At 62.4% G+C, this 55,189-nt stretch carries 59 protein-coding genes and 2 pseudogenes (2 of these 61 running past the window's edge); 36 read left to right on the forward strand and 25 right to left on the reverse strand.

Translation table 11 applies throughout. From position 1 onward, the window contains the following. Positions 1–577, forward strand: partial view of an oligogalacturonate lyase family protein gene (locus ACMWKA_RS08080; RefSeq protein WP_029883167.1) — the end only. The gene continues 599 nt to the left of window position 1, outside the view; the window shows 577 of its 1,176 coding nt (coding positions 600–1,176); its start codon lies beyond the left edge, outside the window; the stop codon is at positions 575–577. Between the two features lie 107 nt (positions 578–684). Here the strand turns inward: ACMWKA_RS08080 and ACMWKA_RS08085 are convergent, their stop codons facing one another. The 3 genes from ACMWKA_RS08085 to ACMWKA_RS08095 all read right to left on the reverse strand — a co-directional run bounded on the left by ACMWKA_RS08085 (position 685) and on the right by ACMWKA_RS08095 (position 3,749). Next, a complete protein-coding gene (locus tag ACMWKA_RS08085) occupies positions 685–1,368 on the reverse strand; it encodes a porin (protein WP_020687115.1) in 684 nt (227 codons plus the stop codon). Between the two features lie 242 nt (positions 1,369–1,610). Continuing rightward, a complete protein-coding gene (locus tag ACMWKA_RS08090; RefSeq protein WP_023620438.1) occupies positions 1,611–2,789 on the reverse strand; it encodes an acetyl-CoA C-acetyltransferase in 1,179 nt (392 codons plus the stop codon). 93 nt (positions 2,790–2,882) lie between these two features. Continuing rightward, on the reverse strand, positions 2,883–3,749 hold the full coding sequence (locus ACMWKA_RS08095) for a LysR family transcriptional regulator (RefSeq protein WP_262812658.1): 867 nt from the start codon (positions 3,747–3,749) through the stop codon (positions 2,883–2,885). A gap of 105 nt (positions 3,750–3,854) precedes the next feature. Here ACMWKA_RS08095 and ACMWKA_RS08100 point away from each other — a divergent pair, with 105 nt between their 5' ends. Then, positions 3,855–4,316 carry a multidrug/biocide efflux PACE transporter gene (locus ACMWKA_RS08100; protein ID WP_414760122.1) on the forward strand — a complete coding sequence of 154 codons (462 nt, stop codon included), beginning with the start codon at positions 3,855–3,857 and terminating at the stop codon, positions 4,314–4,316. A gap of 120 nt (positions 4,317–4,436) precedes the next feature. After that, entirely contained in the window at positions 4,437–5,666 is a 1,230-nt protein-coding gene (locus ACMWKA_RS08105) for an amino acid permease (RefSeq protein ID WP_023620440.1), read from the forward strand. A gap of 39 nt (positions 5,667–5,705) precedes the next feature. Here the strand turns inward: ACMWKA_RS08105 and ACMWKA_RS08110 are convergent, their stop codons facing one another. Continuing rightward, positions 5,706–6,158 (reverse strand): Lrp/AsnC family transcriptional regulator, encoded by a 453-nt coding sequence (locus ACMWKA_RS08110; protein ID WP_013098583.1) that lies wholly within the window; start codon positions 6,156–6,158, stop codon positions 5,706–5,708. A 114-nt stretch (positions 6,159–6,272) separates the two neighbouring features. Here ACMWKA_RS08110 and ACMWKA_RS08115 point away from each other — a divergent pair, with 114 nt between their 5' ends. Continuing rightward, positions 6,273–6,884 (forward strand): LysE family translocator, encoded by a 612-nt coding sequence (locus ACMWKA_RS08115; protein WP_020687110.1) that lies wholly within the window; start codon positions 6,273–6,275, stop codon positions 6,882–6,884. A gap of 26 nt (positions 6,885–6,910) precedes the next feature. On the opposite strand, the gene ACMWKA_RS08120 is transcribed toward ACMWKA_RS08115, so the two are convergent. Both ACMWKA_RS08120 and yjdI read right to left on the reverse strand, forming a co-directional pair. Then, positions 6,911–7,183 carry a GNAT family N-acetyltransferase gene (locus ACMWKA_RS08120; protein ID WP_013098585.1) on the reverse strand — a complete coding sequence of 91 codons (273 nt, stop codon included), beginning with the start codon at positions 7,181–7,183 and terminating at the stop codon, positions 6,911–6,913. A 10-nt stretch (positions 7,184–7,193) separates the two neighbouring features. Continuing rightward, positions 7,194–7,424, reverse strand: coding sequence for a 4Fe-4S mono-cluster protein YjdI (gene yjdI, locus ACMWKA_RS08125; protein ID WP_013098586.1), 231 nt, complete (start codon positions 7,422–7,424; stop codon positions 7,194–7,196). Between the two features lie 245 nt (positions 7,425–7,669). Between yjdI and ACMWKA_RS08130 the strand changes: the two genes are divergently transcribed. Beyond that, positions 7,670–8,068, forward strand: a complete 399-nt coding sequence (locus ACMWKA_RS08130) for a hypothetical protein (RefSeq protein ID WP_414760123.1) — start codon at positions 7,670–7,672, stop codon at positions 8,066–8,068. A 58-nt stretch (positions 8,069–8,126) separates the two neighbouring features. On the opposite strand, the gene ACMWKA_RS08135 is transcribed toward ACMWKA_RS08130, so the two are convergent. Together ACMWKA_RS08135 and ACMWKA_RS08140 are read right to left on the reverse strand one after the other, a co-directional pair. Continuing rightward, entirely contained in the window at positions 8,127–8,741 is a 615-nt protein-coding gene (locus ACMWKA_RS08135; RefSeq protein ID WP_029883162.1) for an outer membrane beta-barrel protein, read from the reverse strand. Positions 8,742–8,834: 93 nt separating this feature from the next. Next, positions 8,835–9,464, reverse strand: a complete 630-nt coding sequence (locus ACMWKA_RS08140) for a helix-turn-helix domain-containing protein (RefSeq protein WP_013098589.1) — start codon at positions 9,462–9,464, stop codon at positions 8,835–8,837. A 404-nt stretch (positions 9,465–9,868) separates the two neighbouring features. On the opposite strand from ACMWKA_RS08140, the gene ACMWKA_RS08145 reads away from it, so the two are divergent. Continuing rightward, the gene (locus tag ACMWKA_RS08145) at positions 9,869–10,810 is read left to right on the forward strand and encodes a LecA/PA-IL family lectin (RefSeq protein WP_333094348.1); all 942 of its coding nucleotides are present in this window, start codon (positions 9,869–9,871) and stop codon (positions 10,808–10,810) included. 317 nt (positions 10,811–11,127) lie between these two features. Here the strand turns inward: ACMWKA_RS08145 and ACMWKA_RS08150 are convergent, their stop codons facing one another. From ACMWKA_RS08150 to mads1, 16 genes and pseudogenes are all read right to left on the reverse strand, one after another. After that, the gene (locus tag ACMWKA_RS08150) at positions 11,128–12,036 is read right to left on the reverse strand and encodes a LysR family transcriptional regulator (RefSeq protein WP_003141085.1); all 909 of its coding nucleotides are present in this window, start codon (positions 12,034–12,036) and stop codon (positions 11,128–11,130) included. A 232-nt stretch (positions 12,037–12,268) separates the two neighbouring features. Continuing rightward, a complete protein-coding gene (locus ACMWKA_RS08155; RefSeq protein ID WP_012761372.1) occupies positions 12,269–13,420 on the reverse strand; it encodes a S1C family serine protease in 1,152 nt (383 codons plus the stop codon). A gap of 24 nt (positions 13,421–13,444) precedes the next feature. Beyond that, positions 13,445–14,410 carry a zinc metalloprotease HtpX gene (locus ACMWKA_RS08160; RefSeq protein ID WP_012761373.1) on the reverse strand — a complete coding sequence of 322 codons (966 nt, stop codon included), beginning with the start codon at positions 14,408–14,410 and terminating at the stop codon, positions 13,445–13,447. After that, positions 14,388–14,885 carry a heat resistance protein PsiE-GI gene (gene psiE-GI, locus ACMWKA_RS08165; protein ID WP_012761374.1) on the reverse strand — a complete coding sequence of 166 codons (498 nt, stop codon included), beginning with the start codon at positions 14,883–14,885 and terminating at the stop codon, positions 14,388–14,390. Before psiE-GI ends, ACMWKA_RS08160 begins: the two co-directional genes overlap by 23 nt. Next, positions 14,882–16,597 (reverse strand): heat resistance system K+/H+ antiporter KefB-GI, encoded by a 1,716-nt coding sequence (kefB-GI, locus tag ACMWKA_RS08170; RefSeq protein ID WP_012761375.1) that lies wholly within the window; start codon positions 16,595–16,597, stop codon positions 14,882–14,884. Before kefB-GI ends, psiE-GI begins: the two co-directional genes overlap by 4 nt. 3 nt (positions 16,598–16,600) lie before the next feature. Then, on the reverse strand, positions 16,601–17,041 hold the full coding sequence (gene trx-GI / locus ACMWKA_RS08175; RefSeq protein ID WP_012761376.1) for a heat resistance system thioredoxin Trx-GI: 441 nt from the start codon (positions 17,039–17,041) through the stop codon (positions 16,601–16,603). Beyond that, positions 17,031–18,176 (reverse strand): hypothetical protein, encoded by a 1,146-nt coding sequence (locus tag ACMWKA_RS08180; protein WP_020306402.1) that lies wholly within the window; start codon positions 18,174–18,176, stop codon positions 17,031–17,033. Before ACMWKA_RS08180 ends, trx-GI begins: the two co-directional genes overlap by 11 nt. A gap of 79 nt (positions 18,177–18,255) precedes the next feature. After that, positions 18,256–18,867: a heat resistance membrane protein HdeD-GI gene (hdeD-GI, locus tag ACMWKA_RS08185; RefSeq protein ID WP_003285392.1), complete on the reverse strand. Its 612-nt coding sequence runs from the start codon at positions 18,865–18,867 to the stop codon at positions 18,256–18,258. A 96-nt stretch (positions 18,868–18,963) separates the two neighbouring features. Continuing rightward, a complete protein-coding gene (gene yfdX2 / locus ACMWKA_RS08190; protein ID WP_038625722.1) occupies positions 18,964–19,851 on the reverse strand; it encodes a heat resistance protein YfdX2 in 888 nt (295 codons plus the stop codon). Between the two features lie 102 nt (positions 19,852–19,953). Next, positions 19,954–20,868 carry a heat resistance protein YfdX1 gene (yfdX1, locus tag ACMWKA_RS08195; protein ID WP_016446194.1) on the reverse strand — a complete coding sequence of 305 codons (915 nt, stop codon included), beginning with the start codon at positions 20,866–20,868 and terminating at the stop codon, positions 19,954–19,956. 22 nt (positions 20,869–20,890) lie between these two features. After that, positions 20,891–21,347, reverse strand: a pseudogene (gene hsp20-GI, locus ACMWKA_RS08200) (small heat shock protein sHSP20-GI). Between the two features lie 78 nt (positions 21,348–21,425). After that, on the reverse strand, positions 21,426–23,255 hold the full coding sequence (gene ftsH, locus ACMWKA_RS08205) for an ATP-dependent zinc metalloprotease FtsH (RefSeq protein ID WP_020306398.1): 1,830 nt from the start codon (positions 23,253–23,255) through the stop codon (positions 21,426–21,428). Between the two features lie 27 nt (positions 23,256–23,282). Then, complete coding sequence (gene cls / locus ACMWKA_RS08210; protein ID WP_016451635.1) at positions 23,283–24,713, reverse strand: cardiolipin synthase; 1,431 nt, start codon at positions 24,711–24,713, stop codon at positions 23,283–23,285. 17 nt (positions 24,714–24,730) lie between these two features. After that, the gene (clpK, locus tag ACMWKA_RS08215) at positions 24,731–27,580 is read right to left on the reverse strand and encodes a heat shock survival AAA family ATPase ClpK (protein WP_016451636.1); all 2,850 of its coding nucleotides are present in this window, start codon (positions 27,578–27,580) and stop codon (positions 24,731–24,733) included. 93 nt (positions 27,581–27,673) lie between these two features. Beyond that, complete coding sequence (locus tag ACMWKA_RS08220; protein WP_016451637.1) at positions 27,674–28,243, reverse strand: Hsp20/alpha crystallin family protein; 570 nt, start codon at positions 28,241–28,243, stop codon at positions 27,674–27,676. 32 nt (positions 28,244–28,275) lie between these two features. Continuing rightward, positions 28,276–28,557 carry a methylation-associated defense system helix-turn-helix domain-containing protein MAD1 gene (gene mads1, locus ACMWKA_RS08225; protein ID WP_003454941.1) on the reverse strand — a complete coding sequence of 94 codons (282 nt, stop codon included), beginning with the start codon at positions 28,555–28,557 and terminating at the stop codon, positions 28,276–28,278. Positions 28,558–28,840: 283 nt separating this feature from the next. On the opposite strand from mads1, the gene ACMWKA_RS08230 reads away from it, so the two are divergent. Continuing rightward, positions 28,841–29,218 carry an IS110 family transposase gene (locus ACMWKA_RS08230; protein ID WP_016451639.1) on the forward strand — a complete coding sequence of 126 codons (378 nt, stop codon included), beginning with the start codon at positions 28,841–28,843 and terminating at the stop codon, positions 29,216–29,218. 37 nt (positions 29,219–29,255) lie between these two features. On the opposite strand, the pseudogene ACMWKA_RS08235 reads toward ACMWKA_RS08230, so the two are convergent. Next, positions 29,256–29,685, reverse strand: a pseudogene (locus ACMWKA_RS08235) (IS66 family transposase); the annotation flags it as partial. Positions 29,686–29,824: 139 nt separating this feature from the next. Here ACMWKA_RS08235 and ACMWKA_RS08240 point away from each other — a divergent pair. The 29 genes from ACMWKA_RS08240 to ACMWKA_RS08380 all read left to right on the forward strand — a co-directional run. Next, entirely contained in the window at positions 29,825–30,733 is a 909-nt protein-coding gene (locus tag ACMWKA_RS08240) for a LysR family transcriptional regulator (RefSeq protein WP_012761385.1), read from the forward strand. A gap of 539 nt (positions 30,734–31,272) precedes the next feature. Then, positions 31,273–32,031: a hypothetical protein gene (locus ACMWKA_RS08245; RefSeq protein ID WP_003454930.1), complete on the forward strand. Its 759-nt coding sequence runs from the start codon at positions 31,273–31,275 to the stop codon at positions 32,029–32,031. A gap of 141 nt (positions 32,032–32,172) precedes the next feature. Next, positions 32,173–32,391: an AlpA family transcriptional regulator gene (locus ACMWKA_RS08250; protein WP_003454927.1), complete on the forward strand. Its 219-nt coding sequence runs from the start codon at positions 32,173–32,175 to the stop codon at positions 32,389–32,391. A 40-nt stretch (positions 32,392–32,431) separates the two neighbouring features. Further along, positions 32,432–33,298 carry a ParA family protein gene (locus tag ACMWKA_RS08255; RefSeq protein ID WP_004265510.1) on the forward strand — a complete coding sequence of 289 codons (867 nt, stop codon included), beginning with the start codon at positions 32,432–32,434 and terminating at the stop codon, positions 33,296–33,298. Further along, positions 33,282–33,539 carry a hypothetical protein gene (locus ACMWKA_RS08260; RefSeq protein ID WP_003454921.1) on the forward strand — a complete coding sequence of 86 codons (258 nt, stop codon included), beginning with the start codon at positions 33,282–33,284 and terminating at the stop codon, positions 33,537–33,539. The genes ACMWKA_RS08255 and ACMWKA_RS08260 overlap by 17 nt, the downstream gene beginning before the upstream one ends. Further along, positions 33,532–35,193 (forward strand): ParB family protein, encoded by a 1,662-nt coding sequence (locus ACMWKA_RS08265; RefSeq protein ID WP_037004480.1) that lies wholly within the window; start codon positions 33,532–33,534, stop codon positions 35,191–35,193. Before ACMWKA_RS08260 ends, ACMWKA_RS08265 begins: the two co-directional genes overlap by 8 nt. 12 nt (positions 35,194–35,205) lie before the next feature. After that, on the forward strand, positions 35,206–35,766 hold the full coding sequence (locus tag ACMWKA_RS08270) for a DUF2857 domain-containing protein (RefSeq protein ID WP_003454899.1): 561 nt from the start codon (positions 35,206–35,208) through the stop codon (positions 35,764–35,766). A 3-nt stretch (positions 35,767–35,769) separates the two neighbouring features. Next, positions 35,770–37,020: an STY4528 family pathogenicity island replication protein gene (locus tag ACMWKA_RS08275; RefSeq protein ID WP_020306388.1), complete on the forward strand. Its 1,251-nt coding sequence runs from the start codon at positions 35,770–35,772 to the stop codon at positions 37,018–37,020. 229 nt (positions 37,021–37,249) lie between these two features. Then, positions 37,250–38,029 carry a PFL_4669 family integrating conjugative element protein gene (locus tag ACMWKA_RS08280; protein ID WP_004265522.1) on the forward strand — a complete coding sequence of 260 codons (780 nt, stop codon included), beginning with the start codon at positions 37,250–37,252 and terminating at the stop codon, positions 38,027–38,029. Beyond that, positions 38,026–38,577, forward strand: coding sequence for a DUF3158 family protein (locus tag ACMWKA_RS08285; RefSeq protein ID WP_004265525.1), 552 nt, complete (start codon positions 38,026–38,028; stop codon positions 38,575–38,577). The genes ACMWKA_RS08280 and ACMWKA_RS08285 overlap by 4 nt, the downstream gene beginning before the upstream one ends. Beyond that, entirely contained in the window at positions 38,574–39,023 is a 450-nt protein-coding gene (locus ACMWKA_RS08290) for a single-stranded DNA-binding protein (protein WP_003454893.1), read from the forward strand. Before ACMWKA_RS08285 ends, ACMWKA_RS08290 begins: the two co-directional genes overlap by 4 nt. A gap of 277 nt (positions 39,024–39,300) precedes the next feature. Then, on the forward strand, positions 39,301–41,316 hold the full coding sequence (locus ACMWKA_RS08295; RefSeq protein ID WP_004265528.1) for a DNA topoisomerase III: 2,016 nt from the start codon (positions 39,301–39,303) through the stop codon (positions 41,314–41,316). An 805-nt stretch (positions 41,317–42,121) separates the two neighbouring features. Beyond that, positions 42,122–42,373 (forward strand): hypothetical protein, encoded by a 252-nt coding sequence (locus ACMWKA_RS08300; protein ID WP_003454891.1) that lies wholly within the window; start codon positions 42,122–42,124, stop codon positions 42,371–42,373. A gap of 25 nt (positions 42,374–42,398) precedes the next feature. Continuing rightward, entirely contained in the window at positions 42,399–42,791 is a 393-nt protein-coding gene (locus ACMWKA_RS08305; RefSeq protein ID WP_003454890.1) for a hypothetical protein, read from the forward strand. A 103-nt stretch (positions 42,792–42,894) separates the two neighbouring features. Beyond that, positions 42,895–43,359, forward strand: a complete 465-nt coding sequence (locus tag ACMWKA_RS08310; RefSeq protein WP_004265538.1) for a hypothetical protein — start codon at positions 42,895–42,897, stop codon at positions 43,357–43,359. Positions 43,360–43,439: 80 nt separating this feature from the next. After that, the gene (locus ACMWKA_RS08315; RefSeq protein WP_016451644.1) at positions 43,440–44,156 is read left to right on the forward strand and encodes a hypothetical protein; all 717 of its coding nucleotides are present in this window, start codon (positions 43,440–43,442) and stop codon (positions 44,154–44,156) included. 292 nt (positions 44,157–44,448) lie between these two features. Beyond that, positions 44,449–45,246 (forward strand): hypothetical protein, encoded by a 798-nt coding sequence (locus tag ACMWKA_RS08320; RefSeq protein WP_003454887.1) that lies wholly within the window; start codon positions 44,449–44,451, stop codon positions 45,244–45,246. Positions 45,247–45,321: 75 nt separating this feature from the next. Beyond that, positions 45,322–45,687: a DUF3085 domain-containing protein gene (locus tag ACMWKA_RS08325; protein WP_003454886.1), complete on the forward strand. Its 366-nt coding sequence runs from the start codon at positions 45,322–45,324 to the stop codon at positions 45,685–45,687. 143 nt (positions 45,688–45,830) lie between these two features. Further along, on the forward strand, positions 45,831–46,175 hold the full coding sequence (locus ACMWKA_RS08330) for a hypothetical protein (protein WP_003454883.1): 345 nt from the start codon (positions 45,831–45,833) through the stop codon (positions 46,173–46,175). Positions 46,176–46,473: 298 nt separating this feature from the next. Further along, on the forward strand, positions 46,474–47,037 hold the full coding sequence (locus tag ACMWKA_RS08335; protein WP_003454879.1) for an STY4534 family ICE replication protein: 564 nt from the start codon (positions 46,474–46,476) through the stop codon (positions 47,035–47,037). A 120-nt stretch (positions 47,038–47,157) separates the two neighbouring features. Continuing rightward, positions 47,158–47,787, forward strand: coding sequence for a DUF3275 family protein (locus ACMWKA_RS08340; protein WP_003454876.1), 630 nt, complete (start codon positions 47,158–47,160; stop codon positions 47,785–47,787). A gap of 101 nt (positions 47,788–47,888) precedes the next feature. Beyond that, entirely contained in the window at positions 47,889–48,281 is a 393-nt protein-coding gene (locus ACMWKA_RS08345; RefSeq protein WP_003454873.1) for a hypothetical protein, read from the forward strand. 7 nt (positions 48,282–48,288) lie between these two features. Then, positions 48,289–48,558, forward strand: coding sequence for a hypothetical protein (locus tag ACMWKA_RS08350; protein WP_003454871.1), 270 nt, complete (start codon positions 48,289–48,291; stop codon positions 48,556–48,558). A 137-nt stretch (positions 48,559–48,695) separates the two neighbouring features. Further along, complete coding sequence (locus ACMWKA_RS08355; RefSeq protein ID WP_004265548.1) at positions 48,696–49,523, forward strand: DUF932 domain-containing protein; 828 nt, start codon at positions 48,696–48,698, stop codon at positions 49,521–49,523. A gap of 500 nt (positions 49,524–50,023) precedes the next feature. Continuing rightward, positions 50,024–50,680, forward strand: coding sequence for a hypothetical protein (locus ACMWKA_RS08360; RefSeq protein ID WP_004265557.1), 657 nt, complete (start codon positions 50,024–50,026; stop codon positions 50,678–50,680). Between the two features lie 67 nt (positions 50,681–50,747). Further along, the gene (locus ACMWKA_RS08365; protein WP_004265560.1) at positions 50,748–51,863 is read left to right on the forward strand and encodes a DUF6094 domain-containing protein; all 1,116 of its coding nucleotides are present in this window, start codon (positions 50,748–50,750) and stop codon (positions 51,861–51,863) included. 132 nt (positions 51,864–51,995) lie between these two features. Then, positions 51,996–54,278 (forward strand): helicase-related protein, encoded by a 2,283-nt coding sequence (locus ACMWKA_RS08370; RefSeq protein ID WP_016451645.1) that lies wholly within the window; start codon positions 51,996–51,998, stop codon positions 54,276–54,278. A gap of 159 nt (positions 54,279–54,437) precedes the next feature. Beyond that, positions 54,438–55,049, forward strand: coding sequence for a PilL N-terminal domain-containing protein (locus ACMWKA_RS08375; RefSeq protein ID WP_016451646.1), 612 nt, complete (start codon positions 54,438–54,440; stop codon positions 55,047–55,049). Then, positions 55,046–55,189: the 5' end (the start) of a hypothetical protein gene (locus ACMWKA_RS08380; RefSeq protein WP_004265569.1), read on the forward strand. The gene runs 501 nt beyond the window's last position; only the first 144 of its 645 coding nucleotides appear in the window; it begins with the start codon at positions 55,046–55,048; its stop codon lies off the right edge, out of view. The genes ACMWKA_RS08375 and ACMWKA_RS08380 overlap by 4 nt, the downstream gene beginning before the upstream one ends.

Below are 55,189 nucleotides of genomic sequence, written 5' to 3' on the forward strand. Positions count from 1 at the left end.
CCATACGGTGGCGTTTTGTCACGAGGGACCACACGATCTGGTCGATGCCCGGATGTGGCTGGTCAACGAAGATGGCACCGACATACGTAAAGTCAAAACCCATGCACAAGGTGAAAGCTGTACCCACGAATTCTGGGTCCCGGATGGCTCCGCGCTGGTATACGTCTCGTATCTGAAAGGCCAGCAGGGTCGTTCCATCTGCCGCTTCGATCCACAAACCGGCGTAAATGAGACGATAATGCAGATGCCATCCTGTTCACATTTGATGAGTAATTTCGACGGCACGTTACTGGTGGGCGACGGTTCCGGCACACCGGTGGATGTGAAAGACACCCACGGTTACACCATCGATAACGATCCCTATCTCTACGCCTTTGACGTGGCCAAAAAGCGCTACTATCGCATCGCCCGTCATGACACCTCCTGGGCGACGGTGGAAAATAGCCGCCAGGTCACCCATCCGCATCCCTCCTTTACACCGGACGAGAAAGCGGTGCTATTCAGTTCCGATAAAGACGGTAAACCTGCCCTCTATATTGCGAAACTCCCCGCGCAACCGGATATGTTGTCTGCATGATTTAAAAATGTGTTTCTGTAACTGGCCTTGCCCTCCTTACGGAGGGCTTTTTTTGCTCTGATCGTTTTGCCCGGTGACGCTGCGCTCACCGGGCCTGGAGGGAAATATCAGAAGGAATACGCCACGCCTAAACGGAAGCGGGTCTGACGTTCATCGCTCTCTTTCACACCCACGTTACCCACCTCAACATATGGCGCCCAGTTTTTATCCCATTTATACGCCAGCTTCGCGTTATATTCGGTGGAATAATCTTTATTATTATTACGGACCATCCCTTCCGTACTTTTTGCATAAACATAATTCAGTTCGGTACGCCAGTCTCCCATAACCCAGCCGACCCAGGCATCACCACGGTTAACTTTGTCATCGTCTTTATTAGAGCTCGACGGATAACGGGTATATTCATAACGATAACGCGCGGCCACGTAAAAACCATTATCGAAACTGTATTGCAGGTGCAGGTTCGGTTTATAAATGGTACGGCTGTCGTTACTCTCAAGCGTGAACGCGGGAGTCAGCGCAATATTCTCTGTCGCTTTCCAGCGCCAGCTAATTTGATCTTCATGACCGTTACCCACCACATCCGCAAACGGCTGGTCGGCCTTATCACCACCCGATTTCCATTTCGCTTCTACAGAAAAACCGACGCCATTCGCAAAGCGATGCGAGACTGAAACACGGTCTGCATTTGCGCCGTTGTCGATGTATTCATGACGCAGATCGACGGTCACCGCCTGCGCGGCGAAAGAAGTACCAATAAGAGAAGCTACAACCAGAGATTTGTTAAACATGACAAAAACCCTCAATTAAAATAACGTTTCATTTTTATGAAATGGCAGTTTATTTTTTAATAAATGCTATTTTAGTGAGCAAGATCGTAATTATTTGTTTCATTTTTTTCGGTACAAATCGGCGTGATACACGTCAACAAACAAGTGGGATTTAGGCGAAATTAATGGAGGGAGATCACGTCAGGCAGGAATAACGCGCATAAAAAAACCTCCCATCGGGAGGTATTTTATGAAGGAAGGGATTAACGTTCGATAGCCAGCGCTACTCCTTGCCCACCACCGATACAGAGCGTGGCAATGCCTTTACGGGCGTTACGCTTTTTCATCTCGTGAACCAGCGATACCAGAATGCGGCAGCCGGAAGCACCGATGGGATGACCGAGCGCAATCGCACCGCCGTTGACATTCACCCGCAGCGGATCCCACTCCAGCATTTTGCCCACTGAGATCGCCTGCGCGGCAAAGGCCTCGTTGACTTCAATCAGATCCACATCGGAAAGCTGCCAGCCCGCACGATCCAGGCAGCGACGGGTCGCATACACCGGTGCGATCCCCATTAATGCCGGATCAACCCCCACGCTGGCAAACGCCTTAATTCGGGCCAGCACGGGGAGATCCAGTTCCTGCGCTTTGCTTTCGCTCATCATCATCACCGCTGCCGCACCGTCGTTAATCGAAGAGGCATTTCCCGCCGTGACCGACCCTTGCGTTTCAAAAGCAGGATTGAGCATGGCCAGCCCTTCTGCGCTGGCATCGGTTCGCGGCTGCTCATCGGTGTCGACGACAATCGTCTGACCGTTCTGGCGCTGGGTGCACACCGGGACAATTTCATCGCGAAAACGCCCGGAATCAATCGCGGCACGCGCTTTCTGCTGCGAGCTCAACGCGTAAGCATCCTGCAGCTCACGGCTTATACCGTACTCACGCGCCAGGTTTTCCGCCGTCACGCCCATATGATAATCATTAAACGCGTCCCACAGCCCGTCATGCACCAGGCTGTCGAGCAGCTGGCTGTTACCCAGCTGCGCGCCGGTGCGGCTGTCGGTGAGGACATGCGGCGCGCGGCTCATGTTCTCCTGCCCACCGGCAATGACCACATCCGCTTCACCACACTGGATGGCCTGCGTGGCAAGATGCAGCGCCTTTAACCCTGAGCCACAGACGTCGTTGATGGTGATTGCCGAGACGGTGTTGGGCAGGCCGCCTTTTAGCGCCGCCTGACGGGCAGGGTTTTGCCCGGCGCCGGCCGTCAGGACCTGTCCGAGGATCACCTCATCGACTTCATGTGCCGGGATCCCGCTGCGCTCCACCAGCGCTTTCACCACCACGCTACCCAGTTCAACAGCCGAGTGACGCGCCAGCGCTCCCTGAAAACAGCCGATAGCTGTACGCAACGCACCCACTATAACGACATCTTTCATCACCACCTCTGCGTTAAAGGACATGACGATAGTAGAGGATTGTTACTGGCATTTATCTTAATTGTTTAAAAATAGTGAGTTTAATCACAAGGATCAGCGTGCCTCCTGCAGATACTGCCGCAGCCAGCTTCCGGCGACGCCGGGAGGGGATCGTTTATTCCATAGCAAATCAATACCGATCGCGCGAGGCCAGCCAGGGACATTCAACTGCACCAGCGATTTCGCGGCGGCAAATTCTTCCACCAGCGCACACGGCAACACGCACCAGCCAAATCCCTGCACCGCCATACTCAGCAGTAACAGGTAATTCGGTGCCGACCAGACCGGCCCCCGGGCGAGCGTTGCCTCGCGCTCCAGGTAGGTGCTGAGCCGCAGTTCCCGCCAGCCGTGCAGCTCATCGGCCTGCACTTCATGTTGCCCGGCCAGAGGATGCGTGGTCGCGACATAAATCGCCATCCGGGTTTGCATCGGCAGCCGGGTGACGCCGATATCGGTCGGGTAAGCGTCACGCGCCTCCGTCAGGCCAACCTGCGCCCTCTCCTTTTGCAGCAGATCGATGACGTCCTCTTCCTCGCCAATCAGGCACTCAAATTCCGTATGGGGAAAACGCTGGTCAAACTGGTTCATCAGATCTTCCAGCACGTCCGGGTTAAGCGTATCAGAGAGGACAAACGTCAGGCGCGCCTCCGTTTGCGCGGTCAACGATACCGCCAGTTCGTCCAGCCGCGTGCTGGCGGCGAGGATCGCCTGGACATAGCCCAGCACCTGCTCTCCCTGAGCGGTTAACACCGGCTGGCGCGCCGAACGGTCGAACAGCTCAAAGCCGAGGTCTGCTTCAAGATTGGCAATCGAGGTGCTGATTGTTGACTGGCTTTTACGCAGCCGCCGTGCGGCAGCAGAGAAAGAGCCCGCTGCCACGGTTTCAACAAACGCGGTAAGGGCTTCAGGTGAGTAGCGCATAACCTATCTACTTTATCGATGGATACCATCTTTAATATATCACCTTTAGCGATAAAAATAGGCGCCATCAACGCCCATACCGGCGAATTAATGAGGTCGAAAGCTATGCAACATCAGGATGCACTCCAATGTAAACTGCCGGAGCGGATCTTCCACGCGGTCTGCTTTGAGGGGATTGCCACGGCGATCCTCGCCCCAACGGCAGCGTGGCTGATGCAGCGTTCCGTGGTGGAGATGGGTGGGTTGACCATTATCCTCGCCACTACGGCCATGCTCTGGAACATTATCTATAACTTCGGTTTCGACCGTTTCTGGCCTGTCCAGCGCGTAAAACGCACGGCAAAAGTCCGCGCGCTGCATGCCCTGGGGTTCGAATGTGGGTTTATCGTGATTGGCGTGTCGATTGTCGCTGCGGTTCTTGGCGTCACGCTGCTGCAGGCATTCACGCTGGAAATAGGTTTCTTCCTGTTCTTCCTGCCCTACACCATGTTCTACAACTGGGCGTATGACACGTTACGTGAGAAATTCCTGAAGCGCCGTCAGCAGCGACGCGCCCTGGCGGGCTAACTCCCCTCTGGCCGGACGACTGGTCCGGCCAAACTCCGTCGAAGCAACTGCGCTCTCAACGCATAACTATGGTAAATTGCACTCCATTCTGAATGGTTTGCTAGTTGATACGTTGCTCTAATGTCGAAAATTTGGTCAAAAGATGAGACTCTGTGGAGTTTCGCTCTCTATGGCACGGCCGTGGGCGCAGGAACGCTGTTCTTGCCCATCCAGCTGGGCTCCGCAGGCGCTATTGTCCTGTTCATTACCGCCCTTGTGGCCTACCCATTAACCTACTGGCCGCATAAAGCGCTGGCGCAATTTATCCTGTCGTCAAAAACGAAAGGCAATGAAGGGATCACCGGCGCGGTCTCCCACTACTACGGCAGGAAAATCGGGAATCTGATCACCACGCTCTATTTCATCGCCTTCTTCGTGGTGGTGCAGATTTACGCCGTGGCCATCACCAATTCATTAACCGAGCAACTGGCAAAAAGGATGACGGTGGATACCGCCACTCGCGTGCTGGTCAGTTTTGGCGTGGTACTGGTATTGAATCTTATCTTCCTGATGGGGCGACATATCACGATCAAAGTGATGGGCTTCCTGGTGTTTCCGCTGATCGCCTATTTCCTGTTTGTCTCCCTGTACCTGACCGGCAGCTGGCAACCCTCACTGCTCACCAGCCAGATGGCGTTTGATCGCCACACTTTGCATCAGGTGTGGATCTCAATCCCGGTGATGGTGTTCGCGTTTAGCCATACGCCGATTATCTCCACCTTTGCCGTCGATCGCCGCGAGAAGTTCGGTGACGCAGCCATGGACAAATGCAAGAAAATCATGAAGGTGGCGTATCTGATCATCTGCCTGAGCGTGCTGTTCTTTGTGTTCAGCTGCCTGCTCTCGATTCCGCCGTCCTATATTGTGACCGCAAAAGAGCAAGGGGTGACGATCCTGTCAGCGCTGTCGATGATGCCCTCTTCTCCGGCCTGGCTCGGCATTTCCGGCATTATTGTGGCGATTATTGCCATGTCGAAATCGTTCCTGGGCACCTATTTTGGGGTGATTGAAGGGGCGACGGAAATCGTAAAGTCGTCGCTGAATCAGGTCGGCGTGAAGAAGAGCCGCGCCTTTAACCGTGCGATTTCTATTCTGGGCGTGTCGCTGATCACCTTTGCGGTCTGCTGCATTAACCCGAACGCCATTTCGATGATTTACGCCATCAGCGGTCCGCTTATCGCCATGATCCTGTTTATCATGCCGACGCTGTCGACCTACCTGATCCCCGCCCTGAAGCCGTATCGCTCCATTGGCAGCCTGCTCACGCTGATTGTTGGCGTGCTGTGCGTGTCGGTGATGTTTGTCGGCTAACCCTCGCGTGCCCGGCCTTCTGCCGGGCGCGTCTGATTTTTACAGTGGAAACGGTCTGTCCTGCACGACCGTTTTCATCACCAGCGTAGAGCGAAGATGCTGTACGCCTGGCATGGCAGAAAGTTTCTCGTCATACAGTTTCTGAAAAGCCGACAGATCGCGGGTGACAACATGCATCAGGTAGTCGGGATCACCAAATAATCGCTGGGCCAGCACGATTTGCGGGATCTCTTCCACCGCCTCTTCGAACGCGCTGACCGCTTTCTTATCACCCTCTTTCAGGGTGGCAAACACAATCGCCAGGAAATTAAACCCCATTTTGGCGGGATCGAGATTGGCGCGATACCCCGTAATGGCTCCGCTCTGCTCCAGCGCACGTACGCGTCGGTGACACGGAGAGAGGCTCAGGTTCACCCGCTCCGCCAGCTCCGTAAGAGATAAACGGCCATCAGCCTGCAGTTCAGCAAGAATTTTTCGATCAATGCTATCCATATGGAAGATTTTCTCAATTTTAGCGTTTTATGAGCATAACATTGAAAACTCATTTCGTACCGATACCGATATTCTTTCTCTCCGGGTAATTCAGATACAGGGGTTTCACAGACGATGGAAATGAGTATTGTGGCCGGTTTTTGGGTGGTGTCCTTCCTGCTCATCATGACACCGGGTGCAGACTGGGCCTATGCGATCAGCGCCGGGATCAACGGGCGGCGCGTAGTGCCGGCGGTGATGGGACTGATGTCCGGGCATCTGCTCGCCACGCTGGTCGTAGTGGCGGGCGTGGGTGTGTTGATTGCTCAACATCCACTGGCATTATCAGGGCTGACAATTGCGGGGGCGGTTTATCTGCTGTGGCTCGGCATCACGCTGTTACGCCATCCTGCTGCGCCGGAAAGCACCGTACAGCATGCAGGAAACTGGAAACAGTGGGCGGTGAAGGGATTATGTATCAGCGGGCTCAACCCAAAAGTCTTCTTACTGTTTCTGGCGTTGCTTCCGCAGTTTACCGATCCAAAGGGAAGCTGGTCGATTGCCACGCAGATGTCAGCCCTGGGTGTGATGCATCTTATCACCTGCACACTGGTCTATTTGCTGGTGGGGTATGGTTCGAAAGCAGTGCTGGCGACCCGTCCGCAGGCGGCACGTGCGGTGAGCATGGCCTCAGGGGGGATTATGGTGGCGATCGCGCTGGGATTGCTGCTGGAGCAGGTGAGATAAAACACACCGGCCATCGCCGGTGTGTTTTACGCCCGAATATCGTCATATTCCCGCGTGTTATCAAACTCATGCTTTGCAAACGGGCACAGCGGGATAATTTTGCGATTCTCACCGCGCATTTTCTCCACCACCTTCGCCACCAGCTGCTTACCAACCCCTTGCCCCTTCAGGCTCGGATCGACATCGGTGTGCTCAATAATGCTCAGATGCTCACCTGTGGGTACGAAGACAATCTCTGCAACCTGATTGCCGTTCGCATCGTTCACATAAAACTTGTTATGGCCTTCCAGAATATCCATGGTTCCTCGCTTATTTTTGGCGATACTGCAGCGCACCGCTCGGGCAGGTATCAATCACGCGTACAACGGTTTCCACGTCCACTTCATCAGGAATGATCCACGGTTTACGTTTCAGATTAAACAGCTTTGCGCTGCCGCGAACGCAGTTACCGGAGTGTTTGCAGATCCCGGTATTGAAGTAGACGTCAATTTTCTCCCCGGTATAGGCCCGGTAACCCGCATCCAGTAGTTCTTTATCCATGACATTGCCTCTGTAATTATTATCGTGCTGAATGAAGCATAGCCTTACGGGATCCTGATGGCTATAACGTATAGCGTTTTCTTGCCGGATTGTTTCCCCTGCGTGCATGACTGACGCAGACGGGGTTGCTGCGTCAGCCTGGCTGATTATTCCCGCCGGGATATTTAAAATTAAACAAGTTTAATCTGAAGATGTATCGGTTGTTTACGATAATGTCCGCTCTGCTTATTTAACACGAGTACCCCATGAAGAAACGGTCATTATTACTGACTCTGCTCAGCCTCAGTTTATTAACCGCCTGCAGCACTTCTGCGCCTGATAAGGTTGAACAAATCCATCATCTGCAGATCCCATTAGTTTTACCCGGAGAAAAACCGCCAGAAATTCCGGCATCGCATATCGCTGCGCTGTATCAGGAAAATAAAGTTCAGATCGACCGTTTAACAGCGCAGTTGAAATCAGATTATTTACAACAGACTACCGCGAAAGATATTTTTACCGAAGATAGCCCTGTTCAGCCGGTCTTCGCCTCGCTGACTAAACTTGAGCAGCTGGAAATGGTTAATCAGCAGTACCTGAAAGATAAAAACGTCACGGGGCTGCAAAAGATTAACATTGTCCTTCAACCTTTAGTCACCGGTTAAATGCCAAAAGCCCAACTGCTGAACAGTCGGGCTTTTGTAACGGAAAGGATGGCAAGGATTAATCGTGCTGTCCAAATCGCCATGTCAGTCCAGCAGTCACAGAGCTTACGTCGCTGCTGACGCCAATCTGGTTGGCATTACCCACGTTGCTTACCCATTGATATTCCAGACGGCCCGCTAAATTTTTGTTAAACGCATACTCCGTCCCGACTGCGGCAAGCGGGCGAACGCCTGTTTCAAAACGATTGTGACCACTTACATCAGACTCAGCACGATAGGCCATCGCTCCGGCACGACCATAGATATCCCAGCTGTCGGTCACGGCATAGCTGGCTTTTAAGGACATCTGTAGCCCCTGGCTTTTCATTTGTGCCCCCGCGCTATGTTTGCCTTTAATCTGCATATTGCCTAAATAATCGTACCCGCCTTCCAGTGCCAGCCACGGAGTCATCTGATAACCCGCGTATACCCCACCACCGACATTATCATGATCGATATTATACTGGTTCGAGCCATTATTATTATCGCTCGCTTTCGATCCGGTGCTGGCGTCAAAATAGTGTGACCAGCCGAATTTAGCACCGCTATACCAGGTGCCTGTATCTGCCGCTGCAAATGCAGACGTTGCGGTAAAAGCGTTAGCCAGAATTAATGCAACAAGTGTCTTTTTCATAGAAATCCCGTTTACTCTGTTGAATATTTCAGTGAGCAAACGATATCGACAAACACGACGATCGCGAAATCATTTTCTGTTTATTTTTAAATTTTAAAATGACTCTGGCAAATGCCCTACCTCCAGTAAATATCCGCCACGTTTGAACGCGATATATTTACCTTGCTTAAGTGCAGATAATACATTGAGAATACTGCTGCGGGAAAGAAGCGTACGATCCTGAATATATTCCAGAATAGTTGTTCGCATCCGCACCTCATCGGGCAGTAATATCATCTCCTGCAGATAGCTGCGAATCACGGAATAGGTGCGCTGCTGCACAACCTGGGCATCACGATAAATGAGATAGGCCGTATGGTACGACAGCAAGGCTGCCACATCCTCCCAGACGCCCTGTTCACGAAATCGCGCGGCGGCTTCATCTGCATCAGCACGCAAAATCAGAGACTCCCGTTCTGCGCGTAGTATATGTCCTTGCGTCGGCTGGATCATCTCGGCAATGCCGAACAGATGAGGCTCAAAAACGCTAACTAACAGCAACCCGTCAGATGCCCGCAGCAAAGAAAGCTCTCCTTCCTGAAAAAGATACATTTGCTGGCGGCCTTTATGTTTCCAGGTAATCCGCTTACGCGGCGCGAGCTTCACTTTTTCCGCAATGGGTTCAAGTACCGCCGTCAGGCGTTCAATGGAGTGTTCAGGGCGAACAGGAGGCAATATATGCATGACACCACCTTTGGGTATTCGATAATGGCCAGTATAGACCACAGCGGCCATCACTCAGACTGGTATGAGGGAATGAAGGTATATCAGAGGGTATGGCATACGTAAAAAGATAATTTGTTTATTTTTGAACTTTACCCGCATGACACGTGATAAGTATGCCCGATTTCCTGAAGTGCTTACATGAATATCAACGTAAACAATGGGGAGAATAAACGATTTAAAAACCCTGCACTCACCCTCTTATTTCTTAAGATTATTCCTAATTCAGCGATAATTATTTTAATATTTTTAATTGATTACAAAATCGCAACCCTTAATAAAGCTTTTAGCGTTTTGAATTGTATATACCACCTGACTATTCTCATTCCTGCCGATAACAACCGGGTAATGATGATGAGAAGTTCGTGCTTCTCAGGATTTTATTTATTCAAATTATCAGGCGGTTAGCAGAACTGAGTGACTTAAATCACGCATTTCGTAAGGACTATCTTTCAATGGCGAAATTCTTCGCCACGCTGTCACAGGAGTCAGACATGAGCGAAAATTTAATCTGGTCAGGAAAAGTTGACGCAAAAAATGCCGAAGGGACAAATACAGGAGTTGCCCTCAAAGCGGGAGAGATAATTACTATTCTGGCCAGTGGTTGGGCCAGGAATGGAAGTGAAAATTTTGCGCTTACCGCACCACAGGGGCGTATTCCCCGAGAGGGTGAAACGCTAACGTTACGCAATCCTTCGCTTCAGGCACGCCTTGGTAACGAAAATTATCCGGTTGGTAATCATAAATACCGCTGGTCGGTTCCAGCTGAAGGGACGTTGACGCTGTTTTTTGCCGATGGCAAAGACCAGTACAAAGACAACGCCGGTGAATTCAGCGTTGAAGTGTATCGCGAGGCGGATATTTCCGCCGCGGCGGCAGCTCCGTTTGAAGATTTAACCAACTTTGAGCGCGATAACTGGAATAACTGGCAGGCCGGACCTGCCGGTCACGATCTTTACCTGGTTGACGCCAGCACCCGCGCCGTCGAGTTTATTACCAGACCTAATAAAAACCATGCCGGTGAGATCCTCAAAAAGACACTGACAGGTCTGACTGCCGGGTATGAATATACCTGGACGGTGAAAATTGCGCGCATCATAGGAAAATATGAAGCGCCAAAGGTTTCGCTGCGTGCTGATGGCAAAGACGTTTCCGCCCCCCTGGAACTGAAGCAGGCAAATGAATGGGTAACCCTGAGTGGAAAATTCAAAGCCACGGGCAGTCAGGCTGAACTCGCGGTAGTCAGCCATGTGTCAGCCAGTATGGGAAATGATTTCCGCATCAAGGAACTGAAAATAAAGGGTTAACGTCAAAAAAGTCGGACTGCTATTTAGCGAGAATGCTGGATGGCAGTGCGATGTTCAAAATTGCTTACAGTAAGTAAATCAGCCAGAAAGCTTTAACAGAGTCGCTTAGGATTTAGTCTTTAAGAAAGGTCTGGAGCGGGCGATGGGAACATCATCGTGTTCCCAACTCGTTGATTGATAACGAGTTTTCCGCACTCGGCGAACCGAGATGGACATAATTATGGACTGAAAACCACGCTTGGTCAACGCGCGCTCCGAGCAAGTCCAGTGCGAGCCATGGACAGCCAGCAGTAGCCAATGTACCCGAGCGCTCAACGTCACGAGGCCGGTTCATCTCCCTTTGGCAGGAACTCCTCGCGGGCGCGCTGCAGAAACCGCTTCATGGGCTCAGAGGGTTCGGCGCTGCGGCGCAGCAGGTAGGTAGACAGCATGGGCGGCGTGCCGGCCAAGGGGCGAACGGTTATGTCGGGGCGGTTCAGGGTCTGCACCTGCGAGGCAATGGCGAAACCTAGGCCATAACCGGCACCGACCAGAGTCAGCATCACGCCTAGGCTCGTCACCTGATCTACCAGCTTGAGCGGCTTGGACGCACCTTGAAGCACCGCCTGGATCTGGTGGTGGCAGCCCGATCCCGCGTCCGGATGGCACAGTACCAACGGAAACTTCAAGGCTTCATCCAATGGCACTTCCGCGTGCGCCAACAAGGGGTGGCGCACGGGCACGATCACCGACAGAGGATCGGTCCACACGGGCTCGGCGACAAGGCCTTCGCTCACCGCGTCCGACAGCGCAAAGCCGATGTCCAGCAGATCGTTGTGCAGGCCCTTGAGCTGCTGCGCGAAAGGCAGCTCGAAGACGCGAATCTCCAGTTCGGGCTCTTCCTCGCGGCTGCGCGCCAGCAAGGTGGCAATGTGGGGCTGCGCCAAGCTGTCGCAGATGGCGATGCGCAGATAACCCTGATAGCCCTGCGCCGCCGCCTTTGCGGCACTCACCGCCTGCTCCACGGTGGCCAGCACACGCCGGCACTCACCGAGGAACACTTGACCGGCCCAGGTCAGTCGCGTCTGGTGCGCGCTGCGGTCGAACAACTGCACGCCGAGCGTGGCTTCGAGATTGCGCATTGCGCGCGACACAGGCGATTGTTCTACGCCAAGGCGCTCGGCCGCTCGCGCGAAATGCAGTTCTTCCGCGACCGCAACGAAATAGCGCAGTAGTCTGAGTTCCAATGCGGCCTCCTGTTTGCCTCGTTCCTGGCCTGCGTCCACCTCATGCGGATTGCGCCTCGCTTTCTCCTTCGATGATTGGCAAGAGGTTCCGGCGTTGCATGCTTGCCTATTCGGATAGGCAGATCGCATCCGAAAATTACGGAGGTTGAGGCGGAACGCTACCTGGCCGAAGACCTGAGAACCTCAATCACCGCGACGCTGCACTACCGCCTGATCCACAGGTTCAGTTCAATCAATTCCCGGGTTGCAGCTCCACACGCACCTCGCGCGATTTGCCGGCCCGTTCCACTGACAAGACCACCACATCGCCGACCTTCCTGTCGTCTAGCCGCGCGAGCAGCTTGGCCACATCGTCCGTCGCCTTGCCATCAACATCGATGATGCGGTCGCCCGGCACGATGCCTTGCGGCGTGACTTCGACACCCGCGAGGCCGGCCTTGTGCGCTGCCGAACCAGGGGTAACACGCAACACGAACACGCCCTTGCTTCCGGTCAGTGCAAGCAGACGCTGATTGAGCTGTTCGTCCACCTCAATGCCCAGCGCCGGACGGATGTACTTACCGGTCTTGATGAGTTGCGGGACTACGCGCATGACGGTGTCCACCGGCACGGCGAAACCAATCCCGGCCGAGGCGCCGGAGGGGCTATAGATCGCCGTGTTGATGCCGATGAGCCTTCCTGCCGAATCGAGCAGCGGCCCACCGGAGTTGCCAGGGTTGATGGCGGCGTCGGTCTGGATCAGGTGATCGATGGCCGGGCCGCCCGCTTCTCCGGGTAACGAGCGGTCGAGCGCGGAGACGATGCCGGTGGTGAGCGTCCAGTCCAGGCCGAAGGGGTTGCCGATAGCGAACACCTTCTGACCCACCTTGAGGTCGGCACTGGTGCCGACCGGCACGGCCGGCGGGCGCTTGAAACCGACGCCAATCTTGAGCACGGCGATGTCGTGCGCTGGGCTCGTCCCCACCAGCGCGGCCTGGTAGTCGCGGCCATCGGCGAGTTTGACCGTGGCTTCAGAAGCACCCTGGATGACGTGGAAGTTGGTGACGACGTGGCCGGCATCGTCCCAGATAAAGCCCGAACCGGTGCCGCGCGGCATGGAAAAGACATTGCGAGTCCAGACGTCGCGCACCAGCTGCGCGGTGGTGATGTAGACCACCGAAGCGCGCGATTCTTCGAACAGTTCGATGGTGGCTTTCTCGTCCGCCGCCAGATCGCCACGCGCCGTCACGGTGCGATCTGCCGCCTCGCGCGGACTGAACCAGGCCTCGATGGCGGGCAGGAACTGCCACAGCAGCATGAGCGTGGCAATACAGGCGGTGATGAAGAGCCAGCGCCGGATGAAGGGGTCCGGTGCGGGGCGTGGGTACGGGTCGGGGTAGGCCATGAGAAGTCTCCTGTTGATAGGCAATCAGCGCCACAGCCCGCTCGGGTGCCAGCGCGGCGGGCGCGGCGTCACAGCGGATTCCGGCAAGAAATGGGGCGCGTGGAATGGCAACGCTGATGCTGGCCCAGGCGCCAACGTCAGCAGGCGTGCGATACGCTCTTGCGTTGCCGGATGCGTGCGCAAGCAGGAGGGCTCGGGATTGCCCCATCCCGGCCACAGCCAGGCACGCCAGGAGCGGCTGACCCGCTCGATTTTCGCCAGCGCGGACGCCAGCCCCTGCGGGTCGCCCGTCAGTTCCGCCGCGAGGCGGTCAGCGTCGAACTCACGCACGCGAGACAAGCCGAGCTGTGCGAGCAGGGCCAGCTGGGGCGATGCGGCCAATAACAATAGACCAGGCCAATAGACCTCCGCCGCGCCAACCAGCAGCGCGGGCAGGTTGAGCAGGATCGCGATTTGTCCCATGAGGGCCAGCAGGCTCGTGAGGCGACTGACGGAATCCGCCAGCCTCATGACGCGCAGATCCTCATTGGTGATGTGCGCGATCTCGTGCGCGAGCACACCCGCCAGCTCGCGTGGGCTCAGGCTGCGCAGCAGGCCATCGGTGAGGGCGATCGATGCCTCCTGCTTCGATCCGGTGGCGAAGGCGTTGACGACGGCACTGGGCACATAGTGCGGCACCGGCGTGGCGGGCAAACCGGCACGGGCGGGCAGCTCGCGCAACAGGGCCCACATCTCGTGGGCTTCTTGCGGGTGCAAGGCCCGTACGCGGTACAGGCGCAAGCTCAGCGCCGACGCGGCTACCGGTTCCAGCAGCAACGCACCTGCAACGGCAAACAGCGCGAGCCACAGGCCGCCTTCCCCAAACGGCAGTCTCCCTGCTGCGGCTGCGATCCCGACCAGGGTCAGGACCAACAGCCCGGTCTGCAGGCGGTTGAGCCAGCGGTGTTGCAACAGCGCCGTGCGCGGATCACTGGGATGATGACGGGTCATGCTCAGAGGTCTCGGCGGCGCGGTCGCCGCGCTTGCGCAGCAGCCAGTAGGTCGCACCCAGAGCCAGCGTGGCGCCTGCCAGCGCGGCTATCTTTGCGGGGCTCGCCTCGGGGTCAAGGATCACGAACTTGCGCGCCAGCGCGATCAGACCGATGAGGATCACGGTCTTGACCTGGATGATGCTGTCCCGACGCAGCGCCACGCGCACAATGGAATGCTTGAACTCCATCGCGATCAAGAGCGTCATGATCATGCCGAACACACTCTGGAATACCTTGTGATCCAGGGGATTGAAGGCATCGAGGACCAGCAGCGTGAAGACGATGGCGATGAGCTGGAACAGCGACACCACGATGATGACGGCAATTACCGCCGACAGAACGAGGGCGACGACCTGCTCGAAGCGCTCGTATAAACTCATGATGGCCCATTGGTCACGGAAGACCTGAAATGGATTGCGGCCTGTTGACTTCATGCAGATGGACTCCCTGCGACATTGCCGCTGTCGAGACGGCGGCGCATCGCACTGATGTTTCGTTCGACGAGCTTGGCCGACATGCCAAGCGACGACATCACTTGTTCCGCCAGCCCAAGGCCTGCGGCAAAGGATTGCTGGTACACACGCACGTTGGGCATGGCGCGAAATGCATCGGCCGCGGTCGTACTTCTGCATGACACCCACAAGGTCAGCGCCGGACGGCGCTCGGCAATCGCCTGGGCGATGCGCAGCACTTGCTGGGCATGGGCGAACGTGAGCACCACCAGACGCGCTTGCGCCAACCCGGCAGCCAGCAGGGTATCGGGCCGACTCGCATCGCCATGGAACACCGGCACGCCGGCGGCACGCTCGGCCTCTACCTTCTGCTCGTCTGCTTCCAGCAGCAGATGCGCCACGCCGGCGTGGCGAAGAATCTCACTGACGGTCAGGCCAAGCTCGCCCGCGCCGCAGATGATGACGTGGTCTCGAAATCGCGCTGTCTGCGCGGTGATCTCAACTTCTTCAGCCTGGGGTGGCTGAATGACGCCGCCGGTGCGGCTCAAGAACCGGGCAAGTACATCGTGATGGCGGATCAGCAGCGGTGCCAAGGCCATGCTGAGCACCAGCGCGACCAGCATGGGTTGTACGACGGTCGCGGGAATCAGATGCTGCTGCAAGACCATGCCCAACAACAGCAGGGCGAACTCGCCGCCATGCCCCAACGCTATGCCCGTGCGCCAGGCATCGAGGGCGGACAGGCGCGTCGCCCGCAAGGCCAGGGTGTTGAGCCCGATCTTGACCGGTACCAGCACTGCCAGCCACGCGAACACCGCCAGTGGTGCCGAAAGAATCTGCGCTCCGTCCAACTGCAGGCCGATGGTCACGAAGAACACCCCCGACAACACATCGCGAAACGGTTTGAGGTGGCTTTCCATGTGGTGACGGAAGTCGCTCTCGCCCAGCACCATGCCGGCCAAAAACGCACCCAGGGCGGCGGATACGCCGACCGCGTGTGCAGCAGCGGCGGCAGCCACCACCACGCACAAGGAAACCAGCACGAAGGATTCTTCGTGGCCCTGCCGCGCCACCCAGCCCAGCAGGCCATGCAACAGACGACGGGAGGCGAGGGCCGCTGCCGCGAACAACATCAGCACGCCCAACACTTCGAGCAGCACGCTCTCGATCTTCGGCGACTCGCCGCGCGCCCAGATCGCCAGCAGGGCCAGCAGGGGCACGCTGGCCAGGTCCTGAAAGACCAGCACGCCGATGGCGCTGCGGCCGTGGCGGGTGGTGAGCTCGCCTTGGTCGGCCAGCTGTCGGCTGACCAGCGCCGTGGACGACATGGCCGCCGCAGTGCTGAGCAACGCAGCGCGCTGAACTGGCTGTCCCAGCCACATCAACATCAAGGTCAGTGGCGTGGCGACAGCGATCATCTGCAAGCTGCCGGCCGCCAATACGGTTTTACGGGAAAGCCAGAAGTGCCCGAGGGAGAACTCCAGCCCAACCATGAACAGCAGCAGGGCCACGCCCAGCTCGGACAGAAAATCAAGCGCTTCTCCCGGCGCGACTACACCGCTGACCGACGGGCCCAGCAAGGCGCCGACGGCGAGGTAACCCAGCAAGGCGGGTACTCTGAACGCCGCCGTCGCCACATCCGCGAGGCTGCATGCCGCCAGCAGGATCAGGGTGGCGCCGAGCAAGTCCTGCATCGGTCAGCGCCCCACCTGTGCAGATGCCCAGCGCACGATGTCCTGCGCGCCCAAGGCGCCAGCCTGACGCCCGATCTCCCGCCCACCCTGGAACAGGGCGAGCGTCGGAATGCTGCGGATGCCGAACTGCGCGGCCAGGTGGGGTTCTGCCTCGGTATTGACCTTGGCCAGCCTGACCCTGGGTTCGAGCTGGCGCGCCGCTTGCTGGAACTGCGGGGCCATCATCTTGCACGGCCCGCACCAAGGTGCCCAGAAATCGACCAACAGTGGCAGGTCGCTGCGCTCCACGTGGCGCGAGAACGTCGCCGTGGTCAACTCGATGGGCTCGCCCGTGAACAAGGGCTGCTGGCAGCGGCCGCAGTTGGGATGTTCCGATAGCTTCGCAGTCGGTACGCGGTTGATGGACTGGCAATGCGGGCAGACAAGGTGAAGATCATTCTTCATGGTTCGCCTCCTTGGACCACAGTGAGGCTGCCTCGCTTCGGGTCACAGACAATGCCGACCAATCAACGCCTTGGAGCCAATCGTTCCCGTTTTTGCTTACTCCGGCCTCTTCCAGATGAGCAGCGATGAATGCTTCGGCCTGCATGAGCCACCTTCGGACAGCATCTTCCTTACTAGGAATCAGCAGGATTTCAGAGACGCTGCTGGCATTCAGCCCGTCCACACGGATAAGCAGAAAAATGCGCCGCCACAAACGCGGCATGTCCTTCAGCAGGTCGAATGCAAAAGCGAACTCGCTCGACCGATCAATCAGCTCCTCCTGTTCCGCGATCGTTGCGACATCGGGATGCTGACTGCCAGCGAAGATATCGGCCAGCTTGAGTGTGTCATCGGGCTGATAAAATTCGAAGATTTCCTCTTCCACCATGGCCTCGGCGACGTCCTGGGCATCCGGTTCGACCGGCGCGTCCAGAGAAACGAATTCGCCAAATTGCCGGCTGCTTGCCACTTCGTTATCCAGGACGGCGAACAGATGCTTCAAAAGACCGGTGTAAGCCTCTTTTTCCCCCGGCACGGATTGCCATTCCACCTCAGCTCGGACAATCGCTTCATCCACCACGTCGCGCAGCGTCGGATAATCGCGCGGTAAATCGCCGACGGCCCGCAGATAAGCCAGCTCACGCCTTGCGACAGCCTCAAGTTTCGACAGTAGAGGCATTCGGGTCTCTTTGGCCTCATGGGCGGCTGACGCGGGTTTTGCAGCAATTCGCACCTTGAGCTCGCGCAAGCGCTCGCGTCGTGCTTTGCGCTTGATTTGATCCTGAGCATGCAGTCGGTCAAAATGCTTCTTGGCCTGACGGAACAACGACTGTGCGAGCATCTGCGCGAGGGGCGTCAGCTCGTCATGTGATGCAGTAACGCTGACAATCTTTTTGCCGGGCAGGTGCATATAGCCACTGGCCAGAAATTGCCGCTTGATCTTGTCGCGATCAAGGACGATTTGAAGTTGCGCTGAATCTTTAGTGTGTTTGTCGAGCAATGGCTTGAGGGCGTGCTCGATCACATTTCCCAAAGCTCTCTGCCAAGGTTCATGAAACTCTTTGTCGATAGCTCGATAGCTATATTGCATCTGCATGTATGACTCCTTCGATGTCATTTCTATGGAGGTATGAATCGAGGATGCTCATATCCATAGAATTTAGTTTGACCCGCTCTTATCCCTGGCGCGTTTTGCGAAGACGCCAACTCAAGAACAAAAGCGTGACACCATAGACTGCCGCATAGAAGCCCAACAGCCAGCCTGCGGCCAGGAATGACTCGACCGGACGGGAAAAAAATATCCACAAGACGATAGCGCCAAGGACAATCGAGAGCAGTCCACTGAAGGCAAGCCAGATTTCACCCTTGATTTCTTGACGCAGCCGAACGGCGGCGGATATCTCCAGCACACCGGTGAAAATCGCCCAGAACCCCACGCTAGCCCATAAAAAAGAAGCCATGACCATCGTGGCGACCCAAGGAGCAACCAGGACGACGACGCCGGTAAGTATGCCGACAATGCCGCTGAACAGCAGCCAGCCCCAGCGCTCTTTTTTCTGGATATGGCGCACCGCTGCAACCAAGTTGAAAGCGCCATTGACCAAGGAAAATGCGCCGAACACTAAGGTCATGGCCAACAGAGCCGATTGTGGCATCCAGAACGCAAGGGCTGCGAAAATCAATGCCAAGACACCGCGCAACGCAAAAATCCACCAATTTTCGGTCAATGAACACAGTGTTTTGGTGGGCTCATCCGCACTGGAATCGGTGATGGTGTCTGTATTCATGCTATATCTCCTAAAGATCTAATGGGGTGAAAAAGCAAACACTCCTGAGCCAAGAGAGGGGCGCGACGCGCCCCTCTTACGCCCTATCCAGCGGTTTCAGAACAACTTGGACAGCTTTGCCTTGATTTCATCGAGCCAGCCTTTTCCGCCGCCTCCCCCAGCCGTCTTTTGCTTGACTTTCTTGAGTTCAGCATACAGGGGCTCAAAGTCCTTCTTCTTTCCATAGCCCAGCAGTTCTGCCATTTCCAACTGCTGCCGCGCTTCGTTCAATAATGTCTCCAGGCGCTCATTGGACGCTTCGCTCCGCTGACCATCTTCTACCAAGGTCTCGGCGCGCTTCAGGAGCAGCCTGGCGCGCAGGGCGGGCAGCGGATGCACGCTGCGCGTCTCGACCAGCGTGCTGAGCGCTGCCTGCAGCGCGGCTTTGGCTTCTTCAATCTTGCCCTGATCGATCAGCGGCACGACTGACTTCACGGCTGCGGGATAGGACGCCAGAGGGATGTTGGTGACCGCGATCACGATTTCACTGGCCAGCAAAGCCAGCACGTGACGTGCCTGTTGCACCTCGCCATGTTTGAGGGCATCCAGCGCCTCGTCGGTCATCGCCTCAATGGTTTCCGTGTTGGCGAACAAGTCGTGCACGATGGTGCGCACATCAACGGGGGCCAGGGCGAGCGTGGGTTCGCGCGCAACGATCAGCTCCAGCTTTCCCGTCACTTCGGCCAGCGTTGCCAATGCGCGTGCAGCGTCCTTTCCGTCAAGTGCGGCCAGCGCTGATTTGGTCAGCGCCAAGGCCGAGACGGCCTCATCGAGGACTTGTTTACGTTTGTCTGCCGCCTGCGAGTCCGTTTCCTTCTGAACCTCAGGCTGTACCTCCGTGACGACTTCAGCCTTGGCCTCTGGACTGACAGGAAGGCTGCTTACCGCGGCCTGTTCGTTTATTTCTTTGTTCGTCGCATTGGGATTCGATGTTTGCTCATTCATGGTGATATGCCTCGTGTGAGTTAGTGAAAATAGGCGAATCTATTGGGGCTGACTGCGAACATCGCGAGACTGACCGACCGAACAGTCGGCCCCTTCATCACCTCAAAACAGCTTTTGGAGGCGCGTCTTCAACTCGTCGAACCATCCCTTGCCGCTTTTGCCACCAGCCGACTTTTGCTCAATGGACTTCACATGATCGAAGATGGGTTTGAAATCCGCCTTCTTGCCATAACCCAGGATCTGCGCCATCTCGATCTCCGTGCGCACGGACGACAGCAAGGTGCTGAGCTCCTCGTTCTGCTTGGCATCGCGCTTGTCGGTCTCGGCCAGCTTTTCAGCTTTTGCCATCGCGGCTTCAGCCCGTAGCACGGGCAGAGGAAAGGCGACCGAGGTCACCACCAGCGTGTTCAGTGCTCGGGCGAGTTCCGCCTTGGCGTCGTCGATCTTGCCGCTGTCGATGAGCCGTGCGGCCGACTTGATCGCTGCCGGGTACGTTGCCATCGGCAGGTTGTCGGTTTCGATCACGATTTCGCTGGCCAGATTGGCGACGATGGGCCGGGCCTTTTGCAGCTCGCCATCACCCAAGAACTCCCGAGACAACTTGACCGCCTTCTTCACCGATTCCACGTTGGCGTGGATATCGTGGGTGATGACGCGTACATCGACCGGCGCCAAAGCAAGTTTGGCGTCGCGTGCCAATACCAGTTCCAGCTTTCCGCTGGCCAGTTCCAGCGCAGCGAGCGCCTCCTTGGTCTTCTTTGCATCAAGGAGTGTCAAAGCCTCCTGGGTCTTGGTGAGCGCCGTGATGGCGTCCTGAGTGAGCTCAGCACGCTTTTTTTCGGCTTCCCGGGCGGCCTTGTCATCTACCTGTGGCTGCGCCGCCTTGGAAGCGGCAGAGGGTGCTGCAGCACCTGGGCTAGAACCTGCCGCCGATTGGGCCAGAGCCGGTCCGCTCAGTCCGACGACGACCGCCAGGGCTAGTGCGGAGAAGGTTGATTGGGGCTGTTTGATATTCATGATCTTGGGCTCCTAATTAAAGTTAGTTGACTGAGATTTCAATCTGTTTCGGTTTGGCTTGCTCGGCCTTGACAAGCCGCACTCCCAGCGCGCCGTCTTTCATCAGCCGTCACCTTGGTCGGATCAACGTTGTCAGGCAAGACAGAGCTGCGCACAAAGCGGCCATACGCACGTTCGATGCGGTGGAACTTCTTGCACTGCTTCTCTTTTTCCAGTTTGCGCTCGCCGCTGATGGTGAGCACGCCGTTTTCCGCGCTGACGCGCGCGGCATCCTTGGGGACCTCCGGCAGATCCAGCTTGAGGAGGAATGCGTTCTCATCCTCGCTGATGTCCACCATTGGTGCCCAGTCCGCCGTGGTCATGGCTTCGTTGCCGGTACGGGCGCCCTGTCGCTGGGGTATTCGTCCGAACATCGTCGCCAGGCCGTTTTGCAATTCATCCAGTTCCCGGAAGGGGTCCCACGGAGTCAATGCAGACATATCGGTTCTCCTTGAACAATGCCGGCGAATTGGATGACGCACCGAACAGAGCCGCCGGCTTACTCTGAATAGCGCCTACTACTTTTCGTTTCCATCAAGAACAAGTCCTTGGGTCAATTGAAGGATGTCGTTCTCGTCGAGCGTTTCCCGCGCCAGCAGTTCGCGCGCACAACGCTCCAGCACCGCGCGGTTGGTGTCGAGGATCCCGTAGGCGCGCTCGAACACGCCCATCACGATGTCGCGGATGGCCTGATCGATGCGCGCCTGGGTCGATTCGGCCACCCGGCAGCCGCCGTGGGCCAGTTCCGGTGTATCGAGAAAGCGTGGCCGCTGCGCCTCGAAGGCGATGTAGCCCAGTCCTTCGTCCATGCCAAAGCGGGTGATCATGTCGCGGGCAATGTCGGTGGCCCGTGCGAGGTCATCGGCAGCCCCGGTGGACAGCTCGCCGAACACGAGCTTCTCGGCCGCACGACCGCCCAGCAGCACGGCGATCTTGTGTTCCAGATCGGCGCGCGTCATCAGGAAGCGGTCTTCGGTGGGGCGTTGCAGCGTGTAGCCCAGCGCGCCGATGCCGCGCGGGATGATTGAGATCTTGTGCACGGGGTCGGTGCCGGGCAGCGCCAGCGCCACCAGCGCATGGCCCATCTCGTGATAGGCCACGGTTTCCCGCTCCTTGGGATTGAGTACTCGGTTCTTCTTCTCCAGGCCCGCCACGATGCGCTCGATGGCGGCGGTGAAGTCCTGCAACTCCACGGCGGACGCTTTGCGCCGGGTCGCGGCCAGCGCGGCCTCGTTGACCAGGTTCGCGAGGTCTGCACCCGAAAAGCCCGTGGTCAGCGCAGCCACCTGTTCGAGATCGATATCCTGGGCCAGCGTCACCTTCTTGACATGAACCTTCAGGATGTCCAGCCGTCCCTTCTTGTCGGGCCGGTCCACCAGCACCTGACGGTCGAAGCGACCGGCGCGCAGCAGCGCCTGGTCGAGGATTTCGGGGCGGTTGGTGGCGGCGAGGATGATCAGCCCGACCGAGCTGTCGAAGCCGTCCATCTCCGTGAGCAGCTGGTTGAGGGTCTGCTCGCGCTCGTCGTGGCCGCCGATGGGGCCGCCGACGCCGCGCGCGCGGCCCAGCGCATCGAGCTCGTCGATGAAGATGATGGCCGGCGCCTGCCCGCGGGCCTGCTCGAACAGGTCGCGCACGCGCGCTGCACCCACGCCGACGAACATCTCGACAAACTCTGATCCGGAGATGGAGAAGAAGGGCACCGCCGCCTCGCCGGCAACAGCCTTGGCCAGCAATGTCTTGCCGGTGCCCGGTGGGCCGACCAGCAACACGCCCTTGGGAATGCGCGCCCCGAGCCGTCCATACTCCTGCGGATTCTTGAGGAAATCGACGATCTCAACCAACTCCGCCTTGGCCTCATCGACACCCGCGACATCGGCAAAGGTGACGCCGGTGTTCTTCTCCATGAACACCTTGGCGCGGCTCTTGCCGATGCTCAGGAAGCCGCCCATGCCCTGCTTCTCGGCGAAGCGGCGGAACAGGAAGAACCAGACGCCGAAGAAGGCCACCGCCGGCAGAATCCAGGAGAGCACATCACGTAGCCAGGTGCTTTCCACCACCCGCGCGTAAGGCACGTCGTACTTGGACAGCCGCTCGGCCAGGTCGGGTTCGACGCGAGTGGCCACGATGGTGGTCTTGCCCCGGCTGTCCGGCGATTTCAGGCGCCCGGTGACCGTGCGGTCCGACACCAGCACTTCGGCGACGCGCCCCTCGGCCAGCGCCTTCTCGAATTCGCTGTAGGGCACGGGCTCGACGGTCTTGGCCGCCTGCCAGTAGTTCTGCAGCGTCAGCAGCAACAGGCCGGCGACGATCCAGTAGCCAATGTTCCATTGATCTTTCTTTTCCATGGGCAATGTTCCTCGCAAGTCGTGCCGCTAGAGAATGGGGGTGAACAGACGGGCCACCCCGTCGCGCAAGCGGATGGCCAGCGGGCGGGCGCGCAACGCCATGGCCGATATCTCGTTCGATGCATCACGGGCGGCATCAAAAAGGGATTCCAGCCGCGTAGACAGCGCGGTGTCGTACACCTCCACATTGAACTCGAAGTTGAGGCGCAGGCTGCGCGCATCCCAATTGGCCGAACCCAGGCAGCACCACTGGCCGTCTATCAGCATCAGCTTGCTGTGGTCGAACGGGCCCGGCCGTTCGAAGATGCGCATACCGTGCTCCAGCACCTGCCAGTAGTGGGCGCGTGCGGCCCATTGCACCGTGGGATGGTCGCCGTTTGCGGGCGTCAGCACGTCGATACGCACGCCGCGCAACGCGGCCGTGCTTAGCGCCGCGATCATCGGCTGATCGGGCACGAAGTAAGGTGTCCAGATGCGCACCGAATGCTTCGCCGCGCTCAAAGCGCCCATGAAGGTCCAGCGCAGCCGGTCCAGGGCCTCATCGGGACCGGCCTCGATGCCGCGCGCCCAAGAGGTTCCTTGCTCATCAGCCGTTGCGGGCGGTTCGCCCCAGAGACCCTCGTTGAGCCGCTCGCCCGTGGTATCGCACCAATCGTCGGTGAAGCACCGCATCAGATGCGCAACCACCGGCCCGCGCAGACGAAAGTGCAAATCGTGACAGGCCCGGCCCGGCGCATCGGGCCGCCAATACGGGCTGAAGATGTTCATGCCGCCGGTGAAACCCGTCTCGCCATCGATCACCAGCAGCTTGCGGTGATTGCGCAGATGCGCGGCATGCAGGCGCGCGGGAATCAACGTCGGGTTGAACGTCGCCGCCGGAACGCCGGCGCGCTGCAAGGCGCGGTAGGCGCTGCGGGGCGTCCAGCGGGCATACACGTCGTCGATCAGCACCCGCACTTGCACGCCGCGCTCATGAGCCCGGCGCAGCGCATCGACGAACTGCGCCCCGATGCCTTGGCTGTCGAAGATGTACGAGGCCAAGGCGACGCTGTACCGCGCCGATTCGATGGCGGCGAGCATGGCCGGGTAGGCCTGCTCGCCATCGACAAGCGGCTCGATGCGGTTGCCGCTGGTCAGCGACTGGCCGGTGGCGCGTCCCACCAGGTGGGCCAGACCGGCAAGCGGCGGCGATACAGCCTCGGGCATCGTGGGCGAGAGGTCCTGCCGAACAGCAGGATCTGCCCCCGGGAAGAGCCGCCGCGCCCGCCGCTGGTAACGGTTGATGCCGAACAGCCCATACAGCAGCGAACCGCCCAGCGGCAACAAGGCGATCAGCAGTACCCACAGCGTGGCCGATCGAGGGTCACGCTTGTAGATGACCGCGTGCCCCGCTGTGGGGATAGCGACCGCCAGCGACACGAGGGTGGCTGCCCATGTCAGCCCGTTGGGGTCGGACACGACAGCCTCCCCATGACTCAAGATTCGCCGCCCGCTGACTTCTTCTTGCGCGCAGGCTTGCTCGCGTCGCTCGGCGGCGTCTCGGCCGCGTTCGCGGCATCGGGCTTCTCAGGCTCGGCCGGCTTCGCGGGTGGCTCCTGGCGCTCGAAGACCACCCGTTCGGCCTTGTCGTCCCAGCGGGCGCTGGCGTGATCGGCCTTGCCGATACCGCCACCCAGCATCTCGCGCGCCAGTGCCGTCTCCAGCTCGCTGCGGATCAGCCGCTTGAGCTCACGCGCGCCGAACTCGGGCTTGTAGCCTTCCTCCGCGAAGTGATCGATCAAGGTCTGATCGAAGGTCAGCGTCACGCCCTGGCTGGCGGCGTTGCGGGCCACACGATCGAGCTGCAGGCCGACGATATGGCGGATCTCCTCCTTGCCCAGCGCATGGAAGACGATGATCTCGTCGATGCGGTTGAGGAACTCGGGGCGGAAGTGTCCGCGCAGCACGTCCATCACCTCGCCCTTGGTCTTCTCGTATTCCTCGCCGGCGGCGCCACGGGCCTTCAGCCGACGCTGGATGATGTCCGAGCCCAAGTTCGAGGTGGCGATGATGATGGTATTGGTGAAATCCACCACCCGGCCCTTGCCGTCGGTGAGCCGCCCGTCGTCGAACACCTGCAGCAGGATGTTGTAGACGTCGGGGTGAGCCTTCTCGATCTCGTCCAGCAGCAACACGCTGTAGGGTTTGCGCCGCACCTTCTCGGTGAGCTGGCCACCCTCGTCGTAGCCGACGTAACCCGGAGGCGCCCCCACCAGGCGTGCCACGGTATGGCGTTCCCCGTACTCGGACATGTCGATGCGCAGCAGAGCACCTTCATCGCCATAGATGGACTCGGCCAGCGCCTTGGCGAGCTCGGTCTTGCCCACACCCGTCGGCCCGAGGAACAGGAAGGTGGCCACTGGCTTGCCGCCTTCGCGCAGGCCCGCGCGCGCCAGACGCACGGCATCGGCCACCGCGCGCACCGCTTCGTCCTGGCCCACCAGGCGCTCGTGCAGCCGCTGCTCCAGATGCAGCAGCTTCTCGCGTTCTTCCACCGTCAGCTCGTTGACCGGAATGCCGGTCAGGCGCGAGACGATCTGCGCGACATGCTCGGCTTTGACTTCGGCGCTACCCGAGGCGCGCTCGCGTTCCCATTCCTCGACAAGCTTCTTGAGTTCGGCCTCTTTGGTCTCGATGTGCTTGCCCAGCTCGGCGGCCTTGTCGTACTGCTTGCGCGAGGCCACATAGTCCTGCTCACGCCGCAGCTGGTGCAGTTCGGACTCCAGCTCTTGTACGGCCACTGGGCGGGCCGTGGCCGACAGCTTCACACGTGCGGCCGCCTGGTCGAGCAGGTCAATTGCCTTGTCGGGCAGAAAGCGGGCGGTGATGTAGCGGTCGGACAACTCGGCGGCGGCGATGATCGCGTCCTCTGTGATACTGACCTTGTGGTGCGCCTCGAACGTGTCGCGCAGGCCGCGCAGGATCATCATGGTCTGCGCTACCGTCGGCTCGGGCACCATCACCGGCTGGAAGCGACGCTCCAGCGCGGCGTCCTTCTCGATGTACTTCTGATACTCGTTGAGCGTGGTGGCGCCGATCAGGTTCAGCTCGCCGCGCGCCATCATCGGCTTGAACACGTTGGCCACGTCCAGCCCGCCTTCGCCGCCACCCTGGCCGGCACCGACGATGGTGTGCACCTCGTCGATGAAGAGAATCAGCTCACCCTGGTGCTCGGTCACTTCCTTGAGCACCTTCTGCACGCGCTCCTCGAACTCGCCGCGGTACTTGGCGCCTGCCACCATGGCGTTGATGTTGAGTTCGACCAGACGCTTGTCGCGCAGCGTCTCGGGCACTTCGCCGGCGACCATGCGCTGCGCCAGCCCTTCGACGATGGCGGTCTTGCCGACGCCGGGCTCGCCGATCAGCACCGGGTTGTTCTTCTTGCGCCGGGCCAGCACTTCGATGGTCGTCTCGATCTCCTGCGCGCGGCCGATGACCGGATCGAGCTTGCCCTCGCGCGCCATCTTGGTGAGGTCGCGCGAATACTTGTCGAGTTCCGGCGTGTTGGTCGGCGTCTCGGCGCGGCCATCCTCGGCCCCTTTGCCGACCACCTTGCTTACCTGCTGGCGCAGCGCTTGCGGCGTGAGGCCGTAACGGCGCAGCAGGTTGGCCGCCAAACCTTCGCCTTCCTCGGCGAGCCCGATCAGGAAATGCTCCGGCCCGACATAAGAGTGGCCGAGTTCGTTGGAGGCCACGAAAGCACGGCTGAGCGCGTCCTTGACCCGGGGCGACACGCCGATCTCGCCCTCGAACGGCTTATCGCCGCGCTTGGCTTCGGATTCGATCTGGCGCTTGAGGTCATCGACTTTGATCTTGAACTGCCCCAGGATGGTCTTGACCACGTCGCTGTCGGATAGCGCCAGCAGCAGGTGTTCGGTATCGACTTCGGCGCGCCCGAACTCTGCAGCGTGTCGGGCGGCCTCCTGCAATAGGGCCTCGGACTGTTCGCTGATACGGCTGGCGAGCCCACTGCCGCGACGGCGCGCGGTGCCCGTACCGGCCGGGGCGGGTTCGCCGAACGAGGCATCGACGACCTCGTCGGTATCGGCCGCCATGGACGGTGCGTCGTCACCGATGCGGAAGAAGTCGCTGCCAAGGAAGTCTTCGAACAGCCCGCTGCGCGAGCCGAACAAGGCTTCCAGCGGTGAGACGGTGCGCTTTTGCTGGCGCACCAGTTGGCGATAGTGATCGTCACACAACAGCATGGTGCTGTGGCGACCATTGAGATTGGCTTCCACCCGCACCGTGGCGGGCTGGCCGCAGACTTGGCATTGTTTTCTGGCCATGCTGATGCTCCTGTAAAGATTGATCTGACGAGGCACCGCCGATCACGGTGCCTCATCTCTTTGTGGTTTTTGAGAAAAACGCGCTGCCCCGCGTCAGCCGTTGATCGGGATCGAGCGCCCCTGCTTGGGCGTACTGGCCTCGCGCTTTTCCATCGTGATCGTGAGCACGCCGTTCTTGAAAGCGGCCTTGATCGTGTCCTGGTTGGCATCGGCCGGCAGATTCAGAGCGCGCTGAAAGCTGCCGTAGGAGCGCTCCACCCGGTGGAAACCACCGTCTTTGCTTTCCTGCTCCTGACGCTTTTCACCGCGCACCAGCAGCACGTCGTTGTCGAGCGTGATCTGGATGTCTTTTTCCTCGATGCCGGGTACTTCCAGGGCGATCTTGTACTGCTTGTCGGTCTCCTGGATGTCCAGCGCCGGCTTCAGCATGCCCGGCCAGTCCGACGGCCAGCGTGGCATGGCCAGCGTCGGGAAACCGAAGCCTCGAAACGCGTCGTCGAACAGGCGGTCGATCTCGCGATGCAATTGCAGGATGGGACTGACGGGCCCACCCGCCACCGGCAGGTCATTGCGCTGCACCGGCAGCGAGGCAGTGCTCTGTTGTTCTTCCTGCTCCTTTTTGAACCAGTTCCAGGGAGCCAATTTCTTGAAATCAATGTCCATGTCATACCTCCAGAAATCAATTGAAGACTCACTCAATCCGCTTGCCTGCGGCTATGGATAGCGCGCCCAGGCAACACGGGATGTTTCGCTGACTTCGGCTGCTCATCTGTGCGTATCACCTCCTTCTTTCTGCCTGCTTGGATCTGATCATTGATCCATTGATCGATTTCACTTTGACGAAACCGCCACGTCCCGCCGACCTTGAAGGCCGGAATTTCCCCGTGCGCGGCGAGCCGGTAAAGCGTCCGCTTGCCGACCTTTAAGTAGGTAGCCAACTCGTCGAGTGTGAAGATCGCCTGCTGGCGCGCTGTCATACCACCCCCACATGTTCCGTCGTCACGCGGCCTCGCTCGAGGAAGTTCTTGCAAGACTTTGCAAGATAGTGCGCCTAAAATGCCGAAAGTCAAGAGTCAACATCCAGCGATCTGCTGGCCGATCGATGTGAATCAATCGTAAGCAGCGAGGAAACAAATGTTGGCTGCCGCCGCGATGGTGCTCCCCAAGTCGTCAATCTGTAGCCATGTGAAGGGGAAGTCCATGAACGAGATTGCCCGAGTCGGGGTGGATCTGGCCAAGCGGGTTATCTAGGTGCATGCGGTGGATGCGCGCGTGGTGGTTGCCAAGGCGCTGGCCGCTGACAAGTTTGCGGCCTGGTGCGTGGAGCTGCCTCCCGGCTGCCTGGTGGCCCTGGAGGCCTGCGGCGGTGCGCATCACTGGGCACGCAAGCTGCGCGGCTATGGGCTGGATGCGCGGCTGATTGCAGGCCACTTCGTCACGCGCTACCGCATGGCCGGCAAGGGACGCAAGAACGGTGCGGCCGATGCCGCAGCGATCTGCGAGGCGGCAACCCGCCCGCACATGCGCTTCGTGCCGGTGAAGCCGCCGGCGCAGACGCTGCTGACCACCCATCAGCTGCGCAAACCTCCCGATTCACTCACGCAGCTGATTCCTGCTTGCCTAGGGACGACCGTGTAAGCGGCAGATGGTCGGAGTCCTTTGCGACCAGCACCTACGTGAGCAGCCCGGAGGTGGGGATGCCCTTGGCGATGATCTCCGCCGGGACTGGCGCCTGGGTCAGCGTTCGGCACCTGTGCGCAGGTCCACTTGCCGCGGATGTGGCACTCTACCGTGAATACGCCCGGTGTGTTGTCCAGCTTCTCGCTGATGCGCTTGAGCGCACAGCCGCACGCGCAGCGAGTGTTCTCGGGCTCGTGGTGGCAGTCCACGCGCGGCAGGTCCGCCGGCAAGGCGGTGCGCTTAGGCATCGCGCCAGGCGTAGCCGGCGGCTTCTTCTTGCCCAGCAGTTCCTGGAGCTGCGCCTCAGCCGCGGCAAGGTCGGCGTCCAGAGCCTCGTCGAACAGCGCGCGTTGTTCGGCATCGAGCTGCTCGCTCTTCTTGCCGAACTTCAGGCGTCGCAGCTGGGCGATCTCGAACGAGAGCTTCGCCGTAGGCGCTGACATGGGCGAAAAGCATCCGAGCATCACCCCCCAGGATGGCTCTCATCTCGATACAGAGGTGAATCCTCCGCACTATTCGGCTCCCTACGATGATATGGACTGATCACATCGGTAGGGAGAAAGCATGAACTTACGCCATCTTCGCTGCTTCATCGCCGTAGCCGAGGAACTGCACTTCGGCCGGGCTGCTCGACGGCTGCACATCGAACAGTCTCCACTGTCGCGCACGATCCGCCAGATGGAGGCGGATTTAGGGGTGCCGCTGCTCAACCGCTTGCCACGCAGTGTTCGTCTCACACCGGCGGGACAGGTCTTCCTCGAAGAAGCCCGGCGCGTACTGCTGGCCTTCGAGCAAGCGCAGACCAAGGCACGCGCCGCAGCGAACCAGCGGAACACGCTGCGCATCGCACTATCTGGTGACATGGGGCAGGCCCGCTTGTCGGCGTTGCTTGCGCTTTGCCGCGAGGAGGCACCACAGGTCGGCATTCGGATATTTGAAACGCCACTGGCGCAGTTGGTGACTGGACTGCGCAACGACTTGTATGACGCAGGTTTTGCATTGGCTGGTGAAATGGACGCCGGCATCGTCGCCATGCCGGTGTGGCGAGACCCGCTGGTGGTGGCTTTGCCCGCCAGGCATCCGCTGCTGGCTTTCAAGGAAGTGCCGCTGGAGGAAGTGGCGAGCTATCCGCTGGTGCTGTGCGATCCCCAGGTCTGCGAAGGTTGCAGCCGGCAGCGCGAACGGCTGCTCCGCACGGTGGATGCGCAGCCGACGGTAGCCGAGTACGTCAAGACCCATTCCCTGATGCTGGCCCTCGTGGCCGCCGGCTACGGCGTGGGCTTTTCGAGCGCGGCGCATCTGGCGGGTTGCCATCAGGCCGATGTCGTCGTGCGGCCGCTGGCCGACGAGACCGCTTCGCTGACGACCTATCTACTGCGACCCGAAGGCGAAATCATGGAGCCGCTGCGGCAGTTCATCGACCGCGTGGAGCGTGTCGGACGCCCGCAAGGCACCGATCAACGCCCGATGTGACGCGGGGATTTTGGACGGTACGATTCCCTTTCGGTCTGGACCTTGACCCGCATTGCATCGGCGGCCGACCTTTTGCGTCACGGGCATGGATGGCGAATCGGGCCTATCCACCCGGCATCAAGCAAGGCACCTTCAAGCTGTCGAGGTCACAGCAGTGACGCAGAACGCATGAGCCCTTGCTGGATGCAAACCGGCTCAGCCGGAAGTCGCATTGGCGCTTTACCCCGCCCGTATTCCTACGAAAACTTTGCCCTGGTTTTCCGGTAAAGCGCAGCATCCCTTCCTGATCGAACTTGGATGCGCGGCTTTTCAGACCGTTGCGCCGGTAACAAGATTTTTCGCAGGTGCATTATGGTTGAGGTGTAGCGGGCACCGCAAGAAGGTTTGCCCCCTGCGTAACGCTCGGCGACATCGCCGCACCCAACGTCCACCACGATGCCGACCGGCTCGCGCTTCATCGGGTTCTTTGGGCAATCGCTGCGCCCATGTGGGCCGCGCGCGCTTGCCATGTGTCGATCCGACGATGGGAAGAGCGCGATATGCCGAAATCGAGCAGCCACGCCTTTGGCGCAAAGACGTACTACCGACCGATCGAGGCGGCCGTCCGCTGGTGCGGTCTCCTGCGCTTCGAGCAGCGTATTCTGGAAGCGCTGGAGCAGCGTGCCATGCCGGAGCCCGGCGAATTCCCGCGCTGGCCGCTGCTGCGCCTGTATGCCGAGCGCATCTTCGACGCGCTGACGCATGGCGAATTGCCCGGTGGCAAGGCCGGCATCGTGCTGGACTCGCAGCGGCCGGCGCTCGACGACCCCGAGCTGACCGTGCGCCACGTGGACTTGAAAGCGTGGATGTCGCAGTTCTACCCCGGCGATCGGCCGGGGTTTTTGTTTGACGGCATCGAACGCGCGGTGCATCCGGCGGTGAGCGTGGACACGCTCAACATTCTGCTGGCCGATCGCGAAGCAGCGAAGTCGCAACTTGCCGAACTTGCCCTGGTGCATGAAACGCTGCGCACCGCGCACGAAGCACTGGCGAAGGAACATGCCACGCGCGCGGCCAACGACGAACAGGCGCGCGAGCCTGGCCTGCGCAGCGAGACGACTTACCTCAACATCATCGGCGGACTGCTGACGCTGCTGCTGGGCAATTCGCCGTCAGGCGCGGCCTATTCGTCGTTCCGCAGCATGGATGCCGTGGTCAGCGCGCTGATCGCACACCATGAGGGGCGGCCGGGTCTCAGCGAGCGGACGCTGTGGAGCAAGCTCGCGCAGGCGCGGCGCCACCTGGAGGCGTCGCGCTGACGACGCGGCCAGCATGATGCCGATGCGGCGCACTGCAATTGCAGTCGCTGCTTCTGCAATTGCAGTGATTTCGGCGACCGCGGTGTATTGAATACGAGGCACTTTCCGAACAGCGCCAGTGAGCGTCAAGGAGTGTCTCTCATGTCTTCGCAGACCACCGCGCCGGCAGTGCCGGCCGAGCACCGCATCCTGCGTCGCGCCGAAGTCGAGGCCAAAACCGGCTTCAAGCGCGCGCATATCTACAGCCTGATGAAAGAAGGCAAGTTCCCCAAGGCGCTGCGCTTGGGCGTGCGCGCCGTGGGCTGGGACTCGGCGGAGGTCGAGCAATGGATCGCCGATCGCCTCGATGAGCGCGCCTGACGCTTTTCCTCGGTACATGCCATTCAACCGGGAGAGGCCCATGCAGGTGGTGTCCATCATTTCGACCAAGGGCGGCGTCGGCAAGACCACGACGGCGGCCAACCTGGGCGGCTTCGCAGCCGACACCGGGCTGCGCGTGCTGCTGCTGGACCTGGACGTGCAGCCCACGCTGTCGAGCTACTTCACGCTGGCCGAGCGCGCGCCGGCCGGGATCTACGAGATGCTGGCCTACAACGAGCAGCGCGCCGAGCAACTGGTGTCGCGCACCGCGATCGAGCGGCTTGACCTGGTGCTCTCGAACGACGACCGCGGCGAGCTGAACACGCTGCTGCTGCACGCGCCCGATGGCAGATTGCGGCTGCGCCACCTGCTGCCCACGCTGGCGCCGCACTACGACCTGCTGCTGATCGACACCCAGGGCGCGCGCAGCGTGCTGCTGGAGATGGCGGTGCTGGCCTCGAACTTGGCGCTTTCGCCGGTGACGCCGGAAATCCTCGCGGCGCGCGAGCTGCGGCGCGGCACGCTGCAACTCATCGAGGACATCGCGCCGTACCGCCACCTCGGCATCGAGCCGCCGCCGCTGCACCTGCTCATCAACCGCGTGCATCCGGTGTCGTCGAATGCGCGGCTGATCCAGCAGGCGCTGCGTCAGGTATTCCAGGAGCAGCCTGGCGTGCGCGTGCTGGACACCGACGTGCCGGCGATTGAAGCCTATCCGCGCGCCGCGACGCGCGGACTGCCGGTGCATCGGGTGGAATACCGCCAGCCGGCGGGCCGCACGGCACCTGCCGCATTGGAGACCATGCGCGCGCTGGCCGGCGAGCTGTTCCCGGCGTGGCAGGAGCGCTTTGCGCTCGTCACCGGCCGAGGCGACGCGGGAGGGGCCGGCCATGGCCAGCGCACATGACCTGGCCCGCGGCCACAAGCGGCTGCGAGGGCTGATCGAGTTCGCCCTGGGAGAAGGTTGGAAGGTGGTGCGCACCCGCGGCGGGCACCTGCTGTTCACGAAGCAAGGCTGCGCGCCGATCTACACCAGCTCGACGGCGAGCGACCACCGCGCCGAGCGCAACGCCCGTGCGCAGCTTCGCCGCGCCGACCGACAGGCGGCCCAGGGTGTTGCAGCATCTCAGGAGAATGGCCGTGGCTGACCTGACGCCGCAGGACATGGCCGCCAATCTGCTGGCCTCGGGCTTCGAGCGCAACGGCCCTTCGGTCGCGGCCCTGAGCGACCCCATCGCCGACACGCCGATGGTGGTGACGCTGGACCAGTTGCGCCCCTACGACCACGACCCGCGCGTGACGCGCAACCCGGCCTACGAGGACATCAAGGCCTCGATCCGCGAACGCGGGCTCGATGCGCCGCCCGCGATCACGCGCCGGCCCGGCGAACCGCACTACATCATCCGCAACGGCGGCAACACGCGCCTGGCGATCCTGCGCGAGCTGTGGAGCGAGACGAAAGACGAACGGTTCTTCCGCATCCCCTGCCTGTTCCGCCCGTGGCCGCAGCGCGGCGAAGTGGTGATGCTGACCGGGCACCTGGCCGAGAACGAGTTGCGCGGCGGGCTCAGCTTCATCGAGCGGGCCTTGGGCGTGGAGAAGGCGCGCGAGTTCTACGAGCAGGAAATGGGGCGGGACAGCGGCCAGCCGCTGTCGCAGAGCGAGCTGGCGCGGCGGCTTACGGCCGATGGCTTCCCGCTGCCGCAGTCGCACATCAGCCGCATGCAGGACGCCGTGCACTACCTGCTCCCGGCGATCCCCACGCTGCTGTACGGCGGGCTCGGCCGGCATCAGGTGGAACGGCTCGCGGTGCTGCGCAAGGCCTGCGAACGCACCTGGGAGCGGCATGCCCTGAGGCGCAACCTGTCGATGGACTTCGCTACGCTGTTCCAGGACCTGCTGGCGCAGTTCGACACGCAGCCCGACAACTTCTCACCGCAGCGTGTGCAGGACGAGCTGGTCGGCCAGATGGCCGAGCTGCTGGAAGCGGACTACGACACGCTGAGCCTGGAAATCGACGACAGCGAGAGCCGGCAGCGCGCATTGACCAGCGATCCTGCGCCGCTGCAGGCGGCAAGACCTGCGGTGCCGGCCGGGCCACCGCGACCACCGTCACCGCCTTCGCTGCCGCCCGGCCCCTCGGTGCAGTCGTCGGAGCCTGGCCCTGGCCAGGCTGCGCAGGCCGGTTCCACGCCGGCCGCCAGCGACAAGGGCATGCAGCAGGATGACGAACGCCTGCAGGGTCACATCGTGTCCCCGGCCCCGACCACCGAACGCCTGCAATCCATCCAGCGCATGGTGGCCGATCAGATGGGCGACAAGCTGCCCGACTTCGAGGCCGACGCGCTGCGCGCGATCCCTGTGCAGGCGGGCGGGCTCTACCCCATCTCGGATGTCTGGTACATCGAGCCCGGCCTGGATGTGCCGGATCGGCTGCGGGTGCACATCGCACAGTTCGCGCGCGAGATCGCCGAGGAAGCCGACGTGGCCGGGCAGGTCGAACCCAGCGAAGGCGGCATGGGCTTCGTCTGCGTGGCGCCCCCGGCGGTGCGCGCATTGCCTCCGTTCGCGTGTGCGGTGCTGACCTTGCTGCATGCGCTGTGCGCCGCGCCCCGACCCGCCCCCGGCTTCGATGGCGCCCGGCTGGCCGACGACCTTGCGGCCTTGCTGCATGGCGGCGGCGCATATCCGCGCCTGAGCGATGCCGGGCTGGTAAAGCTGTTCCGGCTGCTGCGCATGGCGCGCCGGCTGCTGGATCTGGAGACCGGCGCGGCCTTCAGCAACCCCGGCCACGGCGCCTGAGCAGAGGCCATCATGTCGGCACCGCATCCGCTCAACCAGGCCGTCATCGCACAGGCGCTGCACGACCTGCGCAATGGGCAACTGCGGCGCTGCAAGGCGATGGGCTTCGGCGAGGAGGAGCTGGACGCGCTCAAGCACCCCGAACTCGTGAGCATGCTGGTGAACGCCACGGTGTCGTGGTGTTCGGTGTCGGTGAACCGCGATGTGCTGAAGCGGCTGCTGAGCCAAGTGCACGACGTGGAGCGAGAGATCGCGACGGTCGACCGCATGCTGCGCCTGGGCGCCAGCACGGAGATGGTCAGCCGCTTCTACGGGCTTACGCACCAGGAGGTGGCCCTGCGCCGCGACATCCTCGGCCTGCCCAAGCGCAAGGGGCGGCATCCGGTGCTGGACGAGGCGCAGGACACGGCGCTGTGGAAGCAGTGGAAGGCCGGCGTCATGGAGCGCGGCATCGCGCTGGACGATGAGGTGGCGATGCTGACGCTGACCATGGACCTGGCCGAGACCTTGAACCTGCCGATGTCGGTGATCTGGTCGGCGATACGCAACTGGATCGACCAGGGGCTGGTGTAGGCCATGGCGACCGGCGGCGCACCCCGGCGCGATGGCCCCGTGGCGCTGTCGGCACTGTTCGACGACGCGCTGCGGGAACTGGTGCCACGGGCACCACCGACACCGCCAGCCCCGCGCGGCGCTGCTGCTGCATTGCCGGCCGCGCCGGTCAGCGACGGCTTCCTCTACAGCGGCAACCGGCACGAGAGCGTGCCGCGTGCGCTGTTCCTCGACCGGCGCCTGACGCCGCTGGAGCGCAACGCCTGGCAGGTGCTCCGCCTGCAGCTCCAGAGCGACGGCGTGACGGCGTTCCCGACCTACGACCAGCTTCGCCCCTACCTCGCCTCGATGCCCTGCGCGGCGCAGGCCTCGCACGAGACCGTGGCGCGCGCCTTGACGCTGCTGCGGCTGACGCGCTGGCTGAGCCTGGTGCGACGGCGCCGCGACCCGAAGACCGGGCGCATCCTGAGCAACCTCTACGTGCTGCACGACGAACCGCTGACACCCTTCGAGGCGATGCAGCTCGACCCCGACTACCTCGGCCTGGTCAGCCAGGCGCTGACCCATGCGGCGAAGGCGGTGCAGATCGTCGGCATGAACACCCTGCGCGAGATCGCCGAAGACCCGATGCTCAACGGCCGCACGCTGCCCACGCGGCTGCAGGTGCTGGCACAGCGCATGGCGCGCAACGAATGGGCGGACGCGAGTTATCCACAAGCGCCTGTGGATCACGAATCCGAAGAAGGCCAGGACGGCCTGCTTCGGAATCTCGAAGGCCCGTCTTCGGAATCCGAAGCAGGGCTGAAATCCGCGCCAGACGGCTCACTTCGGAATCCGAAGGAGGACCGTACTGTACGTATGGATCGTATAAATCAAGTACGTACAGTACCGCGCGCGAAGTCGTTGCAGCACCTGCGCCTGCCCGAGCGCCTGCTGCGCTTGAAGGACGAGCAGCAAAGCGGCGCGATGGTGGCCTTGCAGCAGGTGGACGAGTCGCTGCGGCAGGCGGTGTTGGACGAATGGGATGCGCGCTGCCGCAAAAGCGCGGTACGCAACCCGGCCGGCTATCTGTTCGGCATCATCCAGAAGGCGATGCGCGGCGAGTTCAAGGCCTGGGCCGGCGAAGGCGGTTCGCCATCGACGCCGCCTGCGCCGCCGCCACGGCCAGCCGCACCGGCACCGTCTGCACCGCCACCGCCCGCGCCGAACGGCCCTGGCCGCGAGGCAGCGCGGGCCTACCTGGCGAAACTGCGTTCAACCCTGGGCGATTCCTGAGCAGCTATCCCCAGGGGATAGCTGGGACACGAAGCCTTCCAGGCATCGGCTTCGGTTCTGTCATGCGTCGCACGGTCGCAGCCCGGCGCGGACCTATCCCCTGGGGATAGACGGAACACGCGACCTTCCGGGGCGACAACCGGGAGCGCACCCGCTGCGGTTTGTTGACTGACGCCCTTCCGGGCGATGCCGATGCTGGCGGCTCGTTCCCGTACCGCGAGTCGTCACCATGGCCAATGAATCCCAGCCGCCCCTGCAGTTGAATCTCGGATCGCTGCGCAGCGCGATGTCGCTGACGCTGCACACCCACCACGCTTCACGCATCTGGCATGGCCGAGCGCCTGCCGAGGGCCGGCCCGGGATCATCGGCCTGAACGGCTACATCAGCGTGATGAACAAGATGAAGCGCGGCGCCGAGCAGGACGATCCCTACTCGGATTTCTGGATGCTGCGCATCGAGGACAAGCTGACGCAGACCAAGGACAGCTTGCAGGCGCTGCGTGAGCAGGTGGACCAGGCGCTGGCCGACGTGCCGCCCGCGCTGTCGCTGGGCGAGAACATGAACGTGCAGCCCGTGAAGCTGCCGCTGTTCGTCAATGCGCAGCTCGGCTTCATAGCGGTGTACCTGCTGGCCGACTACGACGACCTGGCCCGCAAGCTGATCCTCGCCCACCACACCGCGCTGATCGACCGCAGCACGCTGGAACGCTGGCTCAACGACGGCGCGCATGCGCTGCGCAGCCTGTTCTCGCTGGCACAGCAGTACCGCTACTCCGGCGCGACGCGCGACGACTTCGCCTCGAAGAACGCGGTGGCGCGGGCGGCGCTGGAGAAGTTCGGCGAGTTGCCGCAGGACGTGCTCGAAGGCACGCGCCGCTCGCGCTTTGCGCCACCGATCGCACGGCGGTCGGGCAAGCCTGGTAAAGCCGCGGATGCCGCACCCAGCGCTGGCGCAGCCGACGTGGCGGACGACGACCACGACCATGACGGCGAAGGCACGAAGGCATGACAGCATCGTCTTCCAACGGCCAACCGGCGCGCTTCCTGCCGCTGGAACAGGCGGACTTCCAGCGCCTGGAACACGGCTCCTACCTAAAAGGCCTTTTACAGCCTTTTAAAGGTAAGGGGAGTCTGGAGGCCTGGGCCAACCAGTGCACGGCGCTGCGCGACGACTTAATCGGGCTGGCGCAGCGGCGCGTGCTGCAACAGGCGCGGGCCTACCCCTTCTCGCTGCTCGACGTGCAACTGGCCCAGCAGACCACTGGCGCAGGCACGACCTTCCTGCGCTGGCGCAACCACGACCGTTCTTCCATGGGCGTGGCGCTGTGGGAATCGCTGCTCGACCGCCCGGCGACGCCGGCCTCGCTGATCGACGACCTGTACGCGATGGAGCTGCAGCGCATCGCTTTGAACATGCAGATCAGCCTCCTTCACACGCTGGGCCGCCAGGCCCAGGAGTGCGCCAGCAAGGCCGCGCAGGCCGAAGCGGCTTACCTGCGACGTGTCCACGGGCATGCCGCGTCGGTTCCATCCACCACCCCCAAGGAGTCTCCATGAGCACGCACTTCGTCGGCGAGGGCAACATCGGTTCCGCGCCGGACTATCGCGAATTCCCTAACGGCAACGACGAGCCGCGCCGGCTGCTGCGCCTGAACGTCTACTTCGACAACCCGATCCCAAAGAAGGACGGTGAATTCGAGGACCGCGGCGGCTTCTGGGCGCCGGTGGAGCTGTGGCACCGCGACGCCGACCACTGGAAAGACCTGTACCAGAAGGGCATGCGCGTGCTGGTAGAAGGCCGCACGGTGAAGGACGAGTGGGAGGACGCCGACGACAACGAGCGCACGACCTTCAAGATCGAGGCCCGCCGCATCGGCATTCTGCCGTACCGCATCCAGGCCGTGACCCTCAGCGCCAGGACGCTGGAACCCGAGGCCGCAGTACCGCCGCCGAAGGAGACCAAGGGGACGAAGGCGTCGAAGGAAACCAAGGCCAAGGGCTGATTCCCCGCAGGGGGCGGCTGTAGCAACCGTCAGACGCCCGCCATGCACCAGCTATCCCCAGGGGATAGCTCCAGGGTGTTCCACCGGGTTCCAGCCGCCCTCCCGAAACGACGCTCCCGCTGCGCCAGCCGTTGCGGCTTCGCGCATGCCGCTGCGGCAACGCATCGCCTGCCGATCACAAAGCGGTGTCTGCGCCAATCGGCTTCCTTGCTGCCGTCATCCGCTGGCCCGGCCAAGCTGGGGCCATCCGATGACCGCACACTTCCAAGGAGGCTTCATGCGCGTGTTCCTGTGCGAGAAGCCGTCCCAGGGCAAGGACATCGCCCGTGTGCTGGGCGCCGGCCAACGCGGCAACGGCTGCTACAGCGGTGCGGGTGTCGTCGTGACCTGGTGCATCGGTCATCTGGTCGAAGCGGTTCCGCCCGAAGGCTACGGCGAGCAGTACAAGCGCTGGGGCATCGAGCAACTGCCTATTCTTCCCGAGCGTTGGCGTGTCGAGCCCAAGGCGGCGACCGCGGCGCAGTTCAAGGTCGTGCAGCAGCTCGTCGCCAAGGCGGGCGAACTGGTGATCGCGACCGACGCCGACCGCGAGGGCGAGATGATTGCCCGCGAGATCATCGAGCTGTGCGGCTACCGCGGCCCGATCCAGCGCCTGTGGCTGTCGGCGCTCAACGATGCGTCGATCCGCAAGGCCCTGGGCACGCTCAAGCCGTCCGCCGAGACGCTGCCGCTTTACTTCTCCGCGCTCGCCCGATCGCGTGCCGACTGGCTGATCGGGATGAACCTGAGCCGCCTGTTCACGTTGCTCGGGCGCCAGGCCGGCTACACCGGCGTGCTGTCGGTCGGGCGCGTGCAGACACCGACGCTCAAGCTGGTGGTGGACCGTGACCGCGAGATCGCGCGTTTCGTTTCGGTGCCGTTCTGGGCCATCGAGGTTGCACTCTCACATGCGGGCCAGTCCTTCGTCGCAAGCTGGACGCCGCCGCAGGGCAGCACCGACGACGCCGGCCGCTGCCTGCAACAGCCGGTGGCGCAGCAGGCTGCCGAGCGCCTGCGCGCGGCCGGTGCCGCCCAGGTGCTGTCGGTGGAAACAGAGCGCGTGCGCGAAGGGCCGCCGCTGCCGTTCGACCTCGGCACGCTGCAGGAGGTGTGCTCGAAGCAGTTGGGTCTGGACGTGCAGGAGACGCTGGACATTGCCCAGGCGCTGTACGAGACGCACAAGGCGACCACCTATCCGCGCTCGGACTCAGGCTACCTGCCCGAGAGCATGTTGGCCGAGGTGCCCACCGTACTCGACAGCCTGCTCAAGACCGACCCCGGCCTGCGCCCGCTGATCGACCGCCTGGATCGCCAGCAGCGTTCGCGGGCCTGGAACGACGGCAAGGTCACGGCGCACCACGGCATCATTCCCACGCTGGAACCGGCGAACCTCTCGGCGATGAGCGACAAGGAGCTGGCCGTCTACAGGCTGATCCGCGCCCACTACCTCGCGCAGTTCCTGCCGCACCACGAATTCGACCGGACGGTGGCGCAGCTTACGTGCGGCGGGCAGTCGCTGGTCGCGGTCGGTAAGCAGATCGCGGTGGCCGGATGGCGCCAGGTACTGGCGGCGCCGGAGCCCGACGACGCGGACGGCGAGGAAGCGCAGCGCGGCCAGGTGCTGCCGGCGCTGCGTGCTGGAGCTTCCTGCCAGGTCGGCCAGGTCGATCTGAAGGCGTTGAAGACGCTGCCGCCCAAGCCCTACACGCAGGGCGAGCTGGTCAAAGCCATGAAGGGCGTCGCCAAGCTCGTGACCGACCCACGCCTGAAGCAGAAGCTCAAGGACACCACGGGCATCGGCACCGAGGCCACGCGCGCCAACGTCATCAGCGCCTTACTGGCACGCGGCTATCTTGTGAAGAAGGGCCGTGCCATCCGCGCATCGGATGCGGCTTTCACGCTGATCGACGCGGTGCCGGCGGCCATCGCCGATCCGGGCACGACGGCGGTGTGGGAGCAGGCGCTGGACATGATCGAGGCCGGCCAGATGACGCTGGACACCTTCATCGCCAAGCAATCGGCCTGGGTCGCCCAGCTCGTGCAGCAGTACCGCGGCGCAACGCTCCCCCTCAAGCTGCCGCCCGCGCCGAGCTGCCCGCAGTGCGGCGCCCCGATGCGCCAGCGCACTGGCAAGAACGGCGCGTTCTGGTCGTGCAGCCGCTACCCGGACTGCAAGGGCACGGAGCCGGTCGAAACCGCGACAGGCAAGCCCGCAGCGCCAAGCCCGCGGCGTCGGTCTCCGAAGGCGAGCTGACGCCCACGTTTCCCTCTGCCACGCCGGCTGCTGCCGACGGCGGGGCAAACCTCCCGCACCCCGCGGGACTCCCCAGCGCGCGTTCCCTTCTGCAACGGTGTGCGCGTCCTGCAGGCCCATCACGGCCTGCTGGGCGAGAAGGTCATTTCTCCCCGGATCGCGTTCGCCGCGGTTCCCCTGATCGAGGTGCTTCCGCCGATACGCGAGCGGTCTCCTGACGCCTTGGTGTGCAAAACTGCGAGGCGCCAGGAGACCGCTTGCGGTCGACGGTATTCGGTGCCGGTGCCCGCCGGCGGAACAACGGGCTCCCTTTGTGTGTGGATGCACGCCAGAGGATTCCGGCCCCCAGCCACGAAACGGGCCGGGTGAGATTGCTGACGCAGCGAATGGCTTTGACGATGGCCTGGCCTGCTTGCAGCCCACAGGTGGATTGATTTCTCTCCAGCCGAAGCCTTGCGAGGCTTCGGCGCCTTTGTCGTGGGCGAACGGAATCGTGCATCGCTGCTCTTGCCAGCGCTCGGCCCAAACTGGACGGCGTTCGGTTCCGTTTGATCAGCGACGGAGTGCCGCCGCGCTTTCATTCTTCCCGCATGTGTCGCTGACGGTCGTCAGCACCATGCCCTGGCAGCCCCGGTCCTCAAGGCTGCAACGCGGTTCGCCGCGTTGACCGATCCAGTCCGCTTCGCACCGACCACCGCGGACGCGCGTCGCCACGACGCGGGTGCTTTTCATGTTCAACCCTTCGGGAGGTATCCGCTCCCGTCAGGGCGTGGTGCTCCCGGTCTTCAACCAACAGGAGAAAACCATGTCCCTTGCGCTCGCATCGGCACCTTTGAGTGCTGAACAGGCCCGAGCCGAATCCATCGGCTACCAGGCCCTGGCCTGCGTCGGCAAGCGCCTGCCCCTGCAAGTGCTGTGCAGCGCAGCCGGCCACTACATCGGCACCGCCGATGCGGACGGCCCGGTCTCGCGGGAGTCGGTCAGCTACTTCCGCTCGCACCACGCCGCCGAGCACGCCCTGCAAACGGGCCGCTGGCAGCAGCGCCTCCACCCGTGATGTCCAACCACCAGGAGCCCATGTCATGAACCGTGCCCTGCCTCAAGAGGTACTTGATCAGATCGAGCTGGAACACCAGCACTTCGCCGCCGCGCCCCAAGCCTTCTTCGAGGCGTGGAAACGCGGCGTCGACATCGCCGGAGCCGAATGGTTCGGCGACGGCACCCGCGAAGGCCTGCAGCGTGCCACCACCAAGTGGGATCTGCGGCCGAAGCTGCTGATGCTCAACGATGCCCTCGGCGTCCTGAGCAGCGGCCAGCGGATGTTCCTGTCCGCGATGGTGAGCTTCTACAACGCCCGCGAGGGCGGTGCGATGCTCAAGCGTTGCGGCTTCGAGGGTCTGTCCGACCTGGGCGGCCTCGACCTGGAACGGCGCAAGGTCGTCGCCGACCTGACGCTGAACTACAACGGCTGGTGAGCCGCGCTGCGGCCTGCCGACGTTCTTCTTTTCTTCCCACCCCACGAGGGACATGCGTCCCTGCATGGGGCCATGTCCCTCCTTTTCTTGAAAGGAGTGATTCATGTCCCCTGACTTTTCCATCGGTCTGCTCGTGACCGACGACGACATCGATGCGGTCATCCTTGAAGGCTGGCCGGCCGACGTGCGCAAGCCGCGCATCGTGGTGTTCGACTACGCCGGCAATGATGTGCCCGACGAGTATGTGCTGCATGTCAGCAGCGGAACCCCGAATACCGGATTGACCGGGCGCGAGGTGTTCCCGGTCGAGTACGGACCCGACTGCCGCTACCCATCGCCCGCTGAAGTCCTTTCGGTGCTCGATGCACCTAAGCCGGCCGGAAAACCTTCCGCGCTGAGCATCGCCCGCAACGTGCACCAGAGCATCCTCAACCTGGATGCGCGGCTGGATCGCCTGGAGCAGGCGCCGACCGGCGACGACTACAACCGCCTGTACCAGCTTGCGAATGGCGGCCTGCTCGACCTGTTGAAGGCGCTGGGCGACCCGTCCTCTACCGCTGCCGGCTGACCGGCTGCCACTTCATCCACCCGCTGGGGTTCAATCCCCAGCAGGGGATTGCCTCGGCCATCCCCTGCTGGAGAAATCCCATGTCCTACTCGAACAACAATCCCTTTGTCCGCGGCTACGACGGCCTGTCCGTCCAGCGGCTGCTCGCCATCTCCTACGACGACGACTGCCCGCTGACCTACCTGCCGCTGCATCCTTCGCAGTCGAATCTGCCGGACAGCCAGGTCGAACGGCGGGCCTGCATCTTCTCGGACGACTTCGTGCTGATCACCGAGGACCAGGTGGTCCCCAACGAGTTGCAGGCGCAATGCCGCAGCCACGGGCTCGCCCGCAACGTGGTCTATGCCGTGATGGCCGAGGAAGACGGCAAGCCACTGCACGTGGGCGACACTTACTCCGAAGAAGCGGCGCGGGAAGTCGTGCGGCGCCTGCGCTATGAAACCGGCTACTACAGCCGGTGCTGGGAAATCAGCAGCGCGCACCTCGACGCCGACGCACACCGCTTCCTCGCCGAACTGGCGGACATCGCCACGCCGACGCTGTTCCTGTTCGTCGCCTTCCGCATCCCGTACGGCCCGGCCATCGGGTTGAAGCTGATCGCCACGCCCTGGACCGACGAGAACCTGCGCGCGGTCGAAGGCATCACGGCCAAGCGGCTGATGCAGGAGCATCGCAAGAAGGGCATGCCGGAATCCCTCATGCACGTGCTGCACCTGGCCGCGCTCGCCGACGTGCGCATGCTGGTCTTCGATGCCGATGCGCAGGTGCTGGACGGCCTGCCGATCTACGACGACTGACACCACCTTTCGAGCCCCCACGCGGGGCTCGTATTCTTTCTGGACGAAGCCGGTGGACGCGCAGTGCCGATTCCCCCGCGTCGCTGGCCCACGCCTGACGCACGCTGCTCGCATGTTCGCTGGCGTTGCCGGCAAGCATGCCCAGGCAGTCGAGACCTTCGAGGCTGCGGCACGGTTCGCCGTGCTGGTTGCTATTCCTTCTCCGGGCGCATGTCGCGTCCATCCACCTCACCCCCAAGGGACACACCTCCCTTGCGGGCGGAAGTCCCTTGGTTGCCACAAGGAGTCTTCCATGGATACCCAAGCCATCCGCGCACAGATGCCGACGCTGGTTCGCGGCCACGTGCCTTCCAACGTCCGCAGCTTCAAGTTCAACATCTTCGACGGCCAGCCCAAGGTTTCGACGCTGGGCTTCCACGTTGATCCCAAGCCCTTCGAGGGCAAGGTCATCGCCACCACCGACGAGGCCATCGTCGTCAAGACGGGGCGGGCCGAGTTCGCGGTGCTCGACAAGGCCCTCGTCACCGACGTGCCCGACGAAGGCGCCAAGGTGCAGGTCGAACCGTATGCGCGGCGCCGCTTCGACGGCTTGCGCGCGGATACGCCCGAGGAGAGCACTGAGTTCACCGCCGACGGCCAGCCGTACACGGTGAAGCGGCTCATCCTGGGTTCCGCGCCGGCCAAGCTGCCGATCCCCGAGCCGCAGTGCCCCGAGCTGCAGGAGCTGATCCACCAACTGGAGCAGTTGCCCGCGCCCGATGGATTCCGCCGCATCACGCACCTGCTGGTGGATGCCGGCGCGCGGGACTTCACGGTGGTCGATCCGAGCCCCAGCAACATCATCGCCACGCCGCCGGCCATCGGCTTCACCGTCGCTTCGGCGAAGTTCCAGGGGCGCGTCACCGTGCTCTACGAACGCGGCCTCGACACCTACGCGGTGGAGCTGCATCGCGAAGGCGAGCTGGTCGAGCGGGTCGATGAAGTGTTCTTCGACACCTTGGGCCAGGTGCTGGAGCGGCTGATCGACGACGGGAGCTGGCGCCTCATCCGCGTACAGCGCCTGTCCGGTCGCAAGCCCGTCCAGCACTGATCCCCTCACGTCCCCAAGCGGCTTCCCGTCCTCGCGGCGGGAAACCTTCTTCCTTCACCGTTGGAGACCACTTCCATGACTGTTCGATTCAAAGGCACCGAGCTTCGGCCCGTGCTTGCCGAGGCGGCGGCCAACCAGTGCCGCGTCATCCTGGTCAAGGACCAGGGCGTGTATTTCATGGCCGAGCACGGCGAGAGCCGGCCCGATGGGCGGCGCAAGACCATCGCCTACGCCGTGGGCTGCAACCCCGATGTCGATGCGTTCGACGACTGGTGGGAACTGGCGCGCGCCGAATTCGGCGGCGACGACTTCGGCGAGTTCTTCGCCCTGCAGGAACGGGTCCTCACCCGTATCCTGCACAGCGAGGACGACCTCGAAGTGTCGGCCACGGTCACGCACCTGTCGATGCAGGCGGTATCCGCTGCACCGGCCGGCCACTGACCGTACTGCTTCCCAGCCCCCTTCACGGGGGCTTCTCTTTATCTCGTGCCGCGGCCCATGGCCGCATCGCACGCGCTCGTCTCCAGTCCGGCTCGGGCCGCTCACGCCGGCATCTGCCGGTGCCACCGCCTGGTGACGCCTGCATGCGAGACCCGTTCAAGATCGAGCAACCGACCTGCATCAGCTTCAGCGGCGGCCGCACCAGCGCGTACATGCTCTGGCGCGTGCTGCAAGCCAACGGCGGCCTGCCCGCAGATGCCGTCGTCTGCTTCGCCAACACCGGAAAAGAAGTGGAAGCCACCTTGCGCTTCGTGCGCGACTGCGCCGAGCACTGGCAAGTGCCGATCCACTGGCTGGAGTACCGGCCCATCGAACCGGGCTTCGTGGTGGTGGACTTCGATACCGCCAGCCGCGCGGGCGAGCCCTTCGAGATGCTGGTCCGCAAGCGGCAGTACCTGCCCAACCCGGTGGCGAGAGGGTGCCACTAATGCGGACAGCCGCCGGTGCCGATTGCCGCTCGCGCGGGCGCGCGCCTGGCGCCACGCTGCCGCCATGTTCCGCTGACGCCCGTCAGCAGCATGCCCAGGCAGTCTCGATCTTCAAGACTGCGACGCGGTTCCGACCGCGTTGATCAACCAGTTCGCTCCGGCATCCCAGCGCGAACAGCCATCGGTTCTCCCGATGGTGATGCCACCCAAGCTGTTCCTTCAACCCACGCGGGGGTTCCACACCTTCCCCGCCTTGGGTCGGGTGTGTCTCCGCCTCATTGTTCTCAGGAGATTCACCATGACCACTTCCACCGACAAGTCCTACTTCGACCTGCACATCACCGGACTCGGGTATCTCAATCGCATCCGCGAAGTGAAGCCCAAGAAAGGCGATGCGTTCCTGGCCTGCGACATCGCGGCGCTCAACGGCCCCAGCGATGACGTGGCCTACGTGCGTTTCGACACGCGCGTCTCGGGCTCCGAAGCGCAGCACCTCGTGCGCCGCTGCATCCAAGCGGTCGATGCCGAGAAGAAAGTGATGATCGGCTTCCGTCTGGGCGACCTGTGGGCCGACACCTTCACCTACTCCAAGGGCAAGCGTGCCGGCGAGCAGGGGGTGAGCTTCAAGGCCCGCCTGCTGTTCGTCAGTTGGATCAAGGTCGACGGCAAGCTCGTCTACAAGGCCGAGCCCAAGCCGACCGATGCCGACCAGCGCGACGAACGCGACGTGCGTAACACGGATGTCCCCGCGACGTTCGCTGAGCCGCAAGCCGCTGCGTTCGAGCCCGCCAGGCCCGCCGCCGAAGCTGCCGACGAAGCCACTGCCGATGCGCCTGCATTGGAAGTTGCCGAGTCGTTCTGATCCGCAAGGCCCCGACTCTGAATTGAGTCCGGGGCTTTGTCTTCTCCCACTCGCGTGCGCATGCGACCGTCGCCATGACGGCCGTGTGCGTGATCGCAGCTTCGTCCGCAGGAGTTCTTCATGATCACCATTCCCGGCCAATTGGCCATCAAGACCATCCACGGCCGTAACGGCGACTTCAACGTCGGGCGCCTTGCGACCTCCATCGGCGAGTTCGTCGTGAAGAACGCCGAACTCGACCAGTACGCCGAAGGCAAGTACGAGGGCGATTTCGCCATCGCGGAGATTCGCCCGTCCACGTACACCGCCAACGGCCGCATGGTCATTGAGATCCGCGCCCTCCTGGGTGGGATGACTTTGTCCAACATCGACGCCCTGAGCCGTGACGACGCCCGCCGGCTGAGTCCGCAGGAAGTCGATCCGATCGACGAGGAAGCGCAGACCGCCACGCCGACGCCGACGACCGCCCCCAAGGCGGCCGGCCGGAAGAAGGCGCGCAGCTCGCGCGACCCGCTGGTCGATACCACGCCGTTCGGCAGCGAGCCGGCTGCTGCGTCTGCCGAGGCTACGGCCCATGCGGACGACGACGGCGACGCGGCGCTGTTCGGCACACTCTGGCCGCTGGGCGATGTCGTCAAGCTCGATGCCACCGTGGATCGGCGCGTGCTGCGTCAGCAGCGCGACCGCCTCGGCGACCTGGGCTACGAGTTCGCTCCGCTGTCCCAGGACTGGCACCTCACCAGGGTCTGATCCCATCGCCATTTCACGCCGCATGCCTGCGGCTTTCCACCACCCGCCGGGGCTCCTTCCCCGGCGGGAGGACTCCGGCCCTTTCTCACAGGAGTCATTCCATGGGCTGGACATTCGTTCGATTGACGCGCGATCAGTTGATCCGCGAGCTGACCGCAACCGAGGAAACCGAGCGGTCGCGCAGTGAGGTCATCGACCACACGCTGGTCGGCAACGTGCTGTGGACGGTGGCGCGCGTCACCGCCAAGCAGGCCGGCGTCCTGGGTCTCGCACCCGGCGAGTCGGCCACCTTGATCGGCTGCCATCTGCTGGAAAGCGAGGGCCGCGAATGGGGCTACAAGTTCCTGGTCGAGGCCGAGCACCCGTACTACTACTCGTGCCCGCTGCGCTATCTCGACATGGCGCCGCAGCGCTGCGCCACCTGGCGCGCAAGGGTGCATGCCTTCCACCAGCAGCCGACGCGCAAAGCGGCCGGCGATGCAGCCACCGACTGAGGCGAACATGGACACCCTCATGTCGTCCTTGCCGCCCGAGCTGCTTCGCTTCGTCGAAGACCAGTTGGCCAACAACGAGGTTTCCGACGACGACGAACTGCGCGAGCACTTCATCGCCAACGGCCTGAGCGAAGAACAGGCGTGGCAGGCACTGACCTACCGCGCGCTGTACCTGCGACACGTCTTTCTCGACGGCTTCACGCCGATCCTCAAAGGCCAGGAAGCGCTTTGCTTCAACCCGCACAGCCGCGGCTGGGAGCCGGTTCCGAACCCATAGGCCGGCCTTCACGCGGCGCACTTCTTCATCCCTTTCATCAGGCCCTGTTCAGCAGGGCTTTTCTTCGTCCTACGCAATCGCACGCATCCGGCCTCGGCCGCTGGATGCCGATTGCTCCATTCCGCAAGGAGATCATCATGCAACTCGCATCTCGCTTCGCCCCTCGTTCCCCGGTGCTGCGCGCCGACCATCCGTTGTCGGACGATCAGATTCGCACCGTGGCCCCATCCATCTTCGCGGACACCCCGCACGAAAGCCGCTCCGAACGGTACAGTTACATCCCCACGGCGGCTGTGCTGACCGAACTGCGCAGAGAAGGTTTCCAGCCGTTCATGGTGTGCCAGACCCGCGTGCGACACGAGGATCGCCGCGACTACACCAAGCACATGCTGCGCCTTCGCCACGCCAGCCAGATCAACGGCGCCGAGGCGAACGAGATCATCCTGCTCAACTCGCACGACGGCACCAGCAGCTACCAGATGCTCGCGGGCATGTTCAGATTCGTCTGCCACAACGGCCTGGTGTGCGGCGACACCTTCGCCGACGTGCGCGTGCCCCACAAGGGCAACGTCACCGATCACGTGATCGAAGGCGCCTACGAGGTGCTGCACGGCTTCGAGCGCGTGCAGGACTCGCGCGACGCCATGCGCGTCATCACCCTCGACGACGGCGAGGCCGAAGTCTTCGCCAGGTCGGCGCTGACCTTGAAGTACGACGAGTCGGGCAAGGCCTTGCCCATCACGGAGACGCAGATCCTGCGGCCTCGTCGTTTCGACGACAACCGTGCCGATCTTTGGTCGGTCTTCAACCGGGTTCAGGAGAACCTGGTCAAGGGCGGCCTGACTGGCCGTGCCGCCAACGGGCGCCAGCAGCGCACGCGACCCGTTCAGGGCATCGACCAGAACGTCCGGCTCAACCGGGCGCTTTGGCTGCTCGCGGATGGCCTGCGTCAGCTCAAAGCCTGACCCACAAGCGGATCGTGCCTCGCGGCATGGTCCGCTTTTTCTTTGGCGGCGCTGTGCTGCCAGCGCACCACGTTCAGTTTGGTTCGGTGTAACCCTAATGCGGCAATTCGCTGCCGCCGCGAAAATTGCGGTTCGACTGCATACCTCCCTGGCTTTTCCTCCCTGAGCCAAGCAGTCATCTTTGCCGCCTCGGTGTTCCCGGGGCGGTTTTCTTTTATGGCCGTCCTTCCAGGCCGCGGGCGATGCGCCAGCGCAAACAGGGTTGGACGCTGGGTCGGTTTTCCGCTCCCGCTGTAGGCGCACCTTGGCGCAGGCTATGTCCCATGTCCGTCGGCGTTGCCGACAACATGCCCAGGTAGTCCAGACCTTCAAGGCTACGGTGCGTTGCGACGCACGGTCTGATTCTTCACCACGACGCTCACCGCGTCTTCTTCCATCCCCCTGGGGCAGTGACTGCCCTCGCGGTTGGTGCTGTCTCCGCTCACTTCGAGGACATCACCATGCCTGCACCTTCTTCCCCCAAGACGCTCTATCGCATCGACGAATGCCCCGACCTGATGGCCGATGGCGTCGTCGGTGACGAGAACGGCAACCTGGTCTTCATCTCCCTCTGGGCGCGCGACACCGCCGTCCAGGAATTCCTGGCCCGCCTCACCCTGGGCCGGGACGAACAGGGACTGGATCAGTTCCACGTCATCACCGAGCAGGGCGCCAGCATCCCGGTCTTCGTCGGCAACGTCGAGAACCTGGAGAAACGCAGCGCACGCGCCTACCGGCGCACGCTGTTCGGCTCGCTGACCAACATCTGGCTGTTCGATCGGCGCTGCGTCAAACCCGACAAGGCCAACGCCAGCGCACTGGCGCTCCTGCCTCGCGATTCCACGCACCGGCTCGACCGGCTGTGGACGCTGGTGCGGGACACGTGCCCGCTGCCGCTTCTCGATCCCTGGCGCGACAGCGTACTGGAACTGCTGCAGGCGAAGTCGATGCTGACGCGCCTGCCGTTCGCCCTCGGGCCTCTGGAAGGCCATCGGCTCGCCATCGACGTGCCGACGCTGACCGAGGTGCTGGGCGGCCTGATCCGCAGCGGCGCGCTCGTCGGCGGCGCACCCGCCAGCCGCACCCCCTCGGCGCAACCGCTCGAAGCGGTGGCTTGAGGTTCCTTCACCGGACATGCACGCGCGCATGTCCGCATCCCTTCATCTTCAATGCCAGGAGATTCCCATGGCCCTCATGTTCCCGCGGCTCGCCCGCAACTTCGTCAAGAACGGGTACTTCCCCACGGATGAACCCACGCTCGAAAGAGCACTCACCGCACTGGCGCCCGCCGAGGCCTCGGCCGGGCCGCTGTGCATCCTCGATCCCTGCGCCGGCGAAGGCGTGGCGATCGCCGAAGCCGCGCACGCCCTCGGGCGCGAGCAGGTCCAGGCCTTCGCCGTCGAGTACGAGGCCGAGCGCGCACGCCATGCCCGGCAACTGGTCGATCGCTGCATCCACGGCGACCTGATGGACACACTGATCAGCCGGCAGAGCTTCGGCCTGCTGTGGCTCAACCCGCCGTATGGCGACCTGTCCAAGGACACCAACGGCAACGTCGGCTACCAGGGCCAGGGCCGCGCTCGGCTGGAAAAGCTGTTCTATCAGAAGGCGCTGCCGCTGTTGCAGTACGGCGGCGTGCTGATCTACATCGTCCCGCACTACGTGCTCGACGCCGAGCTGGTCGGATGGCTGACCCGGCACTTCGCCGAGTTGCGCATCTACCGCGCGGTGGACACGCAGTTCAAGCAGGTCGTGATCTTCGGTCGCAAGGTTCGCCAGCGCGACCAGGCATCGGAGTCTGTCAAGGCCACGCGCGCGCTGCTGCTGCAGATAGGTCTTGGCGACGCCGAAGCGGAAGAGCTGCCAGTCGAATGGCCGTTCCTGCCCTACACGGTGCCTGCCACGGCCGAGCCGGAGCACTTCTACCGCGTGACGATGGAGCCCGAGCAGTTCGCCGAGGAAGTCGGCCGACTGCAAGGGCTCTGGCCGACGCTCGACACGCACCTGGGCGCCGCGCAGCAGTCGCTGCGGTCCCCGGCGCGAGGTTTATCGCATTGGCATCTCGCCTTGGCACTCGCCGCAGGTGCGATCTCCGGAGTGGTGAAGTCCAAGACGGGCCGCGTGCTCGTCGTCAAAGGCGACACCCACAAGGAGAAGACCTTGCACACGGAGTACACCGAGCGCGACGACGGTTCCGTGGCCGAGACGCGCATCCTGACCGACAAGTTCGTGCCGGTCATCCGTGCCTGGGACATGACACCAGGCTCGCCGACCTGCGGCGAGGTGTTGACCATCCGCTGATCGCTGTTCCCTGACGGTCGCCGTCGATCTGTTCTTCCACTGCGGCTTCGCGCCGTTCTTCTCTTCCCACCCCGGGGCATGCCATCGCCCCGCAGGGGGAGGTGCATGCCCCATCTTCTTTGGAGCATCACCATGTCCCTCGATACCGAAGTCGTTCCCGCCGCTGATGGCACGCCCGTCCAGAGCGACGTGCTCGAAGCGACTGCTTCTCCCCTGGCGATGAGCCTTCAGGATTTCGTTGCCGAATTCGGCGACGAGCTGCTGGACTCGCTCAACCGCGCCAACCCTCCCGTCTACACCGGCCAGGCCCGGCCGCATCGCCAGCTCGTGCTGGCCAGTCTCAAGCGCAAGCTGTTCGGCGCGCAGGCCGAGGTGGTGCATGCCGTTACCGAGCTGCTGGCCGACCGCGGCGAACGCGCCGCGATCGTCAATGGCGAGATGGGCTGCGGCAAGACCACGGTCGGCATCGCCACGGCGGCCGTGCTGCACGCCGAAGGCTATCGCCGCACGCTGATCCTCTCGCCGCCTCACCTGGTCTACAAATGGCGCCGGGAAATCCAGGAGACGGTGGCCGGCGCCAAGGTCTGGGTGCTCAATGGCCCGGACACGCTGGTCAAGCTCATCAAACTGCGCGAGCAATTGGGCGTGCCGGTACGCGGCCAGGAGTTCTACGTTCTCGGTCGCGTGCGGATGCGCATGGGTTTCCACTGGAAGCCCGTCTTCAACGTGCGGCGCACGCGGCACGGCGAAGTGGGCGCATGCCCGGACTGCGGCCAGGTCATCACCAATCTCGACGGCGAGCCGATCAACCCGGTCGAACTCGAAGCCGAGGACTACCGCCGCCGGTGCAGCCATTGCGCCGCACCGCTGTGGACGCTGATGCGACCGCGGAGCCTGTCCGCCAGCGACCAGTCCACGGCCGTCTTCAAAGCCTTGCAGCGCATCCCGACCATCGGAGAGGTCACGGCGCATAAGCTGATGAAGAAGTTCGGCGACGGCTTCCTGGCCTCAATGCTGGGCGACAACATCCACGAGTTCATCAACCTCATGGATGCCAACGGTGAGCTGGTGTTCTCGGATCGTCAGGCGCACCGCATGGAGCGGGCGATGGCGAACATGGAGTTCGGCTTCGGCGAGGGCGGGTATCAGCCCAGCGAATTCATCAAAAGGTACTTGCCGCAAGGCACGTTCGACCTGCTCATCGCCGACGAGGCGCATGAGTACAAGAACGGCGGTAGCGCCCAAGGCCAGGCCATGGGCGTGCTCGCAGCGAAGGCGCGCAAGGCCTTGCTGCTCACTGGCACGCTGATGGGCGGCTACGGCGACGACCTGTTCCACCTGCTGTTCCGAGCCCTGCCTGGGCGAATGATCGAAGACGGCTACCGCCCGACCAAGAGCGGCAGCATGACCTCGGCCGCGATGGCGTTCATGAGGGATCACGGCATCCTCAAGGACATCTATTCCGAGAGCACGGGCACGGCGCACAAGACGGCCAAGGGCAGCAAGGTCTCGGTGCGCACGGTCAAGGCGCCGGGCTTCGGCCCGAAGGGCGTGCTGCGTTGCGTCCTGCCGTTCACGGTATTCCTCAAGTTGAAGGACATCGGCGGCAACGTGCTGCCGTCCTACGACGAGGAGTTCCGCGAGGTGGCGATGGACACGGCGCAAGCCGCGGCTTATCGCGATCTGTCGTTTCGTCTGACCTCGGCGCTGAAACAGGCGCTGGCCAAGCGCGACACGACGCTGCTCGGTGTGGTCCTCAACGTGCTGCTGGCCTGGCCGGATTGCTGCTTCCGGTCGGAGACGGTGGTGCACCCGCGCACACGCCAGACCTTGGCCTTCGTTCCGGCTCAGTTCAACGAGCTGGAGGTGATGCCCAAGGAGCGCGAGCTGATCGAGATCTGCAAGCAGGAGAAGGCTGCGGGTCGCAAGACGCTGGTCTATTCGGTCTACACCGGCACGCGCGACACCACGTCGCGCTTGAAGGTGCTGCTGGAGCAGGAAGGCTTCAAGGTGGCGGTGCTGCGCGCAAGCGTGGATGCCTCCCGCCGCGAGGACTGGATCGCCGAGCAGTTGGACCGCGGCATCGACGTGCTGATCACGAACCCCGAGCTGGTGAAAACCGGCCTGGACCTGTTGGAGTTTCCGACGATCGTGTTCATGCAGTCGGGCTACAACGTCTACAGCCTGCAGCAGGCGGCCCGGCGCTCATGGCGCATCGGCCAGAAGCTGCCGGTTCGCGTGATCTACCTCGGCTACGCGGCTTCCTCGCAGATGACCTGCCTGGGGCTGATGGCGCGAAAGATCATGGTCTCGCAGAGCACGTCGGGAGACGTGCCCGAGTCGGGATTGGACGTGCTGAACCAGGACGGTGATTCCGTCGAGGTGGCACTGGCCCGGCAACTCGTCGCGGCCTGATCCACCCACCCACGCCGGCTGCCCTTCGGGGCGCCGGCTTCTTTTTTCCGTGCATCGATGGCGCGCGATGAAGTCGGGCGCCTGCCAGTTCCCTTTGTTTGCTGCCCGAACGCTTCGCGGCGGCGATGGTGAGGGCTCCGTGTTCCAGGGAATTGCCCCATGCAACCACTCACCTGCGTCGCTCACCGCTTGGCTGTGCCTGCCTTGCTGGCCGGCTGCGTGCTCATCACCGGCTGCGCCGCCACGGGCACGACGAGCCCTCCCACTGTCCATGACTCGCTCCCCGAGCCTGCGGTGTTGGTCAGAACCATCGCCCCGGAGCCCGAGCCGGGCCTGATCCCGGTGGCCCGCTACGGGCGCTACACGCTGGTCGAGATGGTGCCGGAACCGGCACAGCGCGACCTGCTGCGACAGGTGATCGAGATTTCGATTCCGCCGATCTTGGACGCGAGCGTCGGCGATGCCCTTCGGCACGTGCTGCTGCGCACCGGCTACCGGCTCTGCGACGCGACGGAGGCGACCGCGCTGTACGCGTTGCCGCTGCCGGCGGCGCACCTGCGGCTCGGGCCGCTGCCGCTGCGCGATGCCTTGCTGGCACTCGCCGGCCCGGCCTGGGAGTTGTCCGTCGATGACGCTTCGCGCGCGGTGTGCTTCACGCGCGTGACGACTGCGCGTGCGCCGAGCGCAAGCCCGATTCCCGCGGCTCCGGCACCGAGCGCGCCGGCCGCCGAACCCGCCGATTCCCACGTGCCCCAGGAGGCCCAGCCATGACCATCCCGCAGCTTCCCGACGAGAACGCCGGCCGCGCGCGCTGGTTGAAGATCACAGCGGCCGCATGGCTGCTGCTCGTGAGCATCCTGGCCGTGGTCAACAGCGTGGGCCTGTCGCGCCTGAGCGAGCAAAGCCAGGCC

It is taken from the genome of Enterobacter sp. 03-F-07-AD-ECC, from assembly GCF_047530935.1.
Taxonomy (GTDB): domain Bacteria; phylum Pseudomonadota; class Gammaproteobacteria; order Enterobacterales; family Enterobacteriaceae; genus Enterobacter; species Enterobacter cloacae.

Bases quoted from the DNA above. Each gene is read 5' to 3' on its own strand.
- ACMWKA_RS08115 (WP_020687110.1), top strand. From the start codon at position 6,273: ATGGAAATGAGTATTGTGGCCGGTTTTTGGGTGGTGTCCTTCCTGCTC.
- ACMWKA_RS08260 (WP_003454921.1), top strand. From the start codon at position 33,282: ATGGCCAGCGCACATGACCTGGCCCGCGGCCACAAGCGGCTGCGAGGG.
- ACMWKA_RS08320 (WP_003454887.1), top strand. From the start codon at position 44,449: ATGGATACCCAAGCCATCCGCGCACAGATGCCGACGCTGGTTCGCGGC.
- hdeD-GI (WP_003285392.1), bottom strand. From the start codon at position 18,867: ATGAATACAGACACCATCACCGATTCCAGTGCGGATGAGCCCACCAAA.
- ACMWKA_RS08220 (WP_016451637.1), bottom strand. From the start codon at position 28,243: ATGGACATTGATTTCAAGAAATTGGCTCCCTGGAACTGGTTCAAAAAG.
- ACMWKA_RS08300 (WP_003454891.1), top strand. From the start codon at position 42,122: ATGTCCCTTGCGCTCGCATCGGCACCTTTGAGTGCTGAACAGGCCCGA.
- ACMWKA_RS08325 (WP_003454886.1), top strand. From the start codon at position 45,322: ATGACTGTTCGATTCAAAGGCACCGAGCTTCGGCCCGTGCTTGCCGAG.
- ACMWKA_RS08290 (WP_003454893.1), top strand. From the start codon at position 38,574: ATGAGCACGCACTTCGTCGGCGAGGGCAACATCGGTTCCGCGCCGGAC.
- yfdX2 (WP_038625722.1), bottom strand. From the start codon at position 19,851: ATGAATGAGCAAACATCGAATCCCAATGCGACGAACAAAGAAATAAAC.
- ACMWKA_RS08100 (WP_414760122.1), top strand. From the start codon at position 3,855: ATGCAACATCAGGATGCACTCCAATGTAAACTGCCGGAGCGGATCTTC.
- ACMWKA_RS08245 (WP_003454930.1), top strand. From the start codon at position 31,273: ATGCCGAAATCGAGCAGCCACGCCTTTGGCGCAAAGACGTACTACCGA.
- clpK (WP_016451636.1), bottom strand. From the start codon at position 27,580: ATGGCCAGAAAACAATGCCAAGTCTGCGGCCAGCCCGCCACGGTGCGG.
- mads1 (WP_003454941.1), bottom strand. From the start codon at position 28,557: ATGACAGCGCGCCAGCAGGCGATCTTCACACTCGACGAGTTGGCTACC.
- ftsH (WP_020306398.1), bottom strand. From the start codon at position 23,255: ATGGAAAAGAAAGATCAATGGAACATTGGCTACTGGATCGTCGCCGGC.
- ACMWKA_RS08285 (WP_004265525.1), top strand. From the start codon at position 38,026: ATGACAGCATCGTCTTCCAACGGCCAACCGGCGCGCTTCCTGCCGCTG.
- ACMWKA_RS08250 (WP_003454927.1), top strand. From the start codon at position 32,173: ATGTCTTCGCAGACCACCGCGCCGGCAGTGCCGGCCGAGCACCGCATC.
- ACMWKA_RS08350 (WP_003454871.1), top strand. From the start codon at position 48,289: ATGGACACCCTCATGTCGTCCTTGCCGCCCGAGCTGCTTCGCTTCGTC.
- ACMWKA_RS08120 (WP_013098585.1), bottom strand. From the start codon at position 7,183: ATGGATATTCTGGAAGGCCATAACAAGTTTTATGTGAACGATGCGAAC.
- yjdI (WP_013098586.1), bottom strand. From the start codon at position 7,424: ATGGATAAAGAACTACTGGATGCGGGTTACCGGGCCTATACCGGGGAG.
- kefB-GI (WP_012761375.1), bottom strand. From the start codon at position 16,597: ATGCAGGACTTGCTCGGCGCCACCCTGATCCTGCTGGCGGCATGCAGC.
- ACMWKA_RS08090 (WP_023620438.1), bottom strand. From the start codon at position 2,789: ATGAAAGATGTCGTTATAGTGGGTGCGTTGCGTACAGCTATCGGCTGT.
- ACMWKA_RS08280 (WP_004265522.1), top strand. From the start codon at position 37,250: ATGGCCAATGAATCCCAGCCGCCCCTGCAGTTGAATCTCGGATCGCTG.
- ACMWKA_RS08335 (WP_003454879.1), top strand. From the start codon at position 46,474: ATGACCACTTCCACCGACAAGTCCTACTTCGACCTGCACATCACCGGA.
- ACMWKA_RS08305 (WP_003454890.1), top strand. From the start codon at position 42,399: ATGAACCGTGCCCTGCCTCAAGAGGTACTTGATCAGATCGAGCTGGAA.
- ACMWKA_RS08095 (WP_262812658.1), bottom strand. From the start codon at position 3,749: ATGCGCTACTCACCTGAAGCCCTTACCGCGTTTGTTGAAACCGTGGCA.
- ACMWKA_RS08180 (WP_020306402.1), bottom strand. From the start codon at position 18,176: ATGCAGATGCAATATAGCTATCGAGCTATCGACAAAGAGTTTCATGAA.
- ACMWKA_RS08365 (WP_004265560.1), top strand. From the start codon at position 50,748: ATGGCCCTCATGTTCCCGCGGCTCGCCCGCAACTTCGTCAAGAACGGG.
- psiE-GI (WP_012761374.1), bottom strand. From the start codon at position 14,885: ATGAAGTCAACAGGCCGCAATCCATTTCAGGTCTTCCGTGACCAATGG.
- ACMWKA_RS08270 (WP_003454899.1), top strand. From the start codon at position 35,206: ATGTCGGCACCGCATCCGCTCAACCAGGCCGTCATCGCACAGGCGCTG.
- ACMWKA_RS08255 (WP_004265510.1), top strand. From the start codon at position 32,432: ATGCAGGTGGTGTCCATCATTTCGACCAAGGGCGGCGTCGGCAAGACC.
- ACMWKA_RS08370 (WP_016451645.1), top strand. From the start codon at position 51,996: ATGTCCCTCGATACCGAAGTCGTTCCCGCCGCTGATGGCACGCCCGTC.
- ACMWKA_RS08240 (WP_012761385.1), top strand. From the start codon at position 29,825: ATGAACTTACGCCATCTTCGCTGCTTCATCGCCGTAGCCGAGGAACTG.
- ACMWKA_RS08345 (WP_003454873.1), top strand. From the start codon at position 47,889: ATGGGCTGGACATTCGTTCGATTGACGCGCGATCAGTTGATCCGCGAG.
- trx-GI (WP_012761376.1), bottom strand. From the start codon at position 17,041: ATGAAGAATGATCTTCACCTTGTCTGCCCGCATTGCCAGTCCATCAAC.
- ACMWKA_RS08295 (WP_004265528.1), top strand. From the start codon at position 39,301: ATGCGCGTGTTCCTGTGCGAGAAGCCGTCCCAGGGCAAGGACATCGCC.
- ACMWKA_RS08315 (WP_016451644.1), top strand. From the start codon at position 43,440: ATGTCCTACTCGAACAACAATCCCTTTGTCCGCGGCTACGACGGCCTG.
- ACMWKA_RS08110 (WP_013098583.1), bottom strand. From the start codon at position 6,158: ATGGATAGCATTGATCGAAAAATTCTTGCTGAACTGCAGGCTGATGGC.
- ACMWKA_RS08340 (WP_003454876.1), top strand. From the start codon at position 47,158: ATGATCACCATTCCCGGCCAATTGGCCATCAAGACCATCCACGGCCGT.
- ACMWKA_RS08105 (WP_023620440.1), top strand. From the start codon at position 4,437: ATGTCGAAAATTTGGTCAAAAGATGAGACTCTGTGGAGTTTCGCTCTC.
- ACMWKA_RS08330 (WP_003454883.1), top strand. From the start codon at position 45,831: ATGCGAGACCCGTTCAAGATCGAGCAACCGACCTGCATCAGCTTCAGC.
- ACMWKA_RS08310 (WP_004265538.1), top strand. From the start codon at position 42,895: ATGTCCCCTGACTTTTCCATCGGTCTGCTCGTGACCGACGACGACATC.
- ACMWKA_RS08130 (WP_414760123.1), top strand. From the start codon at position 7,670: ATGAAGAAACGGTCATTATTACTGACTCTGCTCAGCCTCAGTTTATTA.
- ACMWKA_RS08160 (WP_012761373.1), bottom strand. From the start codon at position 14,410: ATGACCCGTCATCATCCCAGTGATCCGCGCACGGCGCTGTTGCAACAC.
- yfdX1 (WP_016446194.1), bottom strand. From the start codon at position 20,868: ATGAATATCAAACAGCCCCAATCAACCTTCTCCGCACTAGCCCTGGCG.
- ACMWKA_RS08360 (WP_004265557.1), top strand. From the start codon at position 50,024: ATGCCTGCACCTTCTTCCCCCAAGACGCTCTATCGCATCGACGAATGC.
- ACMWKA_RS08275 (WP_020306388.1), top strand. From the start codon at position 35,770: ATGGCGACCGGCGGCGCACCCCGGCGCGATGGCCCCGTGGCGCTGTCG.
- ACMWKA_RS08085 (WP_020687115.1), bottom strand. From the start codon at position 1,368: ATGTTTAACAAATCTCTGGTTGTAGCTTCTCTTATTGGTACTTCTTTC.
- ACMWKA_RS08375 (WP_016451646.1), top strand. From the start codon at position 54,438: ATGCAACCACTCACCTGCGTCGCTCACCGCTTGGCTGTGCCTGCCTTG.
- ACMWKA_RS08140 (WP_013098589.1), bottom strand. From the start codon at position 9,464: ATGCATATATTGCCTCCTGTTCGCCCTGAACACTCCATTGAACGCCTG.
- ACMWKA_RS08355 (WP_004265548.1), top strand. From the start codon at position 48,696: ATGCAACTCGCATCTCGCTTCGCCCCTCGTTCCCCGGTGCTGCGCGCC.
- ACMWKA_RS08155 (WP_012761372.1), bottom strand. From the start codon at position 13,420: ATGGCCTACCCCGACCCGTACCCACGCCCCGCACCGGACCCCTTCATC.
- ACMWKA_RS08135 (WP_029883162.1), bottom strand. From the start codon at position 8,741: ATGAAAAAGACACTTGTTGCATTAATTCTGGCTAACGCTTTTACCGCA.